The 57671-nt window shown below is 72.0% G+C and carries 34 protein-coding genes (2 of these 34 cut by a window edge); 8 read left to right on the top strand and 26 right to left on the bottom strand.

Features of this window, described 5'->3' with window-relative positions:
* From AC4H2G_RS00625 to AC4H2G_RS00565, 13 genes are all read right to left on the bottom strand, one after another.
* Positions 1-895, bottom strand: partial view of a glycoside hydrolase family 127 protein gene (locus tag AC4H2G_RS00625; RefSeq protein WP_494363847.1) — the 5' end (the start) only. 1355 nt of this gene lie to the left of the window's left edge; the window shows 895 of its 2250 coding nt (coding positions 1-895); it begins with the start codon at positions 893-895; its stop codon lies beyond the left edge, outside the window.
* Between the two features lie 170 nt (positions 896-1065).
* Positions 1066-3696 (bottom strand): immunoglobulin-like domain-containing protein, encoded by a 2631-nt coding sequence (locus AC4H2G_RS00620; RefSeq protein WP_494363846.1) that lies wholly within the window; start codon positions 3694-3696, stop codon positions 1066-1068.
* Between the two features lie 122 nt (positions 3697-3818).
* Positions 3819-8882 (bottom strand): family 43 glycosylhydrolase, encoded by a 5064-nt coding sequence (locus AC4H2G_RS00615; protein ID WP_494363845.1) that lies wholly within the window; start codon positions 8880-8882, stop codon positions 3819-3821.
* 224 nt (positions 8883-9106) lie between these two features.
* Positions 9107-11524, bottom strand: coding sequence for a family 43 glycosylhydrolase (locus tag AC4H2G_RS00610; protein ID WP_494363844.1), 2418 nt, complete (start codon positions 11522-11524; stop codon positions 9107-9109).
* Positions 11525-11789: 265 nt separating this feature from the next.
* Entirely contained in the window at positions 11790-15998 is a 4209-nt protein-coding gene (locus AC4H2G_RS00605; protein WP_494363843.1) for a beta-L-arabinofuranosidase domain-containing protein, read from the bottom strand.
* Positions 15999-16191: 193 nt separating this feature from the next.
* A complete protein-coding gene (locus AC4H2G_RS00600; protein WP_494363842.1) occupies positions 16192-20121 on the bottom strand; it encodes an alpha-L-arabinofuranosidase family protein in 3930 nt (1309 codons plus the stop codon).
* Between the two features lie 235 nt (positions 20122-20356).
* Entirely contained in the window at positions 20357-21331 is a 975-nt protein-coding gene (gene yjfF / locus AC4H2G_RS00595) for a galactofuranose ABC transporter, permease protein YjfF (RefSeq protein ID WP_494363841.1), read from the bottom strand.
* An 83-nt stretch (positions 21332-21414) separates the two neighbouring features.
* Positions 21415-22473, bottom strand: a complete 1059-nt coding sequence (locus AC4H2G_RS00590) for an ABC transporter permease (RefSeq protein WP_494363840.1) — start codon at positions 22471-22473, stop codon at positions 21415-21417.
* Complete coding sequence (locus tag AC4H2G_RS00585; RefSeq protein WP_494363839.1) at positions 22470-24011, bottom strand: sugar ABC transporter ATP-binding protein; 1542 nt, start codon at positions 24009-24011, stop codon at positions 22470-22472. Before AC4H2G_RS00585 ends, AC4H2G_RS00590 begins: the two co-directional genes overlap by 4 nt.
* Positions 24012-24191: 180 nt before the next feature.
* Positions 24192-25202, bottom strand: a complete 1011-nt coding sequence (locus tag AC4H2G_RS00580) for an ABC transporter substrate-binding protein (RefSeq protein WP_494363838.1) — start codon at positions 25200-25202, stop codon at positions 24192-24194.
* Between the two features lie 393 nt (positions 25203-25595).
* Positions 25596-26744: an arabinan endo-1,5-alpha-L-arabinosidase gene (locus AC4H2G_RS00575; RefSeq protein WP_494363837.1), complete on the bottom strand. Its 1149-nt coding sequence runs from the start codon at positions 26742-26744 to the stop codon at positions 25596-25598.
* A gap of 26 nt (positions 26745-26770) precedes the next feature.
* Positions 26771-28282, bottom strand: a complete 1512-nt coding sequence (gene arfA / locus AC4H2G_RS00570; RefSeq protein ID WP_494363836.1) for an arabinosylfuranosidase ArfA — start codon at positions 28280-28282, stop codon at positions 26771-26773.
* Between the two features lie 110 nt (positions 28283-28392).
* Positions 28393-29730: a glycoside hydrolase family 27 protein gene (locus AC4H2G_RS00565; protein WP_494363835.1), complete on the bottom strand. Its 1338-nt coding sequence runs from the start codon at positions 29728-29730 to the stop codon at positions 28393-28395.
* Positions 29731-30076: 346 nt separating this feature from the next.
* Between AC4H2G_RS00565 and AC4H2G_RS00560 the strand changes: the two genes are divergently transcribed.
* The 5 genes from AC4H2G_RS00560 to AC4H2G_RS00540 all read left to right on the top strand — a co-directional run bounded on the left by AC4H2G_RS00560 (position 30077) and on the right by AC4H2G_RS00540 (position 35494).
* Positions 30077-31411, top strand: coding sequence for an ABC transporter substrate-binding protein (locus AC4H2G_RS00560; protein ID WP_494363834.1), 1335 nt, complete (start codon positions 30077-30079; stop codon positions 31409-31411).
* A gap of 90 nt (positions 31412-31501) precedes the next feature.
* Positions 31502-32470, top strand: a complete 969-nt coding sequence (locus AC4H2G_RS00555; RefSeq protein WP_494363833.1) for a carbohydrate ABC transporter permease — start codon at positions 31502-31504, stop codon at positions 32468-32470.
* A 17-nt stretch (positions 32471-32487) separates the two neighbouring features.
* Positions 32488-33345 carry a carbohydrate ABC transporter permease gene (locus tag AC4H2G_RS00550; protein ID WP_494363832.1) on the top strand — a complete coding sequence of 286 codons (858 nt, stop codon included), beginning with the start codon at positions 32488-32490 and terminating at the stop codon, positions 33343-33345.
* A gap of 2 nt (positions 33346-33347) precedes the next feature.
* Positions 33348-34769, top strand: coding sequence for an arabinan endo-1,5-alpha-L-arabinosidase (locus AC4H2G_RS00545; protein ID WP_494363831.1), 1422 nt, complete (start codon positions 33348-33350; stop codon positions 34767-34769).
* Positions 34766-35494 (top strand): DUF624 domain-containing protein, encoded by a 729-nt coding sequence (locus AC4H2G_RS00540; RefSeq protein WP_494363830.1) that lies wholly within the window; start codon positions 34766-34768, stop codon positions 35492-35494. The genes AC4H2G_RS00545 and AC4H2G_RS00540 overlap by 4 nt, the downstream gene beginning before the upstream one ends.
* A gap of 543 nt (positions 35495-36037) precedes the next feature.
* On the opposite strand, the gene AC4H2G_RS00535 is transcribed toward AC4H2G_RS00540, so the two are convergent.
* Positions 36038-37129, bottom strand: a complete 1092-nt coding sequence (locus AC4H2G_RS00535; protein WP_494364101.1) for a LacI family DNA-binding transcriptional regulator — start codon at positions 37127-37129, stop codon at positions 36038-36040.
* Between the two features lie 225 nt (positions 37130-37354).
* Here AC4H2G_RS00535 and arfA (AC4H2G_RS00530) point away from each other — a divergent pair, with 225 nt between their 5' ends.
* Positions 37355-38935 (top strand): arabinosylfuranosidase ArfA, encoded by a 1581-nt coding sequence (arfA, locus tag AC4H2G_RS00530; protein WP_494363829.1) that lies wholly within the window; start codon positions 37355-37357, stop codon positions 38933-38935.
* 327 nt (positions 38936-39262) lie between these two features.
* On the opposite strand, the gene AC4H2G_RS00525 is transcribed toward arfA (AC4H2G_RS00530), so the two are convergent.
* From AC4H2G_RS00525 to AC4H2G_RS00475, 11 genes are all read right to left on the bottom strand, one after another.
* On the bottom strand, positions 39263-40273 hold the full coding sequence (locus AC4H2G_RS00525; RefSeq protein WP_494363828.1) for a glycoside hydrolase family 43 protein: 1011 nt from the start codon (positions 40271-40273) through the stop codon (positions 39263-39265).
* Positions 40270-41778 (bottom strand): L-arabinose isomerase, encoded by a 1509-nt coding sequence (gene araA / locus AC4H2G_RS00520; protein WP_494363827.1) that lies wholly within the window; start codon positions 41776-41778, stop codon positions 40270-40272. The genes AC4H2G_RS00525 and araA overlap by 4 nt, the downstream gene beginning before the upstream one ends.
* 106 nt (positions 41779-41884) lie before the next feature.
* The gene (locus tag AC4H2G_RS00515) at positions 41885-42679 is read right to left on the bottom strand and encodes an L-ribulose-5-phosphate 4-epimerase (protein WP_494363826.1); all 795 of its coding nucleotides are present in this window, start codon (positions 42677-42679) and stop codon (positions 41885-41887) included.
* Positions 42676-44343, bottom strand: coding sequence for a xylulokinase (locus AC4H2G_RS00510; RefSeq protein WP_494363825.1), 1668 nt, complete (start codon positions 44341-44343; stop codon positions 42676-42678). The genes AC4H2G_RS00515 and AC4H2G_RS00510 overlap by 4 nt, the downstream gene beginning before the upstream one ends.
* Before the next feature lie 114 nt (positions 44344-44457).
* Complete coding sequence (locus AC4H2G_RS00505) at positions 44458-45531, bottom strand: LacI family DNA-binding transcriptional regulator (protein WP_494364100.1); 1074 nt, start codon at positions 45529-45531, stop codon at positions 44458-44460.
* 47 nt (positions 45532-45578) lie between these two features.
* Complete coding sequence (proC, locus tag AC4H2G_RS00500; RefSeq protein WP_494363824.1) at positions 45579-46421, bottom strand: pyrroline-5-carboxylate reductase; 843 nt, start codon at positions 46419-46421, stop codon at positions 45579-45581.
* A gap of 111 nt (positions 46422-46532) precedes the next feature.
* Entirely contained in the window at positions 46533-47525 is a 993-nt protein-coding gene (locus AC4H2G_RS00495) for a nucleotidyl transferase AbiEii/AbiGii toxin family protein (protein WP_494363823.1), read from the bottom strand.
* A complete protein-coding gene (locus AC4H2G_RS00490) occupies positions 47509-48072 on the bottom strand; it encodes a type IV toxin-antitoxin system AbiEi family antitoxin domain-containing protein (RefSeq protein WP_494363822.1) in 564 nt (187 codons plus the stop codon). Before AC4H2G_RS00490 ends, AC4H2G_RS00495 begins: the two co-directional genes overlap by 17 nt.
* Positions 48073-48187: 115 nt before the next feature.
* The gene (locus AC4H2G_RS00485; protein WP_494363821.1) at positions 48188-48814 is read right to left on the bottom strand and encodes a hypothetical protein; all 627 of its coding nucleotides are present in this window, start codon (positions 48812-48814) and stop codon (positions 48188-48190) included.
* A gap of 342 nt (positions 48815-49156) precedes the next feature.
* Positions 49157-52333: a family 43 glycosylhydrolase gene (locus tag AC4H2G_RS00480; protein WP_494363820.1), complete on the bottom strand. Its 3177-nt coding sequence runs from the start codon at positions 52331-52333 to the stop codon at positions 49157-49159.
* Between the two features lie 465 nt (positions 52334-52798).
* The gene (locus tag AC4H2G_RS00475; protein ID WP_494363819.1) at positions 52799-53332 is read right to left on the bottom strand and encodes a potassium channel family protein; all 534 of its coding nucleotides are present in this window, start codon (positions 53330-53332) and stop codon (positions 52799-52801) included.
* 113 nt (positions 53333-53445) lie between these two features.
* Between AC4H2G_RS00475 and radA the strand changes: the two genes are divergently transcribed.
* Positions 53446-54915, top strand: a complete 1470-nt coding sequence (gene radA / locus AC4H2G_RS00470; protein ID WP_494363818.1) for a DNA repair protein RadA — start codon at positions 53446-53448, stop codon at positions 54913-54915.
* A 76-nt stretch (positions 54916-54991) separates the two neighbouring features.
* The gene (disA, locus tag AC4H2G_RS00465; protein WP_494363817.1) at positions 54992-56077 is read left to right on the top strand and encodes a DNA integrity scanning diadenylate cyclase DisA; all 1086 of its coding nucleotides are present in this window, start codon (positions 54992-54994) and stop codon (positions 56075-56077) included.
* A 215-nt stretch (positions 56078-56292) separates the two neighbouring features.
* Here disA and AC4H2G_RS00460 read toward each other — a convergent pair whose 3' ends face one another.
* Positions 56293-57671, bottom strand: partial view of a PQQ-dependent sugar dehydrogenase gene (locus AC4H2G_RS00460; protein ID WP_494363816.1) — the 3' portion only. It continues 2380 nt past the right edge of the window; the window shows 1379 of its 3759 coding nt (coding positions 2381-3759); its start codon lies off the right edge, out of view; its stop codon occupies positions 56293-56295.

Below are 57671 nucleotides of genomic sequence, written 5' to 3'. Positions count from 1 at the left end.
GGTCGGCGAGCACCTCGTTCATGCCCCCGTACTCCCCCGCGATGTAGATGCCCCACATGCGGTCGAGCTGGGCCTGCGGCAGCACCGAGAGCCGGCCGTGCACCCAGTCCGCCATCGACGTCGCGATCTCGAGCGCCTGGTCCGAGCCCGCGAGGCGGTAGGCCTCCAGGAGACCGGCCATGATCTTGTGGCACGTGTAGTACGGCGCCCAGATCTCGCCGTAGGGCGCGTACTTCTCGAGCTGGCTGAACTGCCACTCGCCGTAGGCGGCGAGGAAGCCCGGGTGGCTGAACCGCCCCATGTCCGCGAGCGCCGTCTGGACCTCGCCGAGGCCCGCCACGATCTGGTCCACCTTGTCCTGGAAGACCGTCTCCCCCGTGCTCGCGTACGCGAGGGACACCATGGACAGGAAGTGCCCGCCGTAGTGGCCGCGCAGGAGGTTGGCGGTCTGGGTGTTCGCGCGGCCCGGGTAGTCGTCGGGCCCCCACGGCTGCTCGTTGGCGTGGCCGAAGCCCTCCCAGCCGCCCGGCGCGCTCGCGCCCCTCGTGTCGAGCCCCGCGTTGCGCCGGAACACCGCGAGGACCCGGTCGACCGGGTACACGCGGGCCAGGTGCAGCATCTGGTCCTGGGACCGCGTCGCGACGCTCGGCGCGAGCGTCACGTCGGACATCGAGAACGGCTCGGCGGCCCAGCCGTCGAGCGTGATCGACCGGTCGAGGGACCGCAGGAAGCCGCGGCTCACGGGTGGCGTCGTCGGGACGAACGCCGCGGGGACGGCCGGTGGTGCCGCGGCGGCGCCCCCGGCGAGGGCGACCGCACCGGCGGTCGCGCCGGCGGCCAGCGCGCCGAGCCGCAGGACGGACCGGCGCGAATAGGTCGAGTCGTGCACAGGCATGTCTGCTTCGCTCCTTCTCACTCGTCGTCGAGTGGTGGAAGCGTCGTCGGCGGCAAGGAGGGAAGTCCCGCGTTCCGACGCTCGTGCAGGGGTTTGCTCGCGAGATGGAGGTTTTGCGCCGAGGGAAGGAGAGCTCCCTCCCCCGGCGCGACCGCTCGACCTCGCGGGGATCAGGCGCAGTCGAGAGCCTCGACCGGCGCCTCCAGCGTGGTCGTCACCTCCTTGCCGTCGAGGGTCGCGACGCCGGTGACGGTGGCGGTCCCGGCCGGGACGCTCGTCGCGCGGACCGCGAAGGACTGGTACGCCGCCTTGCCAGATGCGATGTCGGCGAACGTCTTCGTCCCGTAGGGCGTCGCGAGGGTCACGTCGGCGGGCACGGCCTCGCCGTTCGTCGCGCGGACGGCCACGTAGGCCTTGCCCGCGAGGCACCGCGGCGAGACGTCGACCGCGAGGTCGAGCTCGGGCGCGGGCGGCTCGTCGCCGTACGCGGCGAGGAGCGCGGCCTGCTCGGCGGCGGTGATCGGCAGGACGGTCCCGTGGCGCGGGCTGCTCGGCAGGTCGGCGTCGACCGACGTCCACACGCCCGAGTCGAGGTCGGTCGACTCGAGCGGCAGGTACCCCTGGCCGCCGTGGTAGCTCGGCTGGTCGACGAAGAGGTACCACTTCTCCTCGGTGTTCGACTTGAACACCGTCGGGCCCTCGCCCGCCGTGAGCGTGCCGCCCCACGGGTTCGGCTGGCCGAACCCGATCTTCTCGGCGACGAGGTCCCAGTCGGTCGAGCGCAGGTCGGTCGACTTCTCGAGACGCGGGATCATGTACGCCTCGTCCTTGGTGAACCGGTAGTACGTGCCCTCGTGCTCGACGACCGACGAGTCGATCATGCCGAGCCCGGCGCCGCGCTGCTCGTCGATCCACACCTGCGGCTCGCTGAACGTCACGAAGTCGCGCGTGGTCGCGTACATCATGCGCTGGTAGCTCGTCGCGATGCGCCGGCCGTCGGTCTCGGTGGTCGGGTAGAGCGCCGAGGCCCAGTAGACGATGTACTCGCCTCGCTGCGCGTCGTAGAACGCCTCGGGCGCCCACGTGTTGCCCGCGTACTCGCTCGAGACCGTGCCCGAGCGCTGCTCGGACCAGTTCACGAGGTCCGTCGACTCCCAGATCATGAGCGCCCGCGAGCCGCGCTCCTGGGCGTTGGCGAAGTTGTTGCCGCCGTAGATGCGCAGGTCGGTGGCGAGCAGGAAGAACCGGTCGCCCTCGGGCGAGCGGATGATGAACGGGTCGCGCAGGCCCTTCTCGCCGAGCTCCGACGTGAGGACCGGCTCGGCGTCGTTGAGCTCGACCCAGTCGAGCGGGTCGTTGCCGTCGCTCACGCTGAAGTAGACCGACTCGCCGTCGGGCGTGCTCTCGCCCTCGAAGTACGGGAAGAAGTAGCCCTCGTAGTCGGCGGCGGCGGGCAGCGGCCGGACGATCGCGTCGTAGGTGTGCGTCGCGGTCGCGCCGTCCTTCGACGCCGTGACGGTGAGCTGCACGACGGCGGCCTCCTCGCCGTGCGCGGGGCGCGTCACCTCGCCCGTGGGCGAGATGGTGGCGGGGTCGGAGGTGATCCACGTGAGGGACGAGCCGTTCTCACCGGTCGCGGGGAGCGTGAGGTTGCCCCGCACGTCGTCGAGGTGCGGGACCGTCACGTGCTCGGCGTCCCACTGCGCCGCCTCGGCCGGCAGGAGCTGCGCGAGGACCGTGACCTCGAACGTCGCGGTGCGCGCGACGGCGCCGCGCGTCACGGCGGCCGTCAGGGTGACCGTCGCGTCGTCCTCACCGGCCGCGGGACGCGTGACCGTGCCGGCCGCCGAGACGACCGCCGGGTCGGACGACGACCACGTGACGAGGGATCCCTGGGCGGCCGTCGTCGGGAGCGTGAGGTCGGCGGTGACGGCGCTCGTGTCGCCGAGGTCGAGCGCCGCGAGGTCGGCGTCGGCCGCGGCGGTCGACGTCTCGAGCGCGAGCTCGGCCGCCTCGGCCGCCGTGACGGCCCGGTCGTAGAGCCGGAAGTCGCGGACCTGGCCCTTGAGGTACCGATCGCCGGAGTACAGCGAGCGCCCGACGTAGTTGGCCGTCGTCTGCCCGCCGCCGATCTGGCCGGGGTCGGTCGTGACGTTGGTGGCCTGCTTGACCTGGACGCCGTCCTCGTAGAGCGTCGCGGTCGTGCCGGTGAGCGTCCAGGTGAGGGTCTTCCAGACGCCACGCGTCAGGTTCGAGCCCTTGGTGACGGTCTGCTCGGTGGACCAGCTGCCCGTCGCGATCGAGGTCCGGTACGCGTTGCCGGTCGTGAAGAGGTAGCCGTTGCCGGCCGTCCCGCTCGAGTTCCCGAGCCCGTAGATGAAGTACGGCGTCGCCTGCGTGGTGTCGACCAGCACGTCGAGGCTCACCGTGGCGTCCGTGAGGCCGGCGAGCAGGTGGTCGGGCAGGTCGACGTGGTCGTCGGTCCCGTCGAGCGTGATCCCGTCAGCCGTCGCCTGCCCACCGTGCACCGTGGCCGGGCCGAACGTCGAGCCCGCGGCGAGGTTCGCCGTCGTGCCGCCGGTGGTGCTGGCCGCGTCGAGCGGGTACCAGGCGACGAGCCCGGCGTCGTCAACGCTGCCGGCCCCGCTGACCGCGGCGGTGGCGACGGGGGTGGCGACGGGAGCCGCCGTGGCCCCGGCCGTGCCGAGCAGCGTCGCGGTGAGCGCGCCGACGAGCCCGACGGCGATGCCCGCCCCTCGGCGACGCCGGTGGTCTGGCCGGCGTGTCGTGATCTCTCTCATGGTCGTCCTTCTCCTCGTCGAGATAAAACGTGAAGCGTCTCTGCCGAGGTAGAACCCGCGGTCGCGAGGTAGAACCCGGGGGGTTTTACCTCGCGACCTGCGGTTCTACCTCGCGGGTGGTGTCAGCCGCACGTGGCGGCGTCGTACGCGGCCTCGTGCTCCGTGGTGACGGACTCGCCGTCGAGGACCGCGGTGCCCGTGACCGTCGCCGTGCCGGCCGCCACCGACGACGCCCGCACCGCGAACGACTGGTACGCGGCCTTGCCGGGCGCGACGTCCGCGAACGTCTTCGTCCCGAAGGGCGTCGCGAGCGTGACGTCGGCGGGCACGTCGCCCGCGTTCGTCGCGCGGACCGCGAGGTAGACCTTCCCGGCGAGGCACCGCGGGGAGGCCTCGACGGTGAGCTCGACCTCGGGCTGCGGCGTGATGTCTACCGGGTCCACGCTTTCCAGCGTGGGCGTGACCTTCTGGATGAGGCCGTCCTCGCCGAACGTCAGGCGGTCGATCGTCGTCTCGCGGTTCGTGCCGTTGCCGCCGGGGATCGCGAAGCGGTGGTACGCGATGTACCAGTCGTCCGTGCCCTCGATGTTGAGAATCGAGCCGTGCCCGGTCCCGAGGATCCCCTGAGACGCGTCCTTCTCGAGGATGACGCCGTGGTTGGTCCACGGGCCGTCCATGCTCGTCGCGGTCGCGTACCCGACGCGGTAGTTCGGCGACCCGGTGTCGTCGATCGAGTACGTGAGGTGGTAGGTCCCGTCGCGGAAGTTGACGAACAGGCCCTCGCGGAAGTCCGTCAGCCCCGGGATGCGCTTCAGCGTCTCCTGCTCGATCGACGTCATGTCGTCGGACAGCTCGGCCATGACCGGGCCGTTCGACGGGCCGCCGTTGCCCCACAGGAGCCAGTACTTCCCGGTCTGCGGGTCGTGGAAGGCCGCCGGGTCGATGGCCTGGCCCGACGCGATCGACTCACCGTTGGTGATCATCGCCGTCGGCTCCGCGGTGAACGGCCCCTCGGGGCTGTCGGCCACCGCGACGCCGATGGTCTTGCGGTTGTACGTCGGGTTGTGGCCCGAGAAGTAGAAGTAGTACTTCTCGTCCCGCTCGATGATGGTCGGCGCCCACGCGTTGCCGGTCGCCCACGGCACGTTCCCGTTCGCGCCGTCGAGCGTGAGGAACGGCTCCTCCGAGCGCTCCCAGTCGACCAGGTTCTTTGACGTCCAGACGTAGAAGTCCTTGCCGCCCCAGCCGGGCGTGCCGTCGGTCGTCGCGTAGAGGTAGAACGTGTCGCCGAACTGCGCGATGTTCGGGTCCGCGTACTTCCCCGGCAGCACCGGGCTGTTCATCTCCTTCGCCTGGACCGTCCACGTGCGCGACGACCCGTCCGGCCCGGTCACCGTGTACTCGACGGGCTCCGTGAAGTCCTGCGCGGACCCGTTCGCCGGCGAGACCGTCGCGCGGGGCGAGACGGCGAGCACGGGCGAGAGCGCCGTGAGGTCCGTGCCCGGCTCGACCGGGAGCGTCACCGTGGAGCTCGCGCCGTCGACGATCGCCGGGACCTTGAGCGCGTCGAGCTCCGCGCCCGTGACGGCCGTGTGGTCGGCGCCGAGCTGGAACACCTCGTCGGCGGTCAGCGCGCGGTCGTAGACGCGGAAGTCGCGCACCGAGCCCTTGAGGTACCGGTCACCGGTGTAGACCGAGCGGCCGATGTAGTTGGCCAGCGTCTCGCCGCCGCCGATGTCCCCGGGGTCGGTCGTCACGCCGGTCTGGCGGCCGACCTCCACGCCGTCCTCGTAGAGCACGGCCGTCGTGCCCTCGAGCGTGTACGTGAGGTGCTTCCAGACGCCGCGCTGCAGGTCGGCGTTCTTGCTCACCGTCTGCTCCGTGGTCCAGTTGCCCGTCGCGATCGACGTCCGGTAGGCGTTGCCGGTCGTGAACAGGTAGCCGTTGCCGGCCGTCCCGCTCGTGTTGCCGAGGCCGTAGATGAAGTACGGCGTGGCCTGGTCCGTCGCGATCTTCACGTCGAGGCTCACGGTGGCGTCGGTGAGGCCGGCGAGCAGGTGGTCGGGCAGGTCGACGTAGTCGTTCGACCCGTCGAGCGTCACGCCCTCGCCGTTCCCCGTGAAGGTCGCGCCGCCCGTGAGCGTCGCCGCACCGATCATGGCGTCGGGCGCCGAGTTGGCCGCCGTCGTGCCGCTCGTCTCGTCGAGCGCGTAGCGCACCACGAGCCCCGGCACGTCAGAGGTCACCTCGACCGCGACGTACGCGGTGCGCGACCCGTCGGCGGTCGTCGCGGTGATCATCGCGTGGCCCTCACCGACGCCGGTCACGACGCCCTCGGCCGAGACCATGGCGACGGACTCGTCGTCGGACGCCCACGTGATGGCGCGAGCCGTCGCGTTGGCCGGGGTGACCGTGGCGGTCAGCTGCCGCGTCCCGCCGGTGCCCACCTGGACGGACGCCGGGGTGACGGTCAGCCCCTCGACCGGCACGACGTCGTCGGTCACGGTGACGACCGCGCGGGCGCGGGCGCTCACCCCGCCGCCCAGGCTGCCCTCGACGACGAACTCGCCCTCCTGCGCGTACGACGCCGGGTCGACCTCGTCCCACGTGACGTCCGCAGGGCCCGAGGTCCCGTCGGCGAAGCGCGCGGTGACCTGAGCGGGCAGCACGGGCGCGGAGCCCGTCTGCACCGTGACGGCGACGTCCTCGACGGACTCGACGAACGCGTCGGGCTGGTACGTGCGCAGCAGGCGGTCGTACTCGGCCTGCGTCACGGGGAGCACCGTGCCGTGGCGCGGGCGCGACGGCATCTCGTAGTCGGTGGACATGGTCCACTCGGCGGCGTCGAGCGACGTCGACTCGAACGGCACGTAGCCGCGGCCACCGAACTCGTCGATGAACAGGTACCACGTGTCCTCGGTGTTGGACTTGAAGATCGTCGGGCCCTCGCCCTGGTTGATGCCCGGGCCGGTCGAGTTCGCCTTGCCGATGCAGTCGGTGACGTAGTCCCAGTCCGTCGAGAGCAGCTCGTCGGACTTCTCCGCGAGCACGAACTTCGAGCACGGCGTCGTCGAGGTGTTGTTCCGCTCGTCCTTTGTGAAGCGGTAGAACGTGCCATCGCCGTCCTGCGCGACGGTCGAGTCGATGACCGAGTACCCCGGGTCGATCCAGACCTGCGCCTCGCTGAACGTCACGAAGTCGCGCGTCGTGGCGTACATCATGCGGTTGTAGCTGTTGCCGGTGTGGCCCGGGTCGTCCTCGGCGTAGAGCTTCGAGGCCCAGAACACGACGTACGCGCCGATGCTCTCGTCGTAGTACGCCTCGGGCGCCCACGTGTTGCCCGCGGTGTCCGGGGAGACCTCGACGAGCCGCTGGTCCGTCCAGTTCACGAGGTCCGTGGACTCCCAGACCATGATGGACTTCGAGCCCTGCCGCTGCGCCGCGTCCCAGCCGTTGCCGTCGTAGATCCGCAGGTCGGTGGCGATCTGGTAGAACTTGTCGCCCTCCGGCGAGCGGATGATGAACGGGTCCCGCAGGCCCTTCTCCCCCAGCTCCGACGTCAGGACCGGCTGGTTGTCGTTGAGGTTCTGGTAGTTCAGCGGGTCGTTGCCCTGGCTCAGGCCGAAGTAGACCTGCTCGCCGGTGGCCGTGCCCTCGCCCACGAAGTAGGAGAACAGGTAGCCCTCGAGCTCCTCCTGTTGCGGCAGCGGCGGGACCGTCGCGGTGATCTCGCGCGTCGCGGTGGCGGCCCCGACCGTCGCGGTCGCCGTGAGCGTCACCGTCTGTGCGTCCTCGCCGTGCGCGGGTCGGGTGACCTCGCCGGTGGGCGTGATCGCGCCCGACGACGACGCCCAGCTCACGCTCGCGCCGTGCAGCCCGGTGGTGGGCAGGGTGAGGTTGCCGCGCACGTCGTCGAGGTTCGCGACCTCGAGCGCGGCCGCCGCGGCGTCGGCCTTGGCCTGGTCGCCGTCGCCCGGGAGGACGGTGACGTCGAACGTGCGGGATGCGGTCGCGCCGCGCAGCGCGACGGTCGCGGTGAGCGTGGCGGTCGCGGGCTCCTCGCCCGGTGCAGGCCGGGTCACCGCGCCGTCGGCCCCGACGACGCCGGCGTCGGACGTCGCCCACGTGACGGTCGTTCCCCCGACGCCCTTCGCCGGCAGCGCGAGGTCCGTGACGACGGCGCTCGTGTCGCCCAGGTCGAGGGCCGCGGCGTCGGCGGTGACCGCGTCCTGCGCGGCGTCGGACGAGATGTCCGCGACCTCCGCCGCGGTGAGCGCGCGGTCGTAGAGGCGGAAGTCCTTCATGCGGCCCTTGAACAGGCCGTCCGCGGCGTAGGCCGACTTCCCGAGGTAGTTCGCGGTCGTGGAGCCGCTGCCGATCGCGCCGGGCGTGATGGTCACCGCGGCGTTCTGGCCGACCTGCGTGCCGTCCTCGTACAGGCGCGCGGTGCCGCCGCCGAGGGTGTAGGTGACGGTCTTCCAGACGCCGCGCGCCAGCGCGCCGGCGGGGGCCTTCGCGGTGTTCTGCTCACGACCCCACGCGAGGTCTGAGATCGTCGCGCGGTAGTTCGCGTTGCCCGTCGAGAAGAGGTAGCCGTCCCCGGTCTGCGGCGTCCCGACGGCGGTGTTGCCGAGGGTGTAGAAGAAGTAGTTGCCGCTGAGCGAAGTGTCGATCCAGACGTCGGCGCTGACGGTCACGGCGTCCATCCCGGCGAGCAGGTCGTCGGGCAGGTCCACGTGGTTCGAGCCGCCGAACACCAGGCCCTGGCCCTCGCGCCAGCCGCCGCCGGAACCGGTGAGCGTGGCGTCGAGCTCGTTGCCCGACGCGTCGTGCGCCACGGTGCCCGACGTCTCGTCGAGCGGGAGCCAGAGCTGGAGGCCGTCGGTCGTCGGGGCAGCGAGCGCTGTGGTCGACGAGGGCTCGACGACGGTGGGTTCCAGGGCTGCTCGCGTAGAGGCTGCGGGCGCTGCTGCCGCCGCGGCCGCCGGCGCGAGCGGGCCCACCAGGGCGAGCCCGACCAGCGCGGCGAGCGCACGCCGTCCGGCACGCGTGTCGGACGGACGCGTGCCGGACGTGCGCGGGTGCGGGGAGGTCGCGGACCGGAGACCGGACGGCGGCGTGTCGGACGTGCCGGCGGTCCCTTTCGGCTTCGTCCTGGAGCTGTCTGGTACGTGGCGTGAGGTCATCGATGACTCCTCGTCGTCGTGCCCCGGCGGCACCGCCGGGCGGCAGGTCCGTCGTCGGACGCGCGCGTGTGAACGCTAACATGTGAGCGCGAACATGGATAGGGTGAGCGCTCAGGCGATCACGTTCGAACGTCTCCGCCAGCCCAGTCCGGCCAGGTAGAACCAGCGGCCGCGAGGTAGAACCCGCCTGGCTCTACCTCGCGACCTGCGGTTCTACCTCGTGGTCAGCACGTGACTGTCTCGTACGCGACCTCGAACTCCGTCGTCACCTCGCCGGGGCCGTCGAGCACCGCGGTCCCGGTCGCCGTCGCGCTCCCGGCCGCGACCGACGGCGCACGCACCGGGAACGACTGATACGCGTTCTTCCCCGGTGCGACGTCGGCGACGACGCGCGTGCCGTACGCCGTCGCGAGCTCGACGTCGGCGGGCACGTCGCCCGCGTTCGTCGCGCGCACGGCGACGTAGGCCTTGCCCGCGAGGCACCGCGCGTCGGCCGTCACGTCGAGATCGACGGCGGGGCCCGTCGCCCCGGCCGTGAACTCCCACGTGTCGACCTCGACGAGGTCGGCGTCCGTCGGCCCCGCGAACGTGAGGTACACGTCGTGCACTCCCGCGACACCCTCGAGGTCCGCGGTCACGTCGGCCCACTCGCCCACCGGGGCGTCGAGCTCGACGGTCCCCACGACCGGACCCTCCCGGTCGTCGAGCCGCACCTCGACGCGCGCGCCCTCGACGAGCGGCTTGACGCGCGCCGTGAGGCTCGCGGCGCCGTCGCCGAGGTCGACCGCCGACAGCGCGGACCAGTCGCCGTCGTCCACGTCGCGCACGACGAGGTTCGGGGCGTTCTCGCCGAACTGCGCGGAGCCGCCGTCGACCTTCGCCGTCGCGAGACCCTGCTGCCACGCGAACGTCTCGGCCTCGAGGACCTGGAACGGGTCGAGGTCCTTGACCTGCTCCGGGCCCGCGTACGTCCCGACCACCTGCTGGATCGTGCCGTCCGCGTCGAACGTCAGCTCCTGGATGTGCGGGCTGCGGTACCCCTGCGTCGTGCTCCCGTTGATGCGCTTGTTGAGCGTCGGCGCGTGGTACGTGAAGTAGTACTTCCCGTCGAGCTCGAACACGGACTGGTGGTTGTTGCCCCCGGTGCCTGCGCCGAAGAACTGCGACTGGTTGGGGAACAGCACGCCCGCGTAGGCCTCCTTGGGGAACGACATCGGGTCGTCGGACATCATGTAGCCGATCTGCCCGCCGCCCGGGTACCCCGGCAGCGGGGTCTGGGCCCCACCGAAGTCGGGGCCGCCGAAGTGCGAGGAGTACGACAGGTAGTACCGGCCCTCACGCTCGAAGACGTGCCCCGCCTCGAACGCGACGGGTGCGTCCACGACGGCCGCGGTGCCCTGCGTCGAGACCATGTCGTCGCCGAGCTCGATGACCCGGATGTTCTTCGGGTTGTTGAAGCGCTCCGCCGCCGGCATCGACGTCGACGCCGGGCCGCCGCCGAAGTACAGGTACGGCTGGCCGTCCTCGTCGACGAACGGCGCGGGGTCGAACTTCCACGCCACGGTCTCGGCGCCGGGCGTCCGGCCGTCGATGAGCGTGCTGTCGCGCTCGCTCGTCCACGGCCCGAGCGCCGACTCCCCGGTGATCACGTTCGAGGAGCCCCCGCCGTTGGCGTAGTAGAGGAAGTACTTCTCCACGCCGTCGACGACCTTCTTCGCCATCCCGGGCGCCCACGAGTTGTTCGTGAACGGTGCGACACCGGTCGGCCCCGCGACCTGGATCTCGCCGTGATCGGTCCAGTTCACGAGGTCCTCGGACGAGATGACCGTGATCTGGTTGATGTCCCCGTAGTTGATCTGCGGGGACACCCCCGTCACCGGGTCGGGCGCGTAGCCCTGGGTGTCGTTCGTCAGGTACAGGTAGACGCGGCCCTCGTCGACGAACCCGAACGCGTCCGCCCCGAACTTGTGAGAGATCAGCGGGTTGTGCTCGCCGGGGAGCTTGCCGACGACCTCGATCGTCCTCGACGGCGGCTTGGGCGGCGGCGCCCCGACGACCGACACGTCGTCGAGCGCGAAGTCCATGAGGTGCGTGGCGGGGTCGGCGGACGGGTTCGAGGTCCACGGCGTCTCGAAGAACAGCCGTGCCGTGCCGACGCCCTGGCTCGCCGGGATCGTGAACGTGCCGTCGAACGTCGCCCACTGGCCCTTGGTCGCGGTGACGCTCACGAGGTTCGTGTACGTCGAACCGCCGTAGTGCATCGTGGCGAAGAACTCCTTGGTCGGGGGCGCGTCCGCGGCGTCGTACCTGATCCGGGCGGTGAGCTCGTAGGTCTGACCGGCCTGGACCTTCCCGCTGAGGTCCTGCATCGGGCCCGAGCCCGTCGTGGCGCGCTCGGTCGTGAGCGCGGCGGCCGTACCCGAGAACGCGGCGTCCGTCGTCGACAGCACGGCCTCGTCGGTCGCGTTGCCGTCGTTGACGAACCAGCCGGTCGTGCCGTCCTCGAAGCCGCCGTTGACGATCAGCTCCTCGTCCGCGGCCTGCGAGGGCAGCGCGGCGAACGACGCCGAGAGCAGCGTCGCGAGCGCCGCCCCGGCGAGGGCGCCGCGCACGCGGCGTCGTCTGCGGTGGTGCGTGTCCATGGATCCTCCTCGATCGATGTCCTGCTGACCCCGTCCGCGCGGTGCGCGGGACGGGTCGTGCACGACGGCGCTCCGTGCCGTCGTCGTGCCTCTCCCCTCGGTCGCTCCCGGGTCGTGCGTACGTGCTCTCGTCGCGTCCCTCCTCGGGTGAGCCCTTCGGATGTGTATCGATTTCGAGCCGGCCACGGGGCCAACCGGTCCCGCGAGGTAGTACCGGGATGGGGACCTCGGCACTACCTCGCGGGACAGCGGTACTACCTCGGCGTCAGGCGCAGGTGTGGGCGTCGTACGCGACGGCGTACGGGGTGGTGACCTCCACCGGGCCGGGACCGTCCGGACCGCCGAGAGCGGCCGTGCCCGTCACCGTGACCTCGCCGGCGGCGACCGACGACGCGCGCACCGCGAACGACTGGTACGCCGCCTTGCCGGGCGCGACGCCGGCGAACGACTTCGTCCCGAACGGCGTCGTCAGCGTCACGTCCGCCGGCACGTCGCCCGCGTTCGTCGCGCGCACCGCGACGTACGCCTTCCCGGCGAGGCACCGCGGTGTCGCCTCGACCGACAGCTCCACCTCGGGCTGCGGCTCGACGTCGCCGGGCACGATCTCGACCGTGTACGTCGTCGAGGACGTGTGGTCCTGCGCGACGCCGACGATCTCGACGGTCCGGGCGGTCCCGTCGGCCGGGAGCGGCACGACGCGGCCCTGCGTGTCGTCGATCAGCACGCCGTCGACACGGACGAGCCCGCTCGGCACGTGCGGGTCGGCGTCGAGCACGACGCTCGTCGTGCCCTCCGGCACCGTCAGCGTGTAGGACGTGGTCGCCGGGTCGAACGACGGCGCGAGCGTCCCCGTGTCGAACCCGAGCGCCGACAGCCCGGGCGTCGCGTCGTACGACGCAGCCCGGTCGACACGCACGCCGAACACGCCGCCCGCCCACCCGCCGGTCGCCTGGAAGCGCACGGTGACGACGGGGATGCGCTCGCCGTCGTCGTCGAGCACGTACTCCCCCGCGCTGTCGACCTTCCACCGCGTGCCCTCGCCGAGCTCCAGGTACTTCGCCGGGAGCTGCGTCGTGTCGACGTAGAAGCCCTGCGCGTCCTTGTTCGGTGCGTCCGCGACGGTCGTGACGGTCTTGAGGAGCTCGTCGTTGACGTACACGTCGAACGTCCGCCCCTGGTCGCCCGAGTAGAGGTCGACGCCCAGGTGGTTGGACGCCGAGTCCGGGTCGATCATGAGGTCGTAGCTGAACCAGCCGGTGCCGTCGGCGTGCCGGAACTGGCGCCCGGAGAACGCCCCGACCGACGACCCGCTCTGCTTCAGGTTCTTCGCGTTCTCGAAATTGTTGTTGTCGAAGCTCGTGAGCTCGTCGACGGTGCGGTCGGCGTCGCGCAGCTGCTGCTTGGCCCGCAGGATCCGCTCCTGCGACGCCGCGGAGTCCGGCTCGTCGAGGTGCAGGTAGAGCCCGTAGGTCACGTCCCAGTTGGTGTGGTGGGGCGTGAAGACGAGGTCACCGCCGTCGGCGGTGTTGCGCAGCGCGAGCTGCACGCGCCCGTCGGCCGCGTCGTCGACGCGCACCAGGTTCTCCGTGATGCGCTCCTTCCACTCGTCCGCACCCATGCCCGCAGCGGTGATGGTGGTCTGCGCGTCCTCGTCGCGCGTGGACGAGCGCACGAGGATGCCCGTGCCCTGCCACGCGGGCTGCGGGATCTCGCCCAGGTTCGCGGACAGCACGACCGGCCCGTAGCGGAACGCGACGAAGTACGGGTTGTCCGGGGTGTCGACGACGGACACCGCCATCGGCATCGTGTACCGGACCACGTCGCTCGCGGCGACGGGCAGCACGACGTACCCGCGCGACACCGTCGGCTCCACCGCGGAACCGTTCACCTCGAGCGACACGTCGCCCGCGGCCCACGACGGCACGCGCAGCCGCAGCGTCGCGTCCTCGGCGACCGCGCCGCCGTCGAGCGCCGCGACACGGAACGTCACGGTGTCGTCGTTCGGCAGGTTCGCCTCCTGCTCCACGCGCAGGTTCTGCGCCGCGTGGTCGAACGTCGAGGAGAAGAACATGTTCACCCACACGGAGCCCTGACCCGTGAAGTAGATCGAGTCACCGAGCTTGGAGAAGTTCTCCATGCCCGTCCCGGTGCAGCACCAGAACTCGGTGAACGGGAGGTTGAACACCTTGTGGTAGCCCGACCCCATGGGGTTGAAGTAGGTCGTCGTGCCTGTCTCGGGGTTCTGCGAGGACAGGATCGTGTTGATGAACGCGTTCTCGTAGTAGTCCGCGTACCGCACGTCCTTGCTGAGCTTGAAGAGCTCGCGCGAGAGCTTGAGCATGTTGTACTCGTTGCACGTCTCGGCCGTCTCGGCGTTGCGCGCGTCGCCCTGCTCGTCGGCGCGCTCGTGCAGCGAGCCGGGCTCGTGGAAGTGCTCCGCCTGGCTGTTCGCGCCGGTCACGTAGGTGTGGTCGCGCACGACGATGTCGAAGAAGTTCTCCGCCGCCGCGAGGTACATCGGCAGCTCGTCCTTCTCCGCCTGCGTGAGGAGCGCGTAGTGCTCGGGGTTCTGCGTGAACACGCGGTACCGCTTGAGCGCGCCGAGGAGCTTGGGGATCTGCGTGTTGGCGTGCTTGCCCGGCAGGACGTCCTGCCCGGCAGCGAGCTGGCGGAAGAGCGACACCTCGTCGAACGCCTCCGCCGCCTCCTTGATCCGCACGTCGCCGGTGAGGTCGAACAGCTCGTAGAGCGCCTCGTTCATGCCGCCGTACTCGGTGCGCAGCATGACGTCGGTGCTCGGGAGCTGTGAGACGCGTCCCTGCACGTACAGACCGAAGTCCGTCGCGACCGCGAGCGCCTCGTCGCCGACGGGCCCGTCGACGTACTCGGCGACGTCGAGCAGGCCCGCGAGCACCTTGTGCAGGTTGTACCAGGGCACGATGACGTTCTCGTCCGACGACCCGGTGCCCTGCACCTCGTCGAGGATCGACTCGCGGAACGCCGACACGTAGCCCGCGGAGCCGGGGTGCGACGCCGCGTACGCGTCCTGGACGCGCGACAGCCCGCCGACGCCCTCCTCGATCTCGGTGAACAGCGCGTCCTTCGTCGCCTGGTCGGGCGTCGAGGACCACGACATCGCGAGCGCCGAGAGGTAGTGGCCGAACGCGTGACCGCGGAAGTTCACCGCGTTGCTGCGCTCCCAGCCGCCGTACCCGGCGGCCGTCGTCGGGGTCAGCCCGCCGACCGCGTAGAACTCGTAGAGGAACGTCTCGGAGTCGAGGCTCAGGAGGTACTCGTGCTCCTTCGACGCCGCGTTCTGCAGGAAGTCGTCGGAGAGCAGCACCGACGGGAGCGTCGTGTCCTCGAGCGGTGTCTCGTCCACCAGGGCGGGCACGAGGACGTCGAAGGTGCGGGTCACAGGTTCTCCGTCGAGGTAGCGGACGGTGGCGGTCAGGACGACGTGCGCGTCGTCCTCGCCGAGGGCAGGTCGGTTCACCGTGCCGTCGGTCCCGATCACGTCGGGGTCCGACGACGTCCACGTCACCATCGACCCGCGCGAGCCCGCGGCGGGCAGCACGAGGGCCACGGTGGCGCGCTCAGGCAGGGAGAGCCCGTCGGCGTCGTCCCGCGCCACGGCGTCGCGGTCGATCACCCGGCCCGACTCCTCGTAGAGGCCGACGACGTCGGCGAGGTTCGCGACGCCGTCGTACAGCCGGTACTGGTCGAGCGCCGCCCGGAGGTAGCCGCCGTTGTACTGCGGGCCGTTGAAGCCGATGGTCTTGGGCAGCGCGGGGTCGGACCCGAGCACGCCGGTCGCGTCGCCGCCGACCGCGCTGGCCACCGTGGACGGCACCTTCTCCCCGTTGCGGTAGAACGCGACGTCCTTCGTCGCGTGGTCGTACGTGACGACGACGTGCGTCCACTCGTCCGCGGGGAAGAACGACGCCCGGTCGGAGCTCGCGACGCGCACCTTGTACGGCTGTCCGGACGCGGGGCCGATCGACAGCGCGAGCGGCACCGTGTCGGACTCCGACGACAGGTACCAGCCGTCCGAGTTGTAGGCGCGCTTGTTCCACGTGACCAGGTGCTCGCCGGCCAGCCTCCCGCTCGGCTCGATCCAGAAGGAGAGCGTGAGGTCCTCGGGCTGCAGCTCCGTGGACGTGCCGAGGTCGAGATACGTGTTCCCGGTCAGGCTCAGGGCCTGGGTCCCGGGGACGACGCCGTCCACGTACGCGTAGCCGACGGGCGCGGACCCGGCGTGGCCGCGCAGCGACACGGGGTGCGCGAGCGGACCCGCGTCGGTGACGTCGCCCTCGAACGCGAGGTCGAGGACGGGGTCGGACAGCGCGGGCTCGGCCGCGACGGCGGTCGGCGCCCACGCGGTCAGGGCCAGGGCAGCGGCGGCGGCCACGGCGGCGAGCCGCACCGGCCCACCGGGTCGACGGCGCACGCCGTCGGTCGTTCTGGGATGCATCGTTGCTCCTCGGGTCACGCGGGCGTCGTCGCCCGGCGGCGTCGTGCGGACGGGGGTGGTGGCCCTCGTGGCCCGTCGGACCAGCCACGAGGAGAGCGTGAGCTCGCGAGGTAGAACCTGCGGTCGCGAGATAGAGCTCTGAGAGCTCTATCTCGCGACCTGAGGTTCTACCTCGCGAGCCGCATCAGTCGGGTCAGCCGCAGTCGAGCGCGTCGTAGGCGACGTCGACGGTCGAGGTGACCTCCTCGCCGTCGACCACCGCCGTGCCCGTGACGGTCGCGGTACCGGCCGGGGCGGAGACCGCGCGCGTCGCGAACGACTGGTACGCGTTCTTGCCCGGCGCGACGTCCGCGACCGTCTTCTCCCCGAACGGCGTCGAGAGCGTCACGGACACCGGGACGTCCTCGCCGTTCGTGGCCCGCACCGCGACGTACGCCTTGCCCGCGAGGCAGCGCGCCTGCGCGGTCACGTCGAGGTCGAGGTCGGGCGTCGCCTCGTCCGCGTGCAGCCGCACGAACGTGATCGAGTGGGCGGGGAACTCGTAGGAGAAGTCCTCCCCCACGCCGGTGATCGTCCGCTCGACGGGGGCCACGAGCTCCGGGTCGGCCTTGGTGTTGGTGTCCGACGGCGCGCCCACCATCTCCGTGACGGTCGCCTCGTCGGCGATCCCGGCGCCGGCGGCGAGTCCCTCGACGTGCACCTGCGTGCTCGCCGCGGTCTCGGTCGGGTTGACGACCTTGACCACCACGTCGCCCGTGTCGTCGTCACGCGTGACGACCTGGTAGAGCGACTTCTTGGTGGGCTGCTCGTACGACATCTGGAGCTCGCCGTCGAGGTACAGCTCGATCGTCGAGCCCTCGACCACGATCTTCACGTGGTACGGCTGGCCGGACTCGATGCTGTGGTTCTCGACCGCCTTCACCTCGTTGGCGCTCCCGCCGTCGGCCCGCTGGAGGGCCTGGCGCGTGTTGTTCCAGCCGCCGAGGTTCCACCAGTAGTAGTCGTTCGGGCCGCCGGCGGCGAAGCCGACGATGAAGCCCTCGGACCCGGACGTCTTGCGCGCGTCGAGCTCGAGCGTGTAGCTCGACCAGTCCTTCGCGTACGCGCCGGAGATGATCGAGCGCGCATCGGTGACGTTCGTCGCCGACTGCACGTACGCGCCGTCCTGCGCGGCCCACGTGCCGGACTGCGGCTCCCACTGGTCGGCCCCGGTCTCGAAGTCGTCGGAGAACAGGACGTCGCCGCTCGCGTTGTCCGTCACGCGCACGTTGTCGTACTGCGCGGCGGTGCTCCACGTCGAGAGGAAGATCCCGCCGTCCACCGTGGCGCCCTCGGCGGGCGGGCCGGTGTGCGTGCTCGGGACCACCTGGTCGCCGACGTTCGCGGAGAACATCTGCTGGACGTAGTAGTTGACCGAGCCCCACGACTCGTCGTTGTCGAACCAGATCGCGTCGGGCGACCACTGGACGTACGACTCGTTGGCGAGCAGCGGCGCGTACGACGCGAGCCGCACGACGTCGGAGTTGCGCTCGAGGCCCGTCATGAACGCCGCCTCGGACAACGCGTTGGCGAACGTGTTGCCGCGCGACGCGTACTCCCCGAGGAAGACCTGCGGGCCCTCGCGGTCGTAGGAGTCGTAGCGCTCGTCGTTCTCGAGGAACCACGACGGGTCGTTGTAGTAGTGCTCGTCGACCATGTCGACGCCCTGCTCGCGGTTGAACTCCCAGAGCTCGTCGAAGCGCGCCCCGGTGTCGTCCGGGCCGGAGTTGGAGATGATCTCGATCTCCGGGTACTCCGCCACGATGGCGTCACGGAAGGCCGGGAAGTTGGCCTCGAACGTCTTCGTGTTCTCCTCGTTGCCCAGCCCGATGTACTTGAGGCCGAACGGCTCGGGGTGGCCGAGCTCGGCGCGCACGGCGCCCCACTCGGTCGTGACGTCACCGTTGGCGAACTCGATGAGGTCGAGCGTGTCCTGCACCCAGCGCTGGATCTGCGCGGGGTCGGTCATCTCGGGGATGGTGCTGCCGCAACCGTTGGCCCCGACCGACACGACGGGGAGCGGCGTCGCACCGAGGTCCTCGGCGAAGAGGAAGTACTCGAGGTACCCGATGCCGTACGACTGGTTGTAGCCCCAGAAGTTCCAGTTGGTCGCGCGCTCCTCGACCGGGCCGATGGTCTCCTTCCACTGGTACGTCCGACGGCGGTCGGTGAAGCCCGACTCCTCGTACGTGCGGAACGTGCCGACGTTCGTCACGCACCCGCCCGGGAAGCGCAGGAATTGCGGGTCGAGCGCCTCGATCTTCTCCGCGAGGTCCTTGCGGAGCACGGACTGACCGTTGACCGGGCCGACCCACGTGTCCTGCGGGAAGAGCGACACCTGGTCGACGGCGATCGTCCCGGCGGCACCGGAGAGCAGCGCGAGACGGCCGGCGTTCGTGGTGCCGGTCGCGGTGAGCGTGACGTCGTACTTCTTCCACGTGTTCGAGCCGTCGACAGCGATCTGGCCGGTCGCGTACGCGGTCGTCCCGGCCTCGTCCTCGACGCGCACCGTGAGGTTCTGCGCCGTGGCCGACCGCGCCCAGACGGAGAAGTCGTACGACTCCCCCTCCTCGACGAACAGGCCCGTGTTGTATCCGGCGTTGCGCACGCCGGCGCCCGCGGCGGTCGTCGTGAGGTTGAGGTAGTTCCGGTTCGTGGCGTTGAGGCGCCCGGCGTCGTTCACGACCTGGGTCGTGGCCGTCGCACCGCCACGGTTCGCCGCGCTCCACGCGGTGAGTCCCGTGAAGGACCCGTTGTCCTGGTTGTTGAACTCGAACGACCGGTTGCGCACGAGCTCCGCGTACAGCCCGCCGTCCGCGGCGTAGTTGATGTCCTCGTAGAAGATGCCGTAGAGCTCGTCGCTCATCTCGGTCCGCTCGCCCGCGAGGTCGACCGTGAGCTCGTGGTCGGCGCTCGACGTCGGCGTGACCGTCAGCTTCGTGGCCTGCTCGCGCGGGCCGAGCACGAGCGCGCCGTCCGCGGCCCGCACGCCGGCGTACTGCTCGGGGTCCGCTGCGCTGCGCAGCCAGACCTTCCCGCCGCCCGCGTCGGTGATCCGCAGCGCCGTGCCGTCCGCGCCCGCGCCTCCGAGGGCGAGGCGGGGCTCGGAGCCGTCCGTGACGACGACGGGACGGTCGCCGATCGCGAGCGTCACCGGGGACGTTCCCTCGGGTGCGCCGTCGACGGCGGTCGCCTCCATCGCGACGGTCGTCGCGGGACGCTCGTCGTCCAGCGCGAACCCGTCGTCGGTGGAGACGAGGTACCGGGCGTCACCCGGCCCGGTGAGGGTGAACGCGCCGTCGGGCACCTGGTCCGTGCCCTCCGCCGCCGTGAGCGCGACGTAGTCGAAGACCGCGGTGTGCGACGTGCCGTCCTGCGCGGCGAGCGCGTACAGCCCGACCTGCGTGGTCGGGAAGTCGACGTCGACGGACCCGGCCGGCTGCCACGCCGTCCCGTCCCAGTACGACGTCGTGATCGTGTCGCCCGACCGCTGCATGCGCAGCGTCTCGCCCGTGGAGCCGGGCCGGTCGGTGAACGAGGCGGCGGCGAACACGCCGCCGGACTCGACGTCGCTCTCGATCGCGCGGCCCGACGGCGACAGGTCGCCGACGAACGTGAGCCCGGACCGGACGTAGTTGTCCATGTCCTGCCACGCGATGAGGCCCGCACCCTGGTAGACGCGGTCGACCGGGGCCTCGACGTGCGTCACGACGGTGAAGTCGCCGGCGGGCACGTCGAGCACGACGACGTTCTTGGCGGTGTTGTTCGTCTGCCAGGTGTCGCCCGGCTGCGACCGGAGGGTGAGTGCGCCGTCGGCGACGGTGAGCGCCTCGGGCACCGGGTTGACGACGGTCCAGTCCGCGCCGAGCGCGGCGCCGTCGAACGTGTCGACCCACGCGCCGTCGGGCAGGTCGGGCTCCGCGGCGGACGCGGGCAGCGACGACGCGAGCGCGACGGTGCCGACCAGTCCGCACGCGAGCGCGGCGGCGATCGTGCGCCGCCGCCTCCGTGTCCGGGTGCTCAGGGGGTCCTCGGGGTGATCCATGGCCTTCCTCTCCTCGTTGAGAGACGTGGTCCGTGCCATCCGTGTGAGCGTTAACAGGCTCGCGCCCACCGTAGTGTGAGCGCTCACATCTGACAAGGTCCTTGTCGGGGTGACATCGCAGGGCACGGGCGTGCCCTCGCGACCCGGGGTGCCGGCCCCGTCCAGCGCTGCGGTGCCTCCGGACGACCGGAGGGTCAGACGGACGCGGCGCCGGACCGCCCCGCCGCGCACCGGCACAGGCCGGCACGCGACGGGACGGACCCGGCGCCCGCGCTCACCGCCGTCTGACGACGAGCACGCGCTGCAGGATCACGAAGATCAGGAGCAGCACGCCGATGACGATCTTCGTCCACCAGGAGGACAACGTGCCCTCGAAGGTGATGATCGTCTGGATCAGACCGAGCACGAGCACGCCGAGGACGGACCCGAGCACGAAGCCGGTCCCGCCCGTGAGGAGCGTGCCGCCGATGACCACGGCGGCGATCGCGTCGAGCTCCATGCCCACGCCGGTCAGCGAGTAGCCCGACCGGGAGAACATCGCGAACAGCAGGCCGCCGATGCCGGCGCACGTACCGCTCACCACGTACACGAGCACCTTCGTGCGCGCGACGGGAAGGCCCATGAGCATCGCCGACTGCTCGCCCCCGCCGATCGCGTAGACCGTGCGGCCGAACTGCGTGTAGTGCAGGACGAAGAAGGCGATCGCCACCACGAGCAGGGCGATGACGACGGCCGTCGTGATCCGCCAGCCGTCGCCGAACTCCTGGCTCCAGCTCGCGAGCGCGACGAACGACTCGTCCGTGATGGGGATGGACTGGAGGCTGATGACGTAGCACAGGCCGCGCGCGAGGAACATCGCGGCCAGCGTCGCGATGAACGGTTGGATCTCGAACACGTGCACCATGAGCCCGACGACGAGACCCAGCACGGTGCCGATCAGCACCGAGATCGCGATGACGACCGCGACGGGCCAGCCGCTCTGCAGCAGCGACGCCGTCGTGATGCCCGAGAGCGCGACGACCGCGCCGACGGACAGGTCGATGCCGCCCGTGAGGATCACGAAGGTCATGCCGACGGCGAGCACGATGAGGAACGAGTTGTTGATGAACAGGTTCGAGATCACGCGCGCCGAGAGGAAGTTCTCGTACCGGCTGCCGCCCACGGCGAGCATGAGGACGAGGACGAGCAGCGTTCCGAGGACCGGAAGGTAGCGCCGGTCCAGGCGGAACCGGCCGAGTCGCCCTGCCATGGTCGGGCTGCCTCCACGGCGGGCCGGTCCGGCACCCCGGGGGCCGGGCGACGAGGTCGGAGCAGGAGTCTGGACGGTGGCCATCAGGCACCCACCTCCGCGGCTACGGCCGCGTTCGGCGCGGCCCGGCGACGGCGGGCTGCGAGCTTGTCACGGACCACAGGGGACTGCGCGAGGCACACGGCGATGACCACGACGGCCTTGAACAGCGGCGTCACGGACGGCGAGATGCCGAGCAGTGTGACGGTGAAGGTCAGCGTCTGGATGATGAGGACGCCGACGAGCGTCCCCGAGAGCGAGAACTTGCCGCCCGCCAGCGAGGTGCCCCCGATGACGACGGCGAGGATCGCGTCGAGCTCGATGAAGAGGCCGGCGTTGTTCGCGTCGGCCGCCATGGTGCCGGACGAGATCATCAGGCCCGCGAGACCCGCGAAGAGCGAGCACACCGCGTAGACCGTCCAGATGATGCTGCGCGACCGCACGCCCGCGAGTCGGCTCGCAGCCGGGTTGATGCCGACGGACTCGATGAGCATCCCGAGGGCGGTGCGCCGCGTGAGCACCGCGACGGCTGCGAAGACCGCGCCGGCGACGAGCACCGCGACCGGCAGCCCGAGCCAGAAGCCCGAGCCGAGCGTCTTGAACGGCGCGCTCGTCACGGTCGTGATCTGCCCACCCGTGATGAGCATCGCGATGCCACGGCCGGCCATCATGAGGACGAGCGTCGCGATGATGGGCTGGATGCCGACGACCGCGACGAGGAACCCGTTCCAGAGCCCGAGCACGAACGACAGGACGAGGGCGAGCCCCATGGCGACGAGCGCGGTCGTGACGCTGCCCGGGTCGGGCGACGAGGCGATGAAGGTCAGCGCGACCGCTCCCGAGATCGCGACGACCGCGCCGACCGACAGGTCGATGCCGCGCGTGGCGATGACGAGCGTCATGCCGAGGGCGACGAGCAGCAGCGGCGCGCCGTTCTTCAGCAGCAGGACGAGCGAGCCCTCGAGGTGGCCGTCCCGGACGCTGACCGACAGGAAGCTCGGCCGGTTGATCGTGTTGGCCACCAGCAGCGCGGCCAGCGCGGCCAGCGGCCAGAACAGCCGGTGCTGGGTGACGCGGCGCCGGGTGGGCGTCGTGGTGGTCATGAGTCGGACCCTCCGCTCGCGATGAGCTCGACGACGTCCTCGACCGTGACGTCGTCGTCGTTGGTGATCTCCGCGACCTTCTTCCGGTCGCGCAGGACGGCGATGCGGTGGCTGAGCCGCAGGACCTCCTCGAGCTCGGCCGAGATGAACACGACCGACATGCCCTCGCTCGCGAGCTGCGCCACGAGCTTCTGGATCTCGGCCTTCGCGCCGACGTCGATCCCGCGGGTCGGCTCGTCGAGGATGAGCAGCCTCGGCGCCGTCGCGAGCCAGCGCGCCAGCAGGACCTTCTGCTGGTTGCCGCCGGAGAGGTTCTTGACGAGCGCGTCGGGGTTGGCGGGCCGGATGGACAGCGCCTCCAGGTACTTCGTCACGAGCTCGTCGGCCTGGCGCGTGGGCACCCGGCGCAGCCAGCCGCGCTCGGCCTGGATGCCGAGGATGATGTTCTCGCGGATCGTCAGGTCCCCGACGATGCCCTCCGCCTTGCGATGCTCGGACGAGAACGCGATCTTCCGCTGCATCGCGGCGCGCGGCGTCCGCAGGCGCGTCGGCGTGCCCTCGACGACCGTCTGCCCGGAGTCCGCGTGGTCGGCCCCGGCGAGGAGCCGGGCGAGCTCGGTGCGCCCCGAGCCGAGCAGGCCCGCGAGCCCGACGACCTCGCCCGGGTAGACGTCGAGGTCGAACGGCTGGATCGAGCCCTTGCGCCCGACGCCCACGGCCTGGACGAAGGGCGTGACGTCGGCGTTGTCAGCGACCGAGCGCTTGGGGGCCTCCTCGAGCGCTGACAGCACCTCGAGGGACGTCCCGATCATCTTCGACACGAGCTCGAGCCGCGGGAGCTCGGCGGTGCGGTACTCGCCGACGAGCTTCCCGTTGCGCAGCACCGTCATGCGGTCGGAGATCTCGTACACCTGCTCGAGGAAGTGCGAGACGAAGAGGATGGCCACGCCGTCGTCGCGCAGCCGCCGGACGACCGCGAAGAGCTGGGCGACCTCGTCCGCGTCGAGGCTCGACGTGGGCTCGTCGAGGATGAGGACCTTGACGTCGACCACGAGGGCGCGGCAGATCGCGACGAGCTGTTGGACGGCGAGCGAGTGCGCGGAGAGCGACGACGCGGGGTCGATGTCGAGGTTGAGCCGCGCGAGCATGTCGCCCGCGCGGCGCCGGGTCGCGCGCCAGTCGATGGCCCCGAACCGGCGCGCCTCGTGGCCGAGCATGATGTTCTCGGCGACCGAGAGGTTCTCGCAGAGGTTGACCTCCTGGTACACCGGCGAGACACCGGCCGACTGGGCCTCGCCCGGTCCGGAGAACGTGTGCTCGACGCCGTCGACGACGATGCGTCCGGCGTCGATGGAGTAGACACCGGTGAGCGCCTTGATGAGCGTGGACTTGCCGGCGCCGTTCTCGCCCATGAGGGCGTGCACCTCGCCGGGGCGCAGGGTGAGGTCCACGCCGTCGAGCGCCTTGACGCCGGGGAACTCGACGGAGATCCCGGTCATCTCGACGACGGGCGGACCGTCCGGGCTGGGGGTTGTCATCGCTGACCTTCCGTGCGGTCGACGGCGGCGGGTCGACGTCGACCGGCCGCGCCTGGTGGGGCGGCCGCACACCGGGGCCTCGACGGGCTCCCGGCGCGCGGCCGGTCCTCGGGGTGGGGGAACGCTACCGCGCTCTCCCCGGGGCGGGAACCCCGCAGCGTTCCGCGGGTTCCGTCAGGATCAGTACTCGCGGGTCGGCAGGGCCTCGATCGCCTGCTCCTGCGTGAAGGACTGGTCCTCGACCACGATGCGCTTCTCGACCTCCTCGCCGGCGACGACCTTCTTGATGATCTCGGCGAGGTCCGGGCCGAGCAGCGGGTTGCACTCGACGATGAAGTTGATCTTGCCGTCGGCGAGGGCCTGCATGCCGTCCTTGACCGCGTCGATCGTCACGATCTTGATGTCCTCGCCCGGCACGAGGCCGGCGGCCTCGATGGCCTCGATGGCGCCGAGGCCCATGTCGTCGTTGTGCGCGTAGACGAGGTCGATGTCGTCGTGCGCCTGGAGGAAGCCCTCCATGACCGTCTTGCCCTCGGCGCGCGTGAAGTTGCCGGTCTGGGAGTCGATGATCGTCACGTTGGGGTTGTCGGCCGTGGCGTCCTCGAAGCCGGTCTTGCGGTCGATCGCCGGGGCGGCGCCGGTAGTGCCCTGGAGCTCGACGACGTTGATCGGCTCGGTGGCCAGGTTCTCGGAGACCCACTCGCCGGCCATCTCGCCCTCGAGGATGAAGTCCGACCCGATGAACGACTCGTAGAGCGTCTCGTCCTCGGAGTCCACCGCGCGGTCGGTGAGGACCACGGGGATGTCGGCCTGCTTGGCCTCCTCGAGCACCGCGTCCCAGCCGGACTCGACGACCGGGGAGAACGCGATGACGTCGACGCCCTGCGCGATGTAGGACCGGATCGCCTGGATCTGGTTCTCCTGCTTCTGCTGCGCGTCGGAGAACTTGAGGTCGAAGCCGTTCTCCGCCGTGAGGGTGTCCTGGATCGACTTGGTGTTCGCCGCGCGCCAGCCGGACTCGGCACCGACCTGCGAGAAGCCGACGGTGATGGTGTCGCCGCCGCCGCCGTCGCTGTTCGCGGTGCCGCCGTCGCCCGTGTCGCTGCCGCTGCTGCACGCCGCGAGCGCGAGGACCGCCGCGCCGGCGAGGATTCCGGTCAGGCGCGTGCGCGCCTTCGTCGTGCTGAACATGCTCTCCTCCTTGAGATGCGGCCCCCGGCGCCGTGCCGAGGTCCCGTTCTGGTCGTGCCAACCCGTCGTCGGGCTGTTTGCTCTTGTTCGTACGTGTTCAGGTATGTCCATGTCTAGCGATGTCATCACCCCACCGCAAGCCCCTGAGGCCGCCTGTCGGATCACCGTTCGACAACCCTTCGGGCCGGCGAACGACTCTCCGGGTCACACGAGCCCGCCGGCGACCCGGCAACCTTCCCCGGAAGGCACGTATGTGAGCGCTAACACCCCCCTGGGCTGAGATGTTAGCGCTCACACGTCTCGGAAGGAAAGTCCTTCCGGTCACGGTTGGATCACGACCGGCGCCGCGGCCCGCCTGACGTGCCGTCACGCCCCCGTCGCACGGCTCAGGGTTCACCCGATCGGCGCCGCCCGGGGCCAGCCGTCGTCGGTCCAGCCGAGCTGCTGCAGGGCGAGCCGGAAGTCGCCCCCCTCCCGTTCGTCGTAGTAGTGGAACGCGAGCACGTCCTCGTCGGCGCCGTCGGAGACCGACTGGCCGCCCGGTCCGATCGCCCACCCGTTCGACGCGAGGAGCTCCGTCCCGCCCCCGAGGGCCATGTCCTCGCCCTCGGCGTCGAGGAACGGTCCCGAGACGTCGCGCGCCCGCCCGACGGCGATGCGGTACGTCGAGTCCGTCCCGCGGCAGCACGAGTCCCACGACACGAAGAGGTAGTACCAGCCGTCGCGCTCGAGCAGCGCGGGCGCCTCGATCGCGTCGTCCGGCACGCCCGAGCGCGACGCGACGGTCACGGGCTCCGCCCCCTCGGCGGGCTTGCCGCTCGGCCACTCGATCGGCACGGCCTGGATGCCGCCCCAGAACGAGCCGAAGAACAGCCACGGGTCGCCGTCCGCGCCCTCGACGACCGTCGGGTCGATCGCGTTGAAGTCGTCCTCGACCGGGCGCGACCGCACGACGACGCCCTGGTCCGTCCACCCGTAGCCCGGGTCCGTCGGGTCGATGGTCGACCCCGTCGCGACGCCGATCGCCGAGTCGTTCGAGCCGAACGTCGACGCGGAGTAGTAGAGGTACCAGGTGCCGTCGTGCTCGACGACCTCCGGTGCCCAGTAATTCTCGACGCCGTCGATCTCGTCGCGCACCCACTGCGGGTCGCCGCTCGCGTCCCACGCGGTGCCGGCGTCCACCCAGGTGTGCCCCGCGTCGTCGGACCGGCGGACCTGCGGCGCGCCGAAGCCCACGCGCACGTCTCCGGTCGAGTAGACGAACCACGGCTCGCCCTCCGTCCCGACGACGAGCACCGGGTCGTGCACGCGCAGGTCGCCATCGAGCGCGAGCGCCGTCCCCGTGACCGGCTCCCAGGGGCGCCACAGCGCGACCGCCGCGACGGCGACGAGCGCGAGGACGACGACCCCGCCGACGATCCCGCGGCGGCCGCGCGACCGCGCCGCGCCGTCCGCGCTCGTCGTGCCGGCCGCGCTCGTCGTGCCGGCCGCGCTCGTCGTGACCGTCGGGGTCGTCGTGCCGCCCCCGCGCGGCGTGGTCACGGGCTCCTCGCTCGTGCCTGCTCCGCTCACGCGCGCGCCAGCCGCAGCACGGACCAGGAGACGGCGGGCAGCTCGGCGCGGGCGCGGTCGTCGGCGACCTTGGCCGACGTGTTGACGACCGGGACGACGCTCGTCGCGTCGTCGGCCGTCGCCTGCCACGTGTGGTCCGGGTTGGACAAGGTCAGCGCCTCGACGAGGCGCAGGCCCGGGAACCCGCGCAGGTCGACGTCGAGGTCGACCGGGCGCGTGGTCGAGCGGTTCACCGCGAACAGCACGACGTCGCCGGTCTCGGGGTCGTGCGTCGCCACGGCGTCGAGCACAGGGACGTCGCCGAAGCGCGCGGTCTCCTCCGCGGGCGACTGCACCGCGACGCGCAGCACCTCGCCCGCCGCGTGGCGCGCGGTGAGCGCGAACGGGTGGAACGTCGTCTGGCGCCACGACCGGCCGCCGGGCTCGGTCATGATCGGCGCGATGACGTTGACGAGCTGCGCGAGCGACGCGGCGTGCACGCGGTCGGTGTTGCGCAGCAGCGAGACGAGGAGGTTGCCCACGACGACCGCGTCCGCGACGTTGTAGCGGTCCTCGAGCAGGACGGGCGCGACGGGCCAGTCGTCGCCCGACGGCGGCCTGGACTCGGCGCGCTTCTGGTACCAGACGTTCCACTCGTCGAACGAGATGTGGATCCTCTTGGTGTGCTTGCCGGCCGCGCGCACCTGGTCGGCGGTCGCGGCGACGGACTCCACGAAGTGGTCCATGTCGACGGCCGAGGCGAGGAACGACGCGAGGTCGCCGTCCTCCTCCCAGTAGTACGCGTGCGCCGAGACGTGGTCGACGTGCTCGTACGCCTCGGTGAGCACGACGCGCTCCCACTCGCCGAACGTCGGCATGTCGGAGCTCGACGAGCCGCAGACCACGAGCTCGACGCCCGGGTCCATCATGCGCATCGCCCGCGCGGTCTCGGCGGCGAGGCGGCCGTACTCCTGCGGCGTCTTGTGGCCGATCTGCCACGGGCCGTCCATCTCGTTGCCGAGGCACCACATCCGGATGCGGTACGGGTCCTCGACGCCGTTGGCGCGGCGGCGGTCCGACCAGAACGACCCGCCCGGGACGTTGCAGTACTCGAGCAGGTCGAGCGCCTCCTGGACGCCGCGCGTGCCGAGGTTGACGGCCATCATCGGCTCGACGCCGGCCTTCGCGGCCCACCGCATGAACTCGTCGACGCCGACGGTGTTCGGGTCGCTCGAGTGCCACGCGAGGTCGAGACGTGTGGGGCGCGCGTCGACCGGGCCGATGCCGTCCTCCCACCGGTACCCCGAGACGAAGTTCCCGCCCGGGTAGCGCACGGTCGTCACGCCGAGCTCGCGCGTGAGGTCGAGGACGTCGCCGCGGAACCCGTCGGCGTCGGCGGTCGGGTGGCCCGGGTCGTGGATGCCGGTGTAGACGCAGCGGCCGAGGTGCTCGACGAACGAGCCGAAGGTCCGGGGGCGGACGGGCCCGACGACGAAGGCGGGGTCGAGCGTGACGGTGGCGGCGTGCATGGGGTCCTCCGGGTGGTGCGGGACGTCGCCCGCGTGCGGTCGCGACGGTCGGTCGCGGTGGGTCGGTCGTGACGGTCCGTCGTGACGGCCCGTCGTGGTCGGGTGCTGGGTCAGGGGTCGAGACGCAGGAGGCGCACGCCGTGCGCGGGCACCTCCACGTCGACGAGGTGGTCGCCGCCCGTGGCGGCGCTCGGGGGGACGAGCGGGACGCGCTCTCCGGTCCAGACGTCGACGAGGACCGGCCTCGCGCTGTCGGACGGACGCGCGCCGTCGTGCACCCCGGTCGCGGCGGCGGCCGGGCCGACGGCGAGACCCGCGGACGCCGCAGGCACGGTGACGCGGCGCGGCGACGACGCGGTCGAGAAGATCCCGGCCCAGCGCACGCCGTCGAGCGTGCGGTCGCCCGCGGCGCCCCAGACGACCGTGTCACCCTCGCGGAGCAGCTCGCGGCCGCCGGTGGACCGGTTCAGCACGTCGAGGACGTCGGTGCGGGTGAGGTCGGCGATCGTCGCCGCGTCGGACGCGGGCAGGTGTCCCCCGACGAACAGCGGCGAGCGCGCGAGGCACCACAGCGAGAGCATCGTGCGGCGCTCCGCCCCGGTGAGGAGGCTGTCGCGGGGCTCCCCCCGCTCGGCGCGCACGCCGATCCGCCCGAGCGGGAGCATGTCGGCGTCGGCCCAGGCCCCCGGTCGCTGGTGCGGCGCCCAGCGCGCCAGGCGCGCGAGCTGCGCCTCGACGTCGTCCCAGCGGTCCCAGAGGTCGTCGCTCACCCGCCACAGGTCGGCGTGCCGACGCAGGTGGTCGAGGTGCGCGAGGGACAACGCGGTCCCCGGGGAGAGCGAGAGGACGACCTCGCGGCCGTGCCGGTCCTCCGCTCGGGCGACCGCGGCGGCGAGGGCCTCGACGGCGTCGGCGTGGTACGGCGCGAGCATGTCGTCGACCTTGAGGAAGTCGACGCCCCAGCCGACGACGCGATCGATCTGCGCGTCGAGCCAGGCGCGCGCCCCGGGGTGGGCGAGGTCGAGGCCGTAGTTGTCCCCGTTCCACGAGCAGCTGCTCGACCGATCGGCGATCTCGCCGGTGCGGTACGGCGTGCCCGGGACGAGGACGTCGGCCTCGACGGCGCGTCGCGGGATGCCGCGCAGGAGGTGGACCCCGAACCGCAGGCCGAGGTCGTGCACCTGGCGCGCGAGCGGCGCGAAGCCTGCGCCGCCGGCCGCCGAGGGGAACCGCGCGGGGACCGGCCGCTGGACGCCGAGCTCGTCGAGCAGGACCGGTGCGGCGGTGTTGTAGCCGCCCGCGCGCGCCGTCGGCTCGTACCACTGGATGTCGACGACGACCGTCGACCAGCCGGCGCCGGCCAGGTGCTCGGCGAGGAAACGTGCGTTGTCCAGGACCTCGGCCTCGGTCACGGTGGTGCCGAAGCTGTCCCACGAGTTCCACCCCATGGGGGGCGTCAAGGACGCGGTGCGGTGCATGCGTGCGGGCCCCTCTCGGGCGGACGGCCGCCTCGCGACGATGACCGAGGCGGCTTCTACAACGATGTAGATCGAGATGGTGCAGGTCCGGACCTCGGTTCGTCAAGCCCGGGGCAGGCGGGGCGTCGCATCGACTTCTACATCGTTGCAAATCCGTGACGGCTTGCGCTTGACCGTGCGGCAGCCGGTGTGCAACCGTGCTCCCCATCGAGATTTTGCATCGATGTAAACGAGAGGTCGACGACGACGTCCGTGGCGGAACGCTCCGCCCTACCGACAGTCGCTCCCTGCGACCACAGGACCGAGAGGAACCGTGATGAGGAAGTCACGACTCATGGCCGGCGTCATGGCCGGGATCATCGTCGCGAGCACGGCGGCGTGCAGCAGCGGCTCCGGCGGGGACGACGGGCTCACGTTCATGTTCCGCGGCGGACCGGACGAGAAGGCGGCGTACGAGGCCGCGATCAAGAAGTTCACCGAGGAGACCGGCGTCGAGGTGAAGATGATCGTCACCGATGCCGACCAGTACGCGACGAAGCTGCAGGCAGCCGTCTCGGGCAACAACGTGCCCGACGTGTTCTACGTCGAGCAGGCGACGCTGCAGTCCTACGTCGGCTCCGGCGTGCTCATGGACATCACCGACCAGGTCGAGGAGCAGGGCGTCGACCTCGACAACATGTGGGAGTACGGCGTCGACTCCTACCGCTTCGACGGCACGCTCCAGGGCACGCCCGACGGCCGCCTCTACGGCCTGCCGAAGGACGTGGGCCCGTTCGCGTTCGGGTACAACAAGACGATGCTCGAGGCCGCGGGCATCCCGCTGCCCGACAAGGACGTCCCCCTGACGTGGGACGAGTTCGTCGCGATCAGCAAGCAGCTGACGACGGACACCGACGGCGACGGCGCCGTCGACCAGTGGGGCACCGGACTCAACGTGCAGTGGAACCTGCAGTCGATGGTGTGGAGCAACGGCGGCGACTGGACGAACGACGACCGCACCGAGGTCACGGTCGACACCCCCGAGTTCGCCGAGGCGCTCCAGGCGTTCGCCGACCTCACCACCGTCGAGGGCGTGACGCCGTCGGCGTCCGACGCCGCGACGCTCGACACCTACCAGCGCTGGATGGCCGGGGAGATCGCCTTCTTCCCTGTCGGCCCGTGGGACGTCAGCGTCTACAACGACCTCGAGTTCGACTACGACCTCATCCCCTGGCCGTCGATGGGCGGCGAGGAGAGCGCCACGTGGATCGGCTCGCTCGGCATCGGCGTGTCCGCGACGACGTCGGACGCCGAGAACGCGGTGAAGCTCGCGACCTACCTGTCGACCGACCCCGACGCGCAGCAGACGCTCGTCGACGCGAACATCCAGGTCCCCAACCTCAAGGACATGGCGCAGGAGTGGGCCGCCGCACCCGACGCCGAGCCGGCGAACCGCCAGGAGTTCCTCGACATCGTCGAGGACTACGGCCGCGCGATGCCCGCCGCGTTCACGTACGGCGCGGAGTGGTACGACGAGCTGTGGGTCAACATCCAGCCCGTGCTCGACGGCGAGCAGAAGGCCGCCGACTACCTCGCCGAGACGCAGCCGAAGATGCAGACGCTGCTCGACGAGTCGAACGCCAACGCCGAGCAGGCAGCGGCCGGGAGCTGACCCGTCCGGCGCGGCCGTCGGGCGGACTGCCCGACGGCCGTGCCGCCGACGGTCGGGCCCACCCGCACCAGCACCCGAGAGGAACCCCCGATGACGCAGATCGCGGACGTCACCGACGACGCCACGAGCCCGCCCGGTGTGACACCGCCGCCCCCGGCGCTGCGCAGCGCGAAGCAGCGCCGGCACCTGCACCGCACGGAGCACCGCTGGGCCATGGCGTTCGTCGCCGCGCCCGTGCTCGGCTTCCTGGCCTTCACGCTGTACCCGCTCGGCTTCGCGGTCTACGCGTCCTTCACGAGCTGGAACGGTCTCGGGCCCATGCGGTTCGTCGGGCTCGAGAACTACTCGACGCTCCTCACCGACGAGTACTTCCACAAGAGCCTGTTCAACACGTTCTTCTACATGATCGGCATCCCGATCGGGATCGTGCTCGCGCTGATGCTGGCCATCGCCCTGAACCGGCGCCTGCCCGGTCGGACGTTCTTCCGCACGGTGTACTACGTGCCCGTGATCTCGTCGCTCGCCGCGATCGCGATCGTGTGGCAGTTCGCCTACAACGGCGACTTCGGCCTCATCAACCAGGTGCTGTCGTGGTTCGGGATCGACGGACCCGACTGGCTCCAGAACACCGCGACCGTCAAGCCCGCGATCATCATCATGGCCGTCTGGAAGGGCCTCGGGTACTCGATGCTGCTCTACCTGGCGGCGATCCAGTCGGTGCCCGCGTCGCTCTACGAGGCCGCAGCGCTCGACGGCGCGAACGGCTTCCAGAAGTTCCGTTCCATCACGCTGCCGATGGTCCGCCCCGTCACGTTCTTCATCGTCGTCACGAACGTCATCGGCGGCGCCCAGCTGTTCACCGAGGTCAACATCATGACCCCGACCGGCGGCCCCGAGTTCAGCTCCGCGACCGTGGTCTGGTACATCGTGCGCAAGGCCTTCAAGTACCAGCAGATGGGCTACGCGACCGCGATGGCCGTCGTCCTCGGGCTGATCATCCTCGTCATCACGCTCATCCAGTTCCGCCTCAACCGGCGCAACAGCTTCAGCATCGACTGAGGGCAGGAGACCACACCATGAGCACCCCCCTCGCCGGTGGCACCACGCGCTACCGCGTCACCAACATCGTCCTGCTCGTCGTCCTGAGCATCTTCGCCGTCGTCATGATCGCGCCGCTGCTGTGGATGTTCACCACGTCGATCAAGACCAAGGCCGAGGTCTTCGCGCTGCCGCCCGTGTGGTGGCCGTCGGACCCGCAGTGGGACACCTACGTCCGGATGTGGTCGGACGCGCCGATCCTCTCGGGCTTCAAGAACAGCATCATCGTGTCCGTCACGGCGACGGTCGTCGGGTCGTTCACGTCGGCGCTCGCGGCGTTCGCGCTCGCGAAGATGCGCCTGCCGGGGAAGAACGCGATCTTCATCGCGCTGCTCACCGGCATCATGATCCCCTTCCCGACGGTGATGATCCCGCAGTTCGTCATGTTCTCCCGGCTGCACTGGGTGGACACCCTGCTGCCGCTCATCGTGCCGCTGCTGTTCGGCAACATCGTCATGATCTTCTTCCTGCGGCAGTACCTGCAGTCGGTCCCGGACTCGCTCGTCGAGGCGGCGAAGCTCGACGGCGCGTCGTACTTCCAGGTCTTCCGCGTCATGATCATGCCGATGATCCGGCCGGCGATCGCCGCCCAGTTCATCCTCTGGTTCATGACGGTCTGGAACGACTACCTCGCGCCGATCCTCTACCTGAACTCCCCCGAGAAGCAGACCATCCAGGTGGTCATCGCCAACCTCAACGTCGAGTTCGCGACGCAGCGCGACTACCCGCTGATCATGGGGGCGTCGTTCGTCGCGCTCCTGCCGATCCTCGTGGTGTTCCTCGTCTTCCAGCGCCAGATCATCGAGTCCGTCGCGCTCACCGGGTCGAAGGGCTGAGCGTGACCGCCCCGACCACCCCGACCGCATCGGGTGCGGCGTCGAGTGCGTCTTCCCTCGGCGCACCCGACGCCCCCCGCCCCGTCGAACCGGAAGCCCCGGACACGACCGCGTGGGGCGCGCGCCACGCGCACGACCCGACGGCCGTCGTCGACGCCGAGGGCACCTACTGGCTGTTCTCGACCGACGCGTCCGCCGACGGGCCCGTGCCCGGAGGTGTCCAGGTCCGCCGCTCGACCGACCTCGTCACGTGGGAGTTCCACGGCTGGGCGCTGCCCGGCGTCCCGGGGCCGGCGGCGGCGTGGTCCGGCGCGACGGGACTGTGGGCGCCCGAGGTCGTGCGCGTCGACGACGAGTGGCGCATGTACTACTCGGCGTCGAGCTTCGGCTCCCGCCGGTCCGCCATCGGTCTTGCGACGGCCCCGCACCCGGGCGGCCCCTGGACCGACTGGGGCGTCGTCGTCGCGAGCGAACACGTCCCCGCGCCGGACGGGCTCGAGCACCCGAACGCCATCGACGCGAACGTCGTGACCGAGGCGGACGGGAGCCAGTGGCTCGTCTACGGCTCGTTCTTCGCCGGCATCCACGCCCTCCCGCTCGACCCCGAGACGGGCTTCGTCGTCGACGAACCCGCGCCCGGGACGCTGCACGACGCCCCGGGCACGCTCCTCGCGCGTCGCCCGCGCTCGGTCGACGGCGCGATCGAGGGCGCGTTCGTCCTCCCCCGCCCCGGCGGCGGCTGGGCGATGCTCGTCAGCTACGGTTCGCTGTTCTCCACCTACCACCTGCGCGTCGCGGTGGCCGACGCCGTCACCGGCCCCTACCGCGACCGCACGGGCCACGACCTGCGCGACCTCGACTCCCCGCCCGAGCAGGTCGGCACGGCCGTCCTCGCCGGCCACCGGTTCCCGGGCGGTCCGGGCCTCCTCGCCCCGGGCCACGCGTCGGTCCTCACCGAACCGGGCCGCCAGGTCCTCGTGCACCACGTGCGCGAGGCCCAGGACCCCGCGCAGCACCGCGTCGAGGTGCGACGGCTCGTCTGGACGCACGACGGCTGGCCGCTCGTCGCGCCCCAGCCCTGGGCCGGTCCCGAGCGCGAGATGGACGACACCTCGCTCTGGCCCGCGAGCGTCGGCGTCCTCGACGGCACGTGGGAGCTCCTCGACCTGGCCGAGAGTCCGGACGTCGTGCAGGATGCCCGGCCCGGACGCCTCGACGTCGCCCCCGGCTCGGCGCGCACGCTCGGTCACGGCCGCTTCGCCTGGACGACGACGGCCGGCACCCCGGTCTCGGCCGTCGTCTTCCCCTCGTGGGACGCCGTGCGGGCACGTCCCGCACCGTCCGTCGTCGCGATCGGGTCCGACGGGCACGTGGTCACCGGCACGCGCACCGATGCCACCGGCCCTGGGACCATCGACGCATGACCGACGCGCCCTCGACCCGGCTCCGCGCCGCGGACCCCGACGACGTGCGAGGACGGCGCGCGCTCGACGAGCGCCGCCCCTCCGGCGACGAGGTGCCCGGCTGGGCAGGGCGCGTCATGACGGTGCTGCGGTTCGTCACGCAGCTCGTCGCGATCAACCTGCTCATGCTCGCCGGGACCGCCGCCGGGCTCGTCGTCGCCGGGTTCGCCCCGGCCCTGCACGCGGGCGGGCTGCTCCTCGCCCGGCTGGTCGACGGCCACCCGTCCGACCACCTGTGGCGCGACTTCTGGGGTGCCTGGACCGGTGCGTGGCGCCGCACGGTGCTGCTCGGGCTCCCGATCGTCGCCGCGGCGCTCGTCCTGCTGCTCGACGCCCAGGTGCTGCGCGTCATGGGCGGCCCCGCAGCCGCGGCCCTGCGCACCGGTGGGGTCGTCGTCACGCTGTGGGTCGTCGTCGTGACGGCGTACCTCCCCGCCGTGACCCGCCGCTACGACGAGCCGTGGGCCCCGACCTGGCGCTTCCTCGTCCTGTCCCCAGCGCTCGGACCGCTCACCGCCGTCGCGATGCTCGTGACGTGCGCCGTCGTCGCGGTCGTGCTGCTCTACCTGCCGGTGCTCGGCCCGCTGCTGGGCCTCAGCGTCCCCGTGCTCGCGACAGGTCTGCTCGCCGACGGCCGCCTCGACCGCCTCGACCGCCTCGACCGCCTCGACGAAACGGCGCGATAGTCGGTCGGTGCGTGCGCGCTGGGTCGGGTCCGCGGTGCGGGCGGCCTCGGTGCTCGGGCTGGCCGCGCCGTCACCACGGTCTCTCGGCCGTGGGTTCGAGGAGCGCGGCCTCTACGCCCTTCGCATCCGACACCGCCCCCACCGCTCAGCGATCGGCCCACCATGGGTCTCCCGACGCCGCCCCCACCGCTCAGCCGTCCGGCCCACCGTGGTCTCCCGACGCCGCCGCCACGGCTCAGCCGTCCGGCCCACCGTGGTCTCCCGACGCCGCCGCCGCGGCTCAGCCGTCCGGCCCACCGTGGTCGCCGGACGACGCCGGCTCCCTCAGCCGTCGGCCTGTCGTGTCGCCCAGGTGACCGAAGGCCAGGGCGAGGTGACGCCCGGAGGGGCGGAGGGGGCGCCGCGTCGTGGTGGGTCTGGCGGGAGCGGCCCGAGGGACGAGGGCCGCGGATGGTAGACGCGGCGCCCCCTCTGCCCCTCCACCCAGGGTGACCCCGGTCCACCGGTCCACCGATCCGCCGATCGGCCGATCGGCGACGACCGTCAGCCGGCGATCTGCTCGCGGACGGGCTCGACGGTCTCGATGCGGCCTTCCTGGATGGCGACGATCTTCTCGCCGCCGCCGGCGGGCACGTCGCCGGTCGACTCGCGGCCGACGATCGACGAGTCGGGGACGACGCGGCGGAACGGTGCGGGCTCACCCGCCCCTCGGGCGTCGATCCGCGCGACGAGGAGCTCGACGGCGCGCGCGGCGATCTGCTCGCGCCCGGGAGAGACGGACGAGATGGTGGGCACGGAGTAGCGCACGTCGTCGACGTCGTCGAAGCCGATGAGGGCGACGTCGCCCGGGACGTCGACGCGACGCGCGTGCAGCGCATGCAGGGCACCGAGGGCCATGGCGTCGTTGAGCGCGAACACCGCGTCGATCTCGACGCCGGAGTCGAGGAGCCGGGCCATCGTCTCGGCGCCGGTCGCGCGGTGCCACAATCCCGCCTCGCCGACGAGGCGGGGGTCGAACGCGATGCCCACGTCCGCGAGCGCCTGCTGGTAGCCCTCAAGGCGCAGGGCCGCGGAGCCGACGGCCTCGCCCGCGTGCGCGCCGACGACGGCGATGCGACGGCGCCCGAGCGCGACGAGGTGCGCCGTCGCGGCACGCGCCGCGGCGACGTTGTTCATCGTCACGTGGTCCGCCGGGGCACCGAAGACGCGCTCGCCGAGGACGACAAGGGGGAACGTGACGTCGAACAGCGGCAGGTCGGACGGACCGAGGGCGAGCGGCGAGAAGATCACGCCGTCGGTCATGTCCTGGTAGCGCCCGGAGAGCACCTGGGCCTCGCGCTCGCGGGTCGAGTTCGTCTGCTCGATGAGCACCGTGTACCCGTGGGACTCCGCCGCCCGGATGACCGAGTCGGCGAGCTCCGCGAAGTACGGGAGAGACAGCTCGGGCACCGCGAGCGTGATCATCCCGGTGCGCCGCGTGCGCAGGTTCCGGGCGGAGACGTTCATCCGGTAGCCGAGGTGCTCGATCGCCTCCTCGACCCGCCGGCGCGTCTCGGGTCGTACGTGCGGGTAGGCGTTGACGACGTTCGACACCGTCTTGACCGAGACACCGGCGCGGGCCGCCACGTCGTGCATCGTCACCGGCAAGCTGCTCACTCCTTCGGGATTCCGTGCCCTCCCGGGCCCGGATGGGTCAACTGTGCCACGCACGGGGCGCGGGCTGTCGGAAGCGTCGTCGACGAGTACTCTACATCGTTGTAAAGTGATTCCGTCGCTGCTCCCGACCACGGTCCGGGGCCGGCGCGACGCACATCCCGGCTCTCCTGACGCACCGCCGGACCACCACGAGCGAGGATCCCGATGACGCACCCCCGCGCCCGCGTGGCGCTGCACCCCGACTTCCGGGTCGGCCCGATCGACCGCCGCCTGTTCGGCTCCTTCGTGGAGCACCTCGGCCGCGCCGTCTACACCGGCATCTACGAGCCCGGCCATGCGGCCGCCGACGAGCACGGCTTCCGCCGCGACGTCGCCGACCTCACGCGCGAGCTCGGTGTGACGATGCTGCGCTACCCCGGCGGCAACTTCGTCTCGAACTACCGCTGGGAGGACGGCGTCGGCCCGGTCGAGGACCGCAAGCCGTTCCTCGACCTCGCGTGGCGCACCGTCGAGCCCAACCTCGTCGGCACCGACGAGTTCCTGCAGTGGGCCGAGCGCGAAGGCTTCGAGCCGATGATGGCCGTCAACCTCGGTACGCGCGGGGTCGAGGCCGCCGCGGCGCTCGTCGAGTACTGCAACGGCGAGGCGGGCACGCGCTGGGCCGACCTGCGCATCGCCAACGGCCGCACGGAGCCGTACGGCGTGCACCTGTGGTGCCTCGGCAACGAGATGGACGGCCCCTGGCAGATCGGCCACAAGGACGCGCACGAGTACGGCAAGCTCGCGGCCGAGGCCGGCAAGGCGATGAAGCTCGTCGACCCGTCGATCTCGCTCGTCGTGTGCGGGTCGTCGTCGATGCAGATGGACACGTTCGGCGAGTGGGAGCAGACGGTCCTGTCATACACGTACGACCTCGTCGACCACGTCTCGATGCATGCCTACTACGAGGAGCTCGACGGCGACCGCGCGTCGTTCCTCGGGTCGGGTACCGCGATGGACCGCTTCATCGACCGCGTCGTCGCGTCCGCCGACGCCGTGGGCGCGCGCCGCCGCTCGGACAAGAAGATCACCATCAGCTTCGACGAGTGGAACGTCTGGTACCTCGAGTCCCGGTTCCCCGGCGAGACGAACCTGCCGATCCAGCGCGACGCGCCCCGCATCATCGAGGACGTCTACTCGGCGCTCGACGCCGTGGTCGTGGGCGACCTGCTCGTCACGCTGCTCAACCACGCGGACCGCGTCCCCGTCGCGGCGCTCGCACAGCTCGTCAACGTCATCGCGCCGATCATGACCGAGCCCGGCGGCGAGGCGTGGCGCCAGCCGACGTTCCACCCGTTCGCGACGACGGCGCGCCTCGCACAGGGCGAGGCGCTCGACGTGCGCGTGGACTCCCCCACGACGACGACGAAGCGTCACGGCGACGTCCCGCTCGTCACCGCAGCGGCGACGCACGACCCCGAGACCGGCGCGCTCGCGCTGTTCCTCACGAACCGCTCGGCCGAGCCCGTCGAGGTCGACGTCGAGCACCTCGGCCTGGGTGTCGAGCTCACCGAGGGCTGGCGCATGGTCGCCGACCACGAGGCCGCCGTCGAGGGCCCCGCGCACGCACGCAAGGTCGTCGACGCGTGCTGGTCCGCGGTGGATCTCGCATCCGACGTCGCGGCTGGCCGCCCTGCAGAGGTCGCCCCGGGCGGACCGGCCGGTCACGGCGGCTCGCGCACCACGACGGTGACGCTCGCACCCGAGTCGTGGACCGCGCTGGCCGGGACGGCCCGCCCGGCCTGACCCGCGTCGTCGGGCACCGCCACCTGCACACCGGCGAGCGCGACGCCGAACCCCGGGTTACGCCCCCATCGACGGTCTGATGGGGGCGTAACCCGGGGTTCGGCACATCAGGTGACGCGCACGCGCGGGGGCGTCAGGGCCAGGTCAGCTCGGCGGCGGCCGACCCGGAGAGCAGCGCCGCGGTGAGTCCGACGAGCGCGACCGCGGCGGTGAGCCGTGCGCGGAGCCCGCGCCCTCCGGTCGGTGCGGTGAGCGTGCGGTGCAGGTCGTCCTTCTACATCGTTGTAAAGACGGGCCATGAAGAACCCCGGCCCTCGGGGGTCGGGGTCAGCGCGGGTCGATCGGAGGAAAGGCCTCCACGAGGCGGTGCCACTCGTCGCCGCGCAGCGGGAGCACGACGCCGTGCTTGGTGCGGTCGGGCAGGTCGAACGTGCCGTCGACGGGGGTCCAGCGACCCGAGGCCAGGTCGTGGGTGACGAAGGGGCGGTAACCCTGGCCGGCCTCGCCGTACTGGTCGACGAACAGATACCAGCGCTCGGCGTCGTTGGCACGGAACACGAGCGGGCCCTCGACGTGGCCGAAGCGGTCGGCGCCGATGCGCTCCGCGAGCACGACCGCGTCGTCGGACAGCGCGTGCGGCACGACGTCCATGTAGAGCTCGCGACCGCCCGGGCTGTTGTCCTTGTGGAAGCGGAACACGCGGCCGTCGTGCTCGATCATCGTCGTGTCGATCGTCGTGCGACCCGTGTCGAGCAGCACGCGCGCGGGCGAGAACGTCACGAAGTCGTTGGTCGTCGCATAGAGGATGCGGCTGTACGACTCCCCCGCGTGCTCGGTGTCCGCCGGGTCGTAGAGCGCCGACGACCAGTGCACGACGTAGTGCCCGCCGTGCGCGTCCCAGAACGCCTCGGGCGCCCACGCCATGCCCGCCTCGGGCGGGGTCACCTCGACGAGCCGCGGCTCGGACCACTGCACGAGGTCCGTCGAGCGCGCGACGACGAGGGACCTGCTGCCGTGACGCTGCCACGCGTCCCAGCCTGCGTCGTCGCCCCCGAACACGCGCAGGTCCGTCGCGACGAGGAAGAACTCGTCGCCGCCGGGAGAGCGCACGACGTGCGGGTCGCGCAGGCCGGTGGTCCCGAGCCGGGACTCGACGACGACGCCCAGCCGGTCCCACGCCGTCGGGTCGTCGCCGCGGCTCAGCGAGTAGTGGATCTTCTCCTCGTGGCCGTACGGGTCCTCGACGAAGTGCACGAGGAGGTAGCCGAACCGGGCCTGCGCGGCCCGGTCCCGCTCCCGCTCGCCCGCGCTCGCGGGCGGTGCGTCGACCTGGGTCACAGACCCTGGGCGAGGCGGTAGTAGACCTGGTTCCAGCGCACCTGGTCGCGGAAGCCGCGCCGCGTCGTGCTCTCGTCGATGACGAGCAGCTCGGTGCCCGCGATGTCGGCGAAGATCTCGAACGCGTCGATGCCGGCGGCCGTCGACATCACCGTGTGGTGGGCGCCGCCCGCAGTGAGCCATGCCTCGGCGGACGTCGCGAAGTCGGGACGGGGCTCCCAGACGGCGCGCGCGACGGGCAGGTGCGGCAGCGGCGCCGTCGGGGCGACGACGTCCACGACGTTCGCGGTGAGCCGGAACCGGTCGCGCATGTCCGCGAGCGACACGACGACGCCGACGCCCGGGTCCGCGTCGAACACCATGCGGACCGGGTCCTCCTTGCCGCCGATGCCGAGCGGGTGGATCTCGACGCGCGGCTTCGACGTGGTCAGCGAGGGGCAGATCTCCAGCATGTGCGCGCCGAGGATGCGCTCGCTGCCGGGCGTGAGGTCGTACGTGTAGTCCTCCATGAGCGACGCGCCGCCCGGCAGCCCCTCGCCCATGACCTTCGCGGCGCGCACGAGCACGGCCGTCTTCCAGTCGCCCTCGGCGCCGAAGCCGTAGCCCTTGGACATGAGGCGCTGCACCGCGATGCCGGGGAGCTGACGCAGGTCACCCAGGTCCTCGAAGTTCGTCGTGAAGGCCTTCGCCCCGACCGACTCGAGGAAGGTCTCGAGCGCGATCTCCTGGCGCGCGGCGTAGCGCAGCGACTCGTGACGGTCGCCGTCCTTGCGCAGCTCGGGGACGACGTCGTAGAGGGTCTCGTACTCGGCGACCAGCGCGTCGACGTCGGCCTCCGAGACGGCGTCCACCGCCGCGACGAGGTCGTTGACCCCCCACGTGTTCACGCTCACACCGAAGCGCAGCTCGGCCTCGGTCTTGTCCCCCTCGGTCACCGCGACGTTGCGCATGTTGTCGCCGAACCGGGCCAGGCGCAGCTCGTGCGTCGCGGCCCAGCCCGCTGCGCCGCGGACCCAGGCCCCGACGCGCGCTGTCACGGCCGGGTTCGACACGTGCCCGACGACGGTCGTGCGCGCGACCCCGAGGCGCGTCGCGATGTACGCGTACTCGCGGTCGCCGTGCGCGGCCTGGTTGAGGTTCATGAAGTCGAAGTCGATCGTGTCCCACGGCAGCTCGACGTTCGCCTGCGTGTGCAGGTGCAGGAGCGGCTTGCGGAGCTGGTCGAGCCCGCCGATCCACATCTTGGCCGGGCTGAACGTGTGCATCCAGGTCACGACGCCGAGCACTCGGTCGTCGGCGTTCGCGTCGAGCATCGCGCGACGGATCGAGACGGCGTCCTTGAGGACGGGCTTCCAGACGACGTTCGCGGGCACGTCGGACGACGCGTCGAGGGCGCGCGCGACCTCCTGCGACTGCTCGGCGACCTGCCGCAGCGTCTCCTCGCCGTACAGGTCCTGGCTCCCGGTGAGGAACCAGATCTCGCGATCCGCGTAGGGCTTGCTCATGTCGGTCCACATCTTTCGTGTCGTGGGCGGGGTCCGCACCGGTGCGGCCTCCCCCTGCTGCTGGTGCTGCCGGGTGCTGCGTGTCGTCAGTGCTGGTCTGTGCTGGTCAGTGCTGGCCGGACGAGGGCTGCTGGCCGGGCGAGGGCTGCTGCCCGTAGACGTTCTGGTAGCGCGCGTAGAGCGAGTCGACGTCGGACTGCGCGATGCGCGTCGGCTCGCCGAGCTGGCGGCTGATGTGCACCGTGCGTGCGACCTCCTCGCACATGACGGCCGCCTTGACGGCGGCGCGCGCGTCCTTGCCGATGGTGAACGGCCCGTGGTTGTGCATGAGCACCGCCGGGCTGCGCGAGCCCTGCAGCGTCTCGACGATGCCGCGGCCGATGGAGTCGTCGCCGATGAGCGCGAACGGGCCGACGGGGATGTCGCCGCCGAACTCGTCGGCCATCATCGTCAGCACGCACGGCACGGCCTCGCCGCGCGCGGCCCAGGCCGTCGCGTACGTGGAGTGGGTGTGCACGACACCGCCCACCTCGGGCAGGTGGCGGTACACGTACGCGTGCGCCGCCGTGTCCGACGACGGCGCCCGGTCGCCCTCGACGAGCGTCGCGTCGAGGTCGCACACGACCATCGCCTCAGGCGTGATGTCGTCGTACGCGACGCCGGACGGCTTGATGACGAGGAGGTCGTCGCTCCCGTCGGCGGCCTCGCCACGGACGCGCTCGGAGACGTTGCCCGCGGTCCAGACCACGAGCTCCCACCGCGGCAGCTCCGCGTGCAGCGCGGCGACGCGCTCCTTCGCCGCGTCGACGGCGGCGCGCAGGGCGTCGGGGACGACGGCGGGTGCGGCGGCGGCCCCGGCGGCGGCGGCCCCGGCGGTGGCGGTCTCGGGTGCCGTGCTCATGAGTTCTCCTGTCGTCGGGGCTGGAGCGCCGCCACGGCGGCACGCTCGGCGGCGAGGCCGGCGTCGTAGCGCTCGAGGTAGGTGGCGAACCCGGTCACGTCCGCGGGGTCGGGGTCGACGGTCGACAGCTCGGCGGACGCGAACACGCGGTCGCTCAGGTAGGCGCCGAGCTCGAGCGCGCCCGGCTCGGCCTTGCCGGCCGGGTCGGCCGTGCCCCCACCCCGTGCGAGGAGGAACGCGGCGAGCACCGCGATGCCCCACGCGCCACCCTCCCCGGCGGTACGGCCCACGGTGACCGGTGCGTCGATCGCCGCCGCGAGCAGCCGCTGCGCGACGCCCTCCGTCCGGAAGATCCCGCCGTGGGCGAACATCGCGTCGATGCCGACACCCTCACCGGCGAGCACACGCATGCCGAGCGCGAGCGTGCCAAAGGCGGAGTAGACCTGGGTCCGCATGAAGTTCGCGAGCGTGAGGCGGCTGTCGGGCGTGCGCACGAACAGCGGACGCCCCTCGTCGAGCCCCGTGATCGGCTCGCCCGAGAGGTAGTTGTAGGCGAGCAGCCCGCCGCCGTCGGCGTCCCCGTCGAGCGCCGCGCGCAGGGTCGCGCCGAACACGTCGTCGGCCGCGGCGGGCGTCCCGAGTGCCGCCGCCACCTCACCGAAGAGCCCTGCCCACGCGCTGAGCTCGCTCGCGCCGTTGTTGCAGTGGACCATCGCGACGAGGTCACCTGTCGGGGTCGTCACGAGGTCGAGCTCGTGGTGCACGCTCGCGAGCGGTCGTTCGAGCACGACCATCGCGAAGATGCTCGTGCCGGCGCTGACGTTGCCGGTGCGCGGCACGACGGCGTTCGTCGCCACCATGCCGGTCCCGGCGTCGCCCTCGGGCGGGCAGAACGGCACCCCGGGCTGGAGCGCACCGGTCGGGTCGAGCCACGCGGCGCCGTCGGCGGTGAGGCGCCCGGCCTCCTGGCCGGCGACGAGCACCTCGGGGAGCAGCTCCTCGAGCTTCGGCGCCTCCCGGCGACTCGCCAGACGCGCGTCGAACAGGTCGAGCAGACGGCGGTCGTAGCCGTGCGTCTCCGGGTCGACGGGGAACATGCCCGACGCGTCGCCGACGCCGAGCACGTGCCGGCCGGTGAGGCGCCGGTGCACGTAGCCGGCGAGCGTCGTGAGGGACGCGACGTGGGGCACGTGCGGCTCGTCGTCGAGCACCGCCTGGTACCAGTGCGCGACGGACCAGCGCAGCGGGATGTTGTGGCCCAGGAGCTCCGACAGCTCGGCCGCCGCAGGTCCCGTCGAGGTGTTGCGCCACGTGCGGAACGGGACGAGGAGCGCGTCGTCCGCGTCGAACGCGAGGTAGCCGTGCATCATCGCCGAGACCCCGAGGGCCCCGTACGCCGTGGGCCGCACGCCGTACCGCTCCTCGACGTCGGCGACGAGATGTGCGTAGCAGTCGCGCATCCCCGCCTCGACGGCGTCGAGCGAGTACGTCCACGTGCGCCCGTCGAGCTGGTTCTCCCACGCGTGGCTGCCGCTCGCGAGCGGCGTGCCGTCGGCGGCCACGAGGCACGCCTTGATCCGCGTCGAGCCGAGCTCGATGCCGAGCGCGGTCTCCCCCGCGATGACGGCGGCCCGAAGGTCGCTGACGTCGTCCTGCTGCCTCATTGCTGCTGCTCCTCGTCGCTGCGGCGCGCCTCGGTCGTCGTGCATGTTGTCGTGAATGTTAGCGCTCACACGGCGCGAGGCCAACCTCCTCGGCGAAACGGGTGACAGCGCTGCTCAGCCGCGAGGGCTCGTGGTGCTCTCGCGCACGACCAGCTCGGGCGGGATGGAGACGGGGCGCACCTGCGCGCCCGCGAACGCGTCGAGCATGAGCGCCATGCAGCGGCGCCCCAGCGCCGCGAAAGGCTGGCGCACCGTCGTCAGGGGCGGGATGAAGTGCCCGGCGCCCGCGACGTCGTCGAACCCCACGACCGACACGTCCCGCGGCACCCTCACGCCCGACTCCCAGAACGCGCGCAGCAGGCCGAGCGCGAGCTGGTCGTTGCCGGCGAAGACGGCCGTCGGCCCCTTGCCGGCGCGCAGGTCGGCCGCGAGCTCGCGCCCGACGGCGTACCCGCGGTCCGAGGACCAGTCACCGCGGATCGGCTCGGTGACGGGCGCGCCGCGGTCCTCCAGGGCGCGCCGCCACCCGGTCTCGCGCTCGCGCGCGTCGAACCAGTCGAGCGGGCCGGACAGGTGCACGACGGTCTCGTGGCCGAGGCCCAGCAGGTGCTCGGTCGCGAGCCGCGCGCCGAGGCGCTGGTCGACGGCGATGGGCAGGACGAGTCCCGCGGCACCGGGACGACGCCGCGCGTCCGGGGCCGCGGCGGTCCCGGCCTCGGCGCTCGGGGCCTCGTCCTCGACGCCCGGGTGGTCGCGCGCCGCGATCATGATCACGGGGACCGGCGCGCGGAAGGAGTCGACCGCGTCCGCGACGTCGGACTGCGGCGCGATGACGACGATCCCCTCGACGCCCTGGTCCATGAAGTGCTCGAGCACGCGGTGCATCGTGTCCGCGTCGTAGCGGCGGATCGTCGCGACGCTCACGAAGTAGCCCTGCTCGCGCGCGGCCTCCTCGACCGCGATGAGCGTCGACGTCGGCCCGTACAGCGCCGAGCCCGTCGTCACCACGCCGACGGTGCCGGACCGCATCGTCACGAGCGCACGGGCCGCGCTGTTGCGCCGGTAGCCGAGCGTCGCGATGGCGTCGAGCACGCGGTCCCGCGTCTCGGGCCGCACGCTGGGGTGCTCGTTGAGGACGCGCGAGACCGTCTGGTGCGACACGCCCGCGAGGCGCGCGACGTCGGCCATCGCGGGCGGGCGGGTGCGCGGGGAAGGTCCGGAGGGCCCGGTGTCGGTCACTTCGTCCCCTCCCCGCCGAGGCTCGCCGCGAGCTCGGCCGAGCGGTCGCGTGCGGCCTCCAGCGCGTCGAGGAACGCGGCGCGCACGCCCCCGGCGTCGAGCTGCCGCAGCGCGGCCACGGTCGTCCCGCCGGGTGACGACACGCGCTCGCGCAGGATCGCGGGGTGCTCGCCCGTCTCGCGCAGCATCGTCGCCGCCCCGTGCACGGTCGCGGTCGCCAGCTCGAGCGCGGTCGCGCGCGTCAGCCCGAGCAGCACGCCCGCCTCCGCGAGCGCGTCGACGACATAGAAGACGTAGGCCGGTCCCGACCCCGAGAGCGCACCGACGGCGTCCTGGTCCTTCTCCGCGACGCGCACCACGAGACCGGTCGACGCGAGGAGGCGCTCGACGAGCGCGACGTCGTCATCCGTCGCGGCGCTGCCTCCGCTCACCGCGCTGACCCCGGCGCCGACGACCGACGGCGTGTTCGGCATGACCCGCACGACCGCGGTGCCCGCGGGCAGCCGCTCCTCGTAGAACGACGTCGGGAGCCCGACGACGACGCTCACCACGACCGCGCCCGGCGCCACCTCGTCGCGCACCTGGGCGAGGAGGCCCGCGACGTCCTTCGGCTTGACCGCGACGACCACGACCCCGGCGCCGCGCACCGCCGCGAGGTTGTCCTGCGTCACCTCGACGTCGTGCTGCTCGGCGAGCTCGGCGCCGCGCTCGGGCCGACGGACCGTCGCGACGACGTCGGCGGTCGCCCACCCGCCCGCGAGCGCTCCGGACAGGACGGTCTCGCCCATGACACCTGTCCCGAGGACGGCAAGGCGGGGCGAAGAAGGCAGGTCGGTCATGTGCGGTCAGCTCCCGTGGTCGGTGAGGGCATTCTTGCGCATGTGGCGCCACGAGCAGACCCTGCCGCCACGGCCCCGTGCCAACAGCAGACCCTGACCTGACCGCGCTGGCTACTGGCCGGTCTCTGCGCGCTCCACCTCGTGCTCGTCGTCGTCCTCTTCGACGCCAGTCGCGGCAACCTCGATCAGGGACAGCCACGCGTTCAGCTCCGCGACGGCCTGCTCGAGCGTCAGGCTCAGCTGGGCGTCGGAGGCTGCGCGGCGGTAGTCGGCCGCCCAGTGCGAGTGGGCGACGACGACGCACGGCCACGTGCGCGCGGCTCGCCCCAGGGTCTGCGCGTCGCGTGCGCGCGCATCGAAGTTGTCGACGACGGCGGCGCGCACGGCCGCGGGGTCGTCGCCGATCTCGGCGAGCTGACGCAGCAGCAGCAGGTCCACGACGTCGCGGGCTCGGTCGTTCTCGAAGGTCGGCGGGTCGTGGGGGTCGGAGCATGCGTGGATCTTCTGAGCGACCTGGTACCGCAGGGCCAGCCCGACGAGGGCGTCGGGATCGGGTAGGCCGAGGGAAGCGAGAGGCGGCGCGGTGAACGACTCAGGCGCTCGGCCGGCAGCGCCCTCGTCGGGGGCGATCTCGACCTGGACCTTGCGCCACGTCTTGCCCTTCATCTCCAGGACGACGTTGAAGCGCCGCGGCTTGATCACGCGGGTGGGGGTGTTGATGACCTCGACCTCGGTGCGTCGAAGGGACAGCGGCCCCCAGGGCTCGTCCAGGACGTCGTCGAGCGTGACGAGGAAGCGATCGATGTCACCGCGGATGAGTCCGTCGACGTCCTTGGTGGCGCGCGTGGGAGCAGCCGGCAGGCGGTGTTGGAGCAGGGTGCCGCCCTTGAGCAGGAAGTGCGGCTGACCGTCGACGTCCAGCGCACGCTGGAGCACGGCGACGACGATGGTCGAGGCCACGAGCCAGCTCAGGCGTCCGCCGTAAGAGCCGACGCGCTTCTCGGTCTCGTTGACCCAGCTGTTCAGCATGGCCGAGGAGGCGGGGGGCTTGGCCTTGGGCTTCAGCTCGGCGAGGGCGCGGGGCAGGTCAGCGGGCTGCGTCACGGTCGTCGAGTCTCCTTCTGAGGCGCTCGCCCTCGTCGGCGGTGATGCGCCCGTTCTCGCGCGCACCATCCAGCGCCTGGCGCAGCAGGTAGGTCGGGGTGCCGGTGTCGATGCACTGTTCGATCGCGGTCGCTGGTTTGACGGTCGGGATCTGCTCGAACCAGCCGATCTGGCGTGGCTCGAGGTCTTGGTGGTGGACCTCGATCCCCTGCGCGCCGGAGCGGCGGATGCGCCGGCGCTTGGGCACGGTGACGTGGACCCGGTCGGGGTTGACGTCGCTGAGCTCGTACAGGGACAGGGCGGTCTCGTGGGACAGGGCTGCGTTCTCCACACCGGTCCACAGCACGGCCAGGTGCAGGTTGTCGTACTCGGTGGAGGGCACGACGGGCATGCGGTAGACGCCGTGGGCGACCTTCTCCAACGCGCCGCGCGCGACGAGCATGCGCAGCGCGTTCGGGCTGTGCCCTTCGCGCAGCGCGTCAGCGCGCGTGATGAACCCGTGGCGCTCGAAGGCCTCGTCGAGCAGGCGGTCGCGGGTGCTGGGCATGTCAAAAGTGTATCGAAAACGAGACAGTTTTGACACCTCATGCGTGGTGCACCCGCACACCGGCAGAACCACCGCGCACCAGCCCCGGGTCCAGCGCGAGAGGACCTGCCGCCCGTCACATCGAGTAGGCCTCGTACACGTCCTCGACGAGCTCCGCGGGCCCGGTCGCCTGGAGGACGGCGGTGCCGTTGCGCCACGTGACGGTCGCGGCGCCGTCGGTACCGGGGACCACGGCGTAGTGCCCCACGACGGCGTCCTCCACGGTGACGTCGCCCTCGACCGTCGGGGTCGCGTCGCCCACGAGATCCGTCGCCGCGACCTCAGCCTCCGCGTCGGTGGGCCACTGGCCCGCGACGACCGTGACGGTCGTCGAGCCCTCGCCCTCGGCGTCGGCGTAGACGAGCTCGTACGCCTCGAGCGCCCCCGCGGGCGTCCACGCGTCGGTGGCCGCGTCGCTGCGCAGCGCGAGGCCGAGCACCGTGGCGGGGAGCGCCTGGGCGAACGCGGTGGTCGACGTGCGCTCGGCGGGCTCGAGCGTCGGCGTCGGGGACTCCTCGGTCACGGTCACGGTGGGCGCCGGGTCGGCCGACGCGCCCGAGCGCGCGAAGCCCGGCCACACGAACGCGAGGAGCGCGACCAGCAGCGCCACGACGAGCAGGAGACCGACCAGGACGACGAGCCGCCGTCGGCGGTAGACCTGCCGGGAGGCCGGCCTGCGGTGCCGGCGGTCGGTGGCACCCACGGCGTCGGACGGGCGGCCGGGCGGGCCGACAGCGGGACCGGACGCGCGGCCCTGCGCTGAGCCGGGCGCACCCGGCACGGCGCCGGGGGCGGTGCCGGGCCGGGTGCCACCACCCTGAGCCCGCGGACCACCGGCCGGTCGGCTGCTCGTCGGCTGACCCACCACGCTCACCTCTTCCTGCGTCCGCCCTCGACCTCCCGGGGACTGGTGGGGTCAGCGTAGGACGCCGTGAGCCCCTGTCCCGCGCGGCGTCCCCGGGTGTCGGGAAGTTGCGGGCCGGACCGGCGGCGGGCGAGCACCGCGGTGGGCGGGGCGCGTCGTGAACGCCCCGCCCGCCGCTGGTCAGGCGCAGTCGGTCGCCGCGACCTCGGCCACCTCCTCCGTCGTGACCGTCTCGCCGTCGACGGTGCCCGTCGCACGGACGGCCACGGAGCCCGCGCCGACCTGCGTCGCGCGCACGGCGAACGACTGGTAGGCGTTCTTCCCGGGCGCGACGTCGTCGAACGACCGGGTGCCGTACGGCGTCTCCAGGACGAGGTCGACGGGACCGTCGTGGTCGTTCGTCGCGCGGACCGCGACGTACGCCTTCCCGGCGAGGCAGCGCGCCTCGGCCGTGACGGTGACGGGCACGTCCGGGTCGGGGCCGCCCGTGCCCGGGTCGTCCGCGAACGCACGCCACTCGGTGACCGCGACGGCCGAGTACGTCGAGCCGTTGCCGTTCGCCTGGAACGTCGCGCGCAGCCGGGACGTCGTCACGGCCTCGAACGTGACGGTGTTGAACGCCGTCGTGCTCGTCCCGTACGCCGACGGGTTGGTGACGGGCGCCCAGGCCTGCGCGGCCTCGTCCCAGTACTCGAGGACCCACGCGTCCGGCGCGTTGACGCCGTCGCCGCTGCCCGGGGCGGAGTCGCGCCAGAACTTCAGCTCGGCCCCGGTGAGCCGGATCGGGCGGGACCAGTCGTAGCGGGTCCACAGGGTCGCCGGGCGGTTGCCGGACCAGGTGCCCCAGATCTGCGCCTGGCTCGGGTTCGCCGGGTCGGCGCCGTCGTTGAGCGCGCCGACGCTGTTCCAGCCCGCGGTGTACGACGCGCTCACCGTCGCGATCGGTGCGACGTTGCCGGTGAGCGGACCCGAGATGTCCGCGGGGACCGTCACGCTCTTCGGCGTCTCGACGTTGCCAGCCGCGTCGACCGCGCGGAACGACACGCGGTGCTGGCTCGCGTCGGGCGCAGCCACGGGCCCCTCGTAGGCCGTCCACGGTCCCGTGCCGATCGCGTACTCGACCCGCACGACGCCCGACGTCGCGTCGGTGGCCGTGACCGCGACGGTGCGGGCGTCGGCGTCGAGCGTCCCGGTGCTCACCGGAGCCACGCGGTCGATCCGGACGTCGAGCGACTCCTCGGCGGACACGTTGCCCGCGCGGTCGATCGCCGTCGCGACGACGCGGTGCTCGCCGTCGCCCGTGATCGTGACCTCGGTCGTGCGGGTCGGCTCCGTGACGACGGGCGCAGCGTCGTCGACCTGCGTGGACAGCACCACGCGACCACCCGAGTCGTCCGCGCCGTCGGCGCGCACGCGCACGTCGGACCGGAACCAGCCGTCCGACCCCGCGGACCCGAGCGCGGTGAGCACCACCTCCGGTGCCGTCTCGTCACCCTCGACCGCCTCCGCCGGGATCACGGTGACCTCGGCGCTCACGCGTCCGCCCGCGTACCCGAGCACGGACCCCTCCACGGTGAACGTGCCGGGCGCCGCGACGTCGTCGGGTGTGACCGCGTCCCAGGACGCCGGGACCTGCAGCGTCCCGCCGCCCGGATAGGTGACCGGGACCGTGCCGGGCAGCTCGGTCTCGCCGACCTCGACGGTCATCGCGGGCGGCGCGACGGCGTCGGGCTGCTCCGCGAGGACCTTCCACTCCTCGACCGCGACGGCCGAGTACGTGCTGCCGTTGGTGGAGGCGTCGAAGACGGCGCGGACCTGGGTCGTGGTGACCGGGTCGAACGTCGTGTCCTGGAAGCCGGCCGTGCCGGTGCCGTACGCGGTGGGGTTCGCGACGTCCACCCAGGAGCCGCCGCCGGACGCGTCCCAGTACTGGATGCGCCACGCCGCGGGCGCCGCGACGCCGACGCCGGTCCCCTGCGGCTGGTCGTTCCAGAACTCGATCTGCGAGCCCGCCAGGCGCATCGGCTGGTCCCACGTGTACTGCACCCACTGCTGCGGCGGGTTGCTGCCCGTCCACGTGCCCCACATGTCCGGGGGCAGCGGGTTGGGGCGGACGATCTCGTCGTTGAGCGCCTTCTTCCAGTACTGCGTCGGCACAGGCTCGTTCGAGACCGTGACCGTCGCCTCCTGCGCGACGTTCGCGCGCGGCGTCGTGTCCTGCGTCGTGGCCGGCGTCGTCACGACCTGCTTCATGCGCGGCGGCGTCTGCGTGTCGTCCCACTCGACGCGGTCGATCGCGACCGAGCGCCGGAAGTGGTTCCCGCCCTCGGCGTCGGCCGTGTGGTACGCGATCCACCACTCGCCGTCGAGCTCGACGATGCCGGGGTGGCTCGTCGTGGAGGAGACGGGCGCGAGGATCGTCCCGCGGTACGTCCACGGCCCCTCCGGAGAGGACGCGGTGCCGTACGCGATGCACGCGTGGTAGTTCGCCGGGGTGCACTGCGACGTCGGGCCGGCGTTGTTGCCCGCGTACGCGAGGTAGTACGTGCCGTTGCGCTCGAACGCCCACGCGGCCTCGAAGAACCCCGTGAGGCCGGTGACGGTCCGGACGCTGCCGACCGGCGTCTTCATGTCCTGGCCGAGCTCGAGCATGCGGAGGTTGCCGAAGCTGCCCCACCAGACGTAGACGCGCGCGTCCTCCCCCTCCCCGTCGACCAGGACCGTCGGGTCGATGTTGTGGATCGTGTTCGCGGTCGGGACGCGCTGGGAGATGATCGGCGCGCCGACGTGGTCCGTCCAGGGACCCGTCGGGGAGTCCGACACGGCGACGCCGATGCCGAAGGCGTCGGACGCCGGGCTCGCCGCCTCGTGCACCGGGACGTACCAGTAGTAGCGGCCGTCGACACCCTCCACGACCTGGCCCGCGTACGCGCGGCCGGGCGTGGCCCAGTCGAAGACCTCCTCGGGACGCATGAGCGACGGGTGGTGGGTCCACTCCCCCGCGTCGGGGTCGCTCGTCACGAACGCGCCCCACTCGTTCATGATGAAGTCGTTCTGGCGGGGCCCGGCCTCGTCGTGGCCGGTGTAGACGTAGAGCTGGTCCTCGGTCGTGTCGTTGCCGGGCGCACCGGCGGGAACCACGAGCGGAGCCGGGTCGGCCGAGTAGTAGCTCCCGCCGTCGAGGATCGGGTTCTCCGTGCTCGTGAACGTGTACGGGTCCGCCGCCGACGCCGGTCCCGCCGACACCGCGACGGCACCGAGGGCGAGGGTCAGTGCGAGAGGAACGGCGAGGGGTGCGGCGACGCCGCGTGCCCGTCCTCGCGTCCGCGAGCGCCCGTCCCGGTGATGGATGGTCATCTGGTCTCCTGACGGTCGGCGCGAGACGTCGTCGTCTGCTCGCGCGGAGAGGGTCGCGCGTCCCGGGAGTTCCCTCGGCCCCCGGGACGCACGGTCTGGGTCGCCCGTGCCGGCGGGCGCTGACCGGTGCTCGACCGGCTCGTGGCGGTGGCGTCCCCGCGCCGCGGCGCGGGGGTCGGACACGTCACCGCCGCCGGAGCGGCACCGTCGTGGTGCTCGGCGGGACGTGGGGTGCGCTGCTGCGTCGCGCTCGCGTCGTCACGGGCGTGCACCTCTCCTCGTCGAGATGGGCTTGCCAGGCCAAGATGCCACACACAGAAACACGCCCGCAATGGTTTTCGGTTGCCGGTTCGGGGCTGACCGTCGAGACATGGGACCGTTGAGGCGGTGCGATGCCCGGGACTGTTGAGACGACGCGGATCCTGCGCCGCGCGTCGCCGCGCCGGTGATACGGGTCGTCCGAAATCAGCCCTGCCGGTTTTCGGTGCGGGCGGTGTGCTCGCGACGCGCTGCGCGGGCTCGTGCCCGGCTCGTCGCGACGGAGACGAGCAGCCCGACCACGACGAGGTCGAGCACGATCTGCACCATGGTCACGATCCGCGCGCCCTCCCCGACGGGGTGCACGTCGCCGTACCCGACGGTGCCGAGCGTGACGACGGCGAAGTACAGCGCGTCGGTGCGGTTCTCGATCCCGACGAACTGGTCGGCCATCTCGTAGTAGGCGATCGCGAAGAAGACGATGACCGGCAGCAGCAGCCCCACGACCGACTGCACGCGCACGCTGGCCTCCTCGCCGGCGCGCAGCTGCCGCCGGACCTGCACGGCGAGCACCCCGCACAGCAGCACGAGCCCACCGACGAAGACGACGACCTGGAGCGCGGCGGGGGACTCGTCGTCGCGCGGCAGGGGAGCGCCGTAGTAGACCGTGAGACAGGCGGCGACCGAGGCGAGCGTGAGGATCGCCGTCCACCACGGGCTGTCGTGCGGGAGCCTGCGCATGCGCTCAGCATCCCGCGTCCGCGGCGTCCCGTCGCGCGGCGACGCGGTCGTGTCGTGGGTCGTGCGGGGGCCGTGTCGACGGTCGTGTCGGCGGTCGTGGCTAGGTTGGGCGCGTGACGTCATCCACGAGCGCTCCCGCGCGCGGCTCCGCCAAGCGCTCCCGCCCCGCCTACCGCTGCGCGGAGTGCGGGTGGACGACCGCGAAGTGGGTGGGTCGCTGCGGCGAGTGCCAGGAGTGGGGCACGGTCACGGAGGACTCCCCCGCGGCGTCGGGCCCGCGCACGACGGCGGTGAATCCCACACGGTCGCCCGCCCGGCCGATCGGCGAGATCGACGTCGAGGCCGCGCGCGCGACGCCGACCGGCGTCGCGGAGTTCGACCGCGTGCTGGGCGGTGGCATCGTCCCGGGCGCGGTCGTGCTGCTCGCCGGAGAGCCCGGGGTCGGCAAGTCCACGCTCCTGCTCTCCGTCGCGAGCAACGTCGCGTCCGGCGGCTCCGACCTGCCCACCGCGACGCGCGGCGCGTCGCCCGGCCCGACGACGCCGCCGCGCCGGGTCCTGTACGTCACCGGCGAGGAGTCGGCCGGGCAGGTGCGCCTGCGCGCCGAACGCGTCGGCGCGCTCGCGCCCGGCCTGCTGCTCGCGGCCGAGACGGACCTCGCGACGGTGCTCGGGCACATCGAGGCCACCGATCCGGACCTGCTCGTCGTCGACTCGGTGCAGACGATCGCGTCGGCGGAGGTCGACGGGTCGCCCGGCGGCGTGAGCCAGGTGCGCGAGGTCGCGGCGGCCCTCATCGGTGTCGCGAAGGCCCGGGACCTCCCCGTGATCCTCGTCGGTCACGTGACGAAGGACGGTTCGGTCGCCGGTCCCAGGACGCTCGAGCACCTCGTCGACGTCGTGTGCCAGTTCGAGGGGGACCGGCACTCGCGGTTGCGCCTCGTGCGGGCGGTGAAGAACCGGTACGGCCCGACGGACGAGGTCGGGTGCTTCGACCTCACCGAGGACGGCATCGTCGGGCTGGCCGACCCGAGCGGGCTGTTCCTCTCGCACACGGGCGCGGGCGTGCCGGGCACGTGCATCTCCGTGACCGTCGAGGGGCGCCGTCCCCTCGCGCTCGAGATCCAGGCGCTCGCCGTGCCGAGCTCGCTCAACAACCCCCGGCGCACCACGAGCGGGGTCGACTCGAGCCGCCTCGCGATGATCCTCGCCGTCATGCACCGGCACGCCGGGGTGCGGCTCGTCGACCAGGACGTGTACGTCTCGACCGTCGGCGGCGCGAAGGTCTCGGAGCCGGCGGCCGACCTCGCGATCGCGCTCTCCGTGCTGTCGGCGCGTGAGGACGAGGCCCTGCCGCCCGGCACCGTGGCGTTCGGCGAGGTCGGGCTCGCGGGAGACATCCGCCCGGTGTCCGGGCTGGACCGCCGGCTCGCCGAGGCCGCGCGGCTCGGCTTCACGCGCGCCGTCGTACCGCGCGGGTCGTTCCCCCGGCCGGTCGACGGGCTGACCGTGCACGCCGCTCGGCACGTCAGCGAGGCGTTCGAGCTCGCCCGCTCGGGTGCGCCGGCACCCGCGCGACCGTGACCGGATCGTGACCGGTTTCCCGCGCTGCGCCGCGCCTTCCGGGGCCCGGCGGGGCGCCGCAGCGTAGGATTTCGTCGTGGCCCCCTCCCCCGCGCACCCCGACGAGCTGCTCCGGGAAACCCTTGCCGCCGTGGCACCCGGCACGGAGCTGCGCGACGGCCTCGAACGCATCCTGCGAGGGCGCACGGGCGCGCTCATCGTCCTCGGGCTCGATCGCGTCGTCGAGGAGATGTGCTCGGGCGGGTTCGTGCTCGACGTCGGGTTCTCCGCGACGCGCCTGCGCGAGCTGTCGAAGATGGACGGCGCGGTCGTGCTCGACCGCGAGGCGAACCGCATCCTGCGCGCCGCGGTCCAGCTCCTCCCGGACCCCACGATCGAGACCACCGAGTCCGGCACGCGCCACCGCACGGCGGAGCGCGTCGCGAAGCAGGCGGGTTTCCCCGTCATCTCCGTGAGCCAGTCGATGCGGATCGTCGCGCTCTACGTCGGCGGCCAGCGGCACGTGCTCGAGGACTCCGACACGATCCTGTCGCGCGCCAACCAGGCCCTCGCGACGCTCGAGCGCTACCGCGCTCGCCTCGACGAGGTCTCCGGGACGCTCTCCGCGCTCGAGATCGAGGACCTCGTCACGGTCCGCGACGTGTGCGCCGTCGTGCAGCGCCTGGAGATGGTGGCCCGCATCTCCGAGGAGATCGCCGGCTACGTCATCGAGCTCGGCACCGACGGCCGGCTCCTCGCCCTCCAGCTCGACGAGCTCATGGGCGGCATCGGCTCCGACCGCGAGTTCGTCATCCGGGACTACGTCGACCTCGGTCGCAAGGACCGCTCCCTCGCCGACGTGCAGAAGTCGCTCGGCGGCCTCGACTCCACGCAGCTGCTCGACCTCGGGCAGATCGGCCGCGTGCTCGACCTCCCGGGCGGCGGCGACGCGCTCGACGCCGCCGTCGCGCCCCACGGCTTCCGGCTCCTGTCCAAGGTGCCGCGCCTGCCCGGCACGATCATCGACCGGCTCGTCGCCCACTTCGGCGGCCTGCAGAAGCTCCTCGCAGCGAGCATCGACGACCTCATGGCCGTCGACGGCGTCGGTGAGCAGCGCGCGCGGGCCGTGCGCGAGGGTCTCTCGCGCCTCGCCGAGTCGAGCATCCTCGAGCGCTACGTCTGACGCCGACGCCCCGTCCGGTCTGACGCGGGTGGCCCGTCTGACGCGGGCGGCCCGTCCGGCGCGGGCGGCCCGTCCGGCGCGGGAGACGACCGACCCGAGCCGCCCGCTGGACCCGGACAGCGCTGTGCCCGCCGCGGTCGGACCGCGGCGGGCACGCTGTCTCCCGGCCGGGTGAGGCGGAGTCGGACCCCGCCTCACCCGCCCTCAGGAGCGGATCAGCCGCAGCTGTGCGCGGCGTACTCGGTCTCGACCGTCGCCGTCCCTCCCTCGGCGTCGGTCGCCGTGACGCTGGTCGTCCCGGCGTCGAACGCGTCGGTCCGGGCGTTGAACGACTGGTAGGCGTTCTTGCCCGGAGCCACGTTCTCGAACGTCCGGCTGCCGTAGGGCGTCTCGATCGTGATCGTGAGCGGGACGTCCTCGTCGTTGGTCGCACGGACCGCGAGGTAGGCGTTGCCGGCGAGGCACCTCGCCTGCGCCGTCACCGCGACCGTGCGCTCGTTCTCGCCGGCCGGGAGGCCGGTGAGGTACTCGAACCCGGTGGTGGCGAAGTCCTCGCCGTCGGGAGCCTGGTCCCACTCCATGACGTAGTACACGACGCCGGCCTCCTGCGCGGCGGCCAGGATCTCCTGCAGCGGCACGTCGCCGTCACCGAGGTTGGTGAACGTCGGGCGACCGCCGGCGTTGAGACCGGTGGCGTCCTTGACGTGCAGCAGCTCGATCCGGTCGCCGTACTCCTCGATGAGCGCCGGCACGTCGACTCCAGCGTGCGCGGCCCACGCCACGTCCAGCTGGAACGTCACGTGCTCGGGGTTCGTCTCGCGGACCAGGATCTCCCAGGCCGAGAGGGTCTCGCCCTCGTGCTCGTACGTCGTGCGGAACTCCTGGTCGTGGTTGTGCCCGAAGAACTTCTCGAGCCCCGCGTCCACGGTCCGCTCACCGAGCCGGTTCATCGCCTCGGCCGTGGCCAGCGTGTTCTCGTAGGTGCCGATCCCCGGCTGGGGGAAGCCACCCGAGCCCACGTACTCCTGGCCCAGCGTCGTGACGAAGTCCAGCGTGTCGTCGAACGTGCCCTCGTTCACGTTGTAGTGCGAGGACTTCACGCTCAGACCGTACGAGTCCACGAGCGCCCGGAACTCCTCGGCGGTGTAGCCCGCGAAGTTCCCGCCGAACGGCTCGATGTTCTCGAACCCGATCTCGGACAGGCGCTCCAGGACGGCCGGCAGGCCGACCTCGTTGACCCAGGGGATCAGCGAGAACATCTGGATCGACACCTGGTCCACCGGGACCGTGATCGGGTCGACCGGGCCGTCGCCGACGGCGAAGGTCAGCTGGTCGACGTCGACGCCGCCGGTGCTCGTCACGACGATCGTGCCCGAGCCCTCCGGCACCGTCATCAACGTCTGCGCGACGTCCTGCCAGCCCTCGCCTGTGAACTCGAACTCGGCGAGAGGCTCGGTGGCCTCGGCGCCCTCGCCCGACCAGCCCAGGGAGACCGTGCCCTCGCCGCTGCCGCGGACGGTGATCTCGTTGATCGCCTCACCGGTCGGGGCGTGGTGCAGGGCGATCGGCGCGTAGGAGAACGAGTCGCCCTCGT

The organism is Cellulosimicrobium sp. BMG9.23, assembly GCF_059159985.1.
The sequence above is the reverse complement of the archived record's forward strand: the minus strand, read 5'-3'. Positions and strand labels throughout refer to the sequence as shown.

Coding starts and splice junctions, on each gene's coding strand:
- AC4H2G_RS00600 (WP_494363842.1), bottom strand. CDS start 20,121: ATGGCACGGACCACGTCTCTCAACGAGGAGAGGAAGGCCATGGATCAC.
- AC4H2G_RS00560 (WP_494363834.1), top strand. CDS start 30,077: ATGAGGAAGTCACGACTCATGGCCGGCGTCATGGCCGGGATCATCGTC.
- AC4H2G_RS00605 (WP_494363843.1), bottom strand. CDS start 15,998: ATGCATCCCAGAACGACCGACGGCGTGCGCCGTCGACCCGGTGGGCCG.
- AC4H2G_RS00475 (WP_494363819.1), bottom strand. CDS start 53,332: ATGCGCAGGCTCCCGCACGACAGCCCGTGGTGGACGGCGATCCTCACG.
- proC (WP_494363824.1), bottom strand. CDS start 46,421: ATGACCGACCTGCCTTCTTCGCCCCGCCTTGCCGTCCTCGGGACAGGT.
- AC4H2G_RS00490 (WP_494363822.1), bottom strand. CDS start 48,072: ATGCCCAGCACCCGCGACCGCCTGCTCGACGAGGCCTTCGAGCGCCAC.
- AC4H2G_RS00610 (WP_494363844.1), bottom strand. CDS start 11,524: ATGGACACGCACCACCGCAGACGACGCCGCGTGCGCGGCGCCCTCGCC.
- AC4H2G_RS00480 (WP_494363820.1), bottom strand. CDS start 52,333: ATGACCATCCATCACCGGGACGGGCGCTCGCGGACGCGAGGACGGGCA.
- AC4H2G_RS00515 (WP_494363826.1), bottom strand. CDS start 42,679: ATGAGCACGGCACCCGAGACCGCCACCGCCGGGGCCGCCGCCGCCGGG.
- AC4H2G_RS00550 (WP_494363832.1), top strand. CDS start 32,488: ATGAGCACCCCCCTCGCCGGTGGCACCACGCGCTACCGCGTCACCAAC.
- yjfF (WP_494363841.1), bottom strand. CDS start 21,331: ATGGCAGGGCGACTCGGCCGGTTCCGCCTGGACCGGCGCTACCTTCCG.
- arfA (WP_494363829.1), top strand. CDS start 37,355: ATGACGCACCCCCGCGCCCGCGTGGCGCTGCACCCCGACTTCCGGGTC.
- AC4H2G_RS00585 (WP_494363839.1), bottom strand. CDS start 24,011: ATGACAACCCCCAGCCCGGACGGTCCGCCCGTCGTCGAGATGACCGGG.
- AC4H2G_RS00590 (WP_494363840.1), bottom strand. CDS start 22,473: ATGACCACCACGACGCCCACCCGGCGCCGCGTCACCCAGCACCGGCTG.
- arfA (WP_494363836.1), bottom strand. CDS start 28,282: ATGCACGCCGCCACCGTCACGCTCGACCCCGCCTTCGTCGTCGGGCCC.
- AC4H2G_RS00620 (WP_494363846.1), bottom strand. CDS start 3,696: ATGAGAGAGATCACGACACGCCGGCCAGACCACCGGCGTCGCCGAGGG.
- AC4H2G_RS00615 (WP_494363845.1), bottom strand. CDS start 8,882: ATGACCTCACGCCACGTACCAGACAGCTCCAGGACGAAGCCGAAAGGG.
- AC4H2G_RS00565 (WP_494363835.1), bottom strand. CDS start 29,730: ATGGGGTGGAACTCGTGGGACAGCTTCGGCACCACCGTGACCGAGGCC.
- AC4H2G_RS00505 (WP_494364100.1), bottom strand. CDS start 45,531: ATGGCCGACGTCGCGCGCCTCGCGGGCGTGTCGCACCAGACGGTCTCG.
- araA (WP_494363827.1), bottom strand. CDS start 41,778: ATGAGCAAGCCCTACGCGGATCGCGAGATCTGGTTCCTCACCGGGAGC.
- AC4H2G_RS00540 (WP_494363830.1), top strand. CDS start 34,766: ATGACCGACGCGCCCTCGACCCGGCTCCGCGCCGCGGACCCCGACGAC.
- AC4H2G_RS00580 (WP_494363838.1), bottom strand. CDS start 25,202: ATGTTCAGCACGACGAAGGCGCGCACGCGCCTGACCGGAATCCTCGCC.
- AC4H2G_RS00510 (WP_494363825.1), bottom strand. CDS start 44,343: ATGAGGCAGCAGGACGACGTCAGCGACCTTCGGGCCGCCGTCATCGCG.
- AC4H2G_RS00555 (WP_494363833.1), top strand. CDS start 31,502: ATGACGCAGATCGCGGACGTCACCGACGACGCCACGAGCCCGCCCGGT.
- AC4H2G_RS00535 (WP_494364101.1), bottom strand. CDS start 37,129: ATGCACGACGTGGCGGCCCGCGCCGGTGTCTCGGTCAAGACGGTGTCG.